The 57,671-nt window shown below is 59.5% G+C and carries 52 protein-coding genes (2 of these 52 running past the window's edge); 35 read left to right on the top strand and 17 right to left on the bottom strand.

What is annotated here, in order from left to right; all coding sequences use genetic code 11:
- Positions 1-658 carry the 5' portion of a 3-hydroxyacyl-CoA dehydrogenase gene (locus BR48_RS0123135; protein ID WP_027233490.1) on the bottom strand. 104 nt of this gene lie to the left of the window's left edge, so only the first 658 of its 762 coding nucleotides appear in the window; it begins with the start codon at positions 656-658; its stop codon lies beyond the left edge, outside the window.
- A gap of 324 nt (positions 659-982) precedes the next feature.
- Here BR48_RS0123135 and BR48_RS0123130 point away from each other — a divergent pair, with 324 nt between their 5' ends.
- From BR48_RS0123130 to BR48_RS0123105, 6 genes are all read left to right on the top strand, one after another.
- Positions 983-2,587 (top strand): ABC transporter substrate-binding protein, encoded by a 1,605-nt coding sequence (locus BR48_RS0123130; RefSeq protein WP_027233489.1) that lies wholly within the window; start codon positions 983-985, stop codon positions 2,585-2,587.
- A gap of 53 nt (positions 2,588-2,640) precedes the next feature.
- On the top strand, positions 2,641-3,648 hold the full coding sequence (locus BR48_RS0123125) for an ABC transporter permease subunit (RefSeq protein WP_027233488.1): 1,008 nt from the start codon (positions 2,641-2,643) through the stop codon (positions 3,646-3,648).
- 64 nt (positions 3,649-3,712) lie between these two features.
- On the top strand, positions 3,713-4,573 hold the full coding sequence (locus BR48_RS0123120) for an ABC transporter permease subunit (RefSeq protein ID WP_051615420.1): 861 nt from the start codon (positions 3,713-3,715) through the stop codon (positions 4,571-4,573).
- A 2-nt stretch (positions 4,574-4,575) separates the two neighbouring features.
- Positions 4,576-5,430, top strand: a complete 855-nt coding sequence (locus tag BR48_RS25320) for an ABC transporter ATP-binding protein (protein WP_051615418.1) — start codon at positions 4,576-4,578, stop codon at positions 5,428-5,430.
- Positions 5,427-6,260, top strand: a complete 834-nt coding sequence (locus BR48_RS0123110) for a dipeptide ABC transporter ATP-binding protein (RefSeq protein ID WP_027233486.1) — start codon at positions 5,427-5,429, stop codon at positions 6,258-6,260. Before BR48_RS25320 ends, BR48_RS0123110 begins: the two co-directional genes overlap by 4 nt.
- Positions 6,261-6,365: 105 nt before the next feature.
- Positions 6,366-6,632, top strand: a complete 267-nt coding sequence (locus BR48_RS0123105; protein ID WP_027233485.1) for a hypothetical protein — start codon at positions 6,366-6,368, stop codon at positions 6,630-6,632.
- A 3-nt stretch (positions 6,633-6,635) separates the two neighbouring features.
- On the opposite strand, the gene choV is transcribed toward BR48_RS0123105, so the two are convergent.
- The 3 genes from choV to BR48_RS0123090 form a co-directional block, all read right to left on the bottom strand.
- On the bottom strand, positions 6,636-7,679 hold the full coding sequence (choV, locus tag BR48_RS0123100; RefSeq protein WP_027233484.1) for a choline ABC transporter ATP-binding protein: 1,044 nt from the start codon (positions 7,677-7,679) through the stop codon (positions 6,636-6,638).
- A complete protein-coding gene (gene choW, locus BR48_RS0123095) occupies positions 7,676-8,518 on the bottom strand; it encodes a choline ABC transporter permease subunit (RefSeq protein WP_027233483.1) in 843 nt (280 codons plus the stop codon). The genes choV and choW overlap by 4 nt, the downstream gene beginning before the upstream one ends.
- Positions 8,519-8,632: 114 nt before the next feature.
- Positions 8,633-9,574, bottom strand: coding sequence for a choline ABC transporter substrate-binding protein (locus BR48_RS0123090; protein WP_027233482.1), 942 nt, complete (start codon positions 9,572-9,574; stop codon positions 8,633-8,635).
- A gap of 189 nt (positions 9,575-9,763) precedes the next feature.
- On the opposite strand from BR48_RS0123090, the gene BR48_RS0123085 reads away from it, so the two are divergent.
- Positions 9,764-10,366 carry a thymidine kinase gene (locus BR48_RS0123085; protein ID WP_027233481.1) on the top strand — a complete coding sequence of 201 codons (603 nt, stop codon included), beginning with the start codon at positions 9,764-9,766 and terminating at the stop codon, positions 10,364-10,366.
- A gap of 81 nt (positions 10,367-10,447) precedes the next feature.
- Complete coding sequence (locus BR48_RS0123080; RefSeq protein WP_027233480.1) at positions 10,448-10,654, top strand: molybdopterin-binding protein; 207 nt, start codon at positions 10,448-10,450, stop codon at positions 10,652-10,654.
- Between the two features lie 6 nt (positions 10,655-10,660).
- On the opposite strand, the gene tsaA is transcribed toward BR48_RS0123080, so the two are convergent.
- Positions 10,661-11,185 (bottom strand): tRNA (N6-threonylcarbamoyladenosine(37)-N6)-methyltransferase TrmO, encoded by a 525-nt coding sequence (tsaA, locus tag BR48_RS0123075; RefSeq protein ID WP_027233479.1) that lies wholly within the window; start codon positions 11,183-11,185, stop codon positions 10,661-10,663.
- Between the two features lie 9 nt (positions 11,186-11,194).
- Positions 11,195-12,214, bottom strand: a complete 1,020-nt coding sequence (locus BR48_RS0123070) for an ABC transporter substrate-binding protein (RefSeq protein WP_027233478.1) — start codon at positions 12,212-12,214, stop codon at positions 11,195-11,197.
- Positions 12,215-12,332: 118 nt separating this feature from the next.
- Here BR48_RS0123070 and modA point away from each other — a divergent pair, with 118 nt between their 5' ends.
- The 3 genes from modA (at position 12,333) to modC (ending at position 14,962) form a co-directional block, all read left to right on the top strand.
- On the top strand, positions 12,333-13,121 hold the full coding sequence (modA, locus tag BR48_RS0123065; protein WP_027233477.1) for a molybdate ABC transporter substrate-binding protein: 789 nt from the start codon (positions 12,333-12,335) through the stop codon (positions 13,119-13,121).
- 66 nt (positions 13,122-13,187) lie between these two features.
- Positions 13,188-13,889, top strand: coding sequence for a molybdate ABC transporter permease subunit (gene modB, locus BR48_RS0123060; RefSeq protein ID WP_027233476.1), 702 nt, complete (start codon positions 13,188-13,190; stop codon positions 13,887-13,889).
- Positions 13,886-14,962 carry a molybdenum ABC transporter ATP-binding protein gene (modC, locus tag BR48_RS0123055; RefSeq protein ID WP_027233475.1) on the top strand — a complete coding sequence of 359 codons (1,077 nt, stop codon included), beginning with the start codon at positions 13,886-13,888 and terminating at the stop codon, positions 14,960-14,962. The genes modB and modC overlap by 4 nt, the downstream gene beginning before the upstream one ends.
- On the opposite strand, the gene BR48_RS0123050 is transcribed toward modC, so the two are convergent.
- The gene (locus tag BR48_RS0123050) at positions 14,956-15,339 is read right to left on the bottom strand and encodes a winged helix-turn-helix domain-containing protein (protein WP_027233474.1); all 384 of its coding nucleotides are present in this window, start codon (positions 15,337-15,339) and stop codon (positions 14,956-14,958) included. The two genes, modC and BR48_RS0123050, sit on opposite strands and share 7 nt — an antisense overlap.
- 184 nt (positions 15,340-15,523) lie before the next feature.
- On the opposite strand from BR48_RS0123050, the gene BR48_RS0123045 reads away from it, so the two are divergent.
- From BR48_RS0123045 to BR48_RS0123025, 5 genes are all read left to right on the top strand, one after another.
- The gene (locus tag BR48_RS0123045) at positions 15,524-16,612 is read left to right on the top strand and encodes a hypothetical protein (protein WP_027233473.1); all 1,089 of its coding nucleotides are present in this window, start codon (positions 15,524-15,526) and stop codon (positions 16,610-16,612) included.
- Positions 16,613-16,615: 3 nt separating this feature from the next.
- Positions 16,616-17,767 carry a hypothetical protein gene (locus BR48_RS0123040; RefSeq protein WP_027233472.1) on the top strand — a complete coding sequence of 384 codons (1,152 nt, stop codon included), beginning with the start codon at positions 16,616-16,618 and terminating at the stop codon, positions 17,765-17,767.
- Between the two features lie 47 nt (positions 17,768-17,814).
- Complete coding sequence (locus BR48_RS0123035) at positions 17,815-19,725, top strand: AAA family ATPase (protein WP_027233471.1); 1,911 nt, start codon at positions 17,815-17,817, stop codon at positions 19,723-19,725.
- A 76-nt stretch (positions 19,726-19,801) separates the two neighbouring features.
- Positions 19,802-21,085: a DUF6638 family protein gene (locus BR48_RS0123030; RefSeq protein WP_027233470.1), complete on the top strand. Its 1,284-nt coding sequence runs from the start codon at positions 19,802-19,804 to the stop codon at positions 21,083-21,085.
- 146 nt (positions 21,086-21,231) lie between these two features.
- Positions 21,232-22,353, top strand: coding sequence for a DUF2333 family protein (locus BR48_RS0123025; RefSeq protein ID WP_027233469.1), 1,122 nt, complete (start codon positions 21,232-21,234; stop codon positions 22,351-22,353).
- A 338-nt stretch (positions 22,354-22,691) separates the two neighbouring features.
- Here BR48_RS0123025 and BR48_RS0123020 read toward each other — a convergent pair whose 3' ends face one another.
- On the bottom strand, positions 22,692-23,153 hold the full coding sequence (locus BR48_RS0123020) for an Lrp/AsnC ligand binding domain-containing protein (protein ID WP_027233468.1): 462 nt from the start codon (positions 23,151-23,153) through the stop codon (positions 22,692-22,694).
- 109 nt (positions 23,154-23,262) lie between these two features.
- Here BR48_RS0123020 and putA point away from each other — a divergent pair, with 109 nt between their 5' ends.
- The 8 genes from putA (at position 23,263) to BR48_RS0122975 (ending at position 36,085) form a co-directional block, all read left to right on the top strand.
- Entirely contained in the window at positions 23,263-26,355 is a 3,093-nt protein-coding gene (gene putA / locus BR48_RS0123015; RefSeq protein ID WP_027233467.1) for a bifunctional proline dehydrogenase/L-glutamate gamma-semialdehyde dehydrogenase PutA, read from the top strand.
- A 99-nt stretch (positions 26,356-26,454) separates the two neighbouring features.
- Positions 26,455-28,134 carry a formate--tetrahydrofolate ligase gene (locus BR48_RS0123010; RefSeq protein WP_027233466.1) on the top strand — a complete coding sequence of 560 codons (1,680 nt, stop codon included), beginning with the start codon at positions 26,455-26,457 and terminating at the stop codon, positions 28,132-28,134.
- Between the two features lie 231 nt (positions 28,135-28,365).
- On the top strand, positions 28,366-30,549 hold the full coding sequence (locus BR48_RS0123005) for an anthranilate synthase (protein WP_027233465.1): 2,184 nt from the start codon (positions 28,366-28,368) through the stop codon (positions 30,547-30,549).
- A gap of 31 nt (positions 30,550-30,580) precedes the next feature.
- A complete protein-coding gene (locus tag BR48_RS0123000) occupies positions 30,581-31,489 on the top strand; it encodes a cation diffusion facilitator family transporter (RefSeq protein ID WP_027233464.1) in 909 nt (302 codons plus the stop codon).
- A gap of 29 nt (positions 31,490-31,518) precedes the next feature.
- Positions 31,519-32,100, top strand: a complete 582-nt coding sequence (locus tag BR48_RS0122995; RefSeq protein WP_027233463.1) for an NUDIX domain-containing protein — start codon at positions 31,519-31,521, stop codon at positions 32,098-32,100.
- Between the two features lie 286 nt (positions 32,101-32,386).
- Positions 32,387-33,334, top strand: coding sequence for an alpha/beta hydrolase (locus BR48_RS0122990; protein ID WP_245273700.1), 948 nt, complete (start codon positions 32,387-32,389; stop codon positions 33,332-33,334).
- 302 nt (positions 33,335-33,636) lie between these two features.
- Complete coding sequence (leuA, locus tag BR48_RS0122980; protein ID WP_245273695.1) at positions 33,637-35,343, top strand: 2-isopropylmalate synthase; 1,707 nt, start codon at positions 33,637-33,639, stop codon at positions 35,341-35,343.
- A 127-nt stretch (positions 35,344-35,470) separates the two neighbouring features.
- On the top strand, positions 35,471-36,085 hold the full coding sequence (locus BR48_RS0122975) for a hypothetical protein (RefSeq protein WP_027233459.1): 615 nt from the start codon (positions 35,471-35,473) through the stop codon (positions 36,083-36,085).
- A 3-nt stretch (positions 36,086-36,088) separates the two neighbouring features.
- Here the strand turns inward: BR48_RS0122975 and BR48_RS0122970 are convergent, their stop codons facing one another.
- The gene (locus tag BR48_RS0122970) at positions 36,089-37,018 is read right to left on the bottom strand and encodes a metallophosphoesterase (protein WP_027233458.1); all 930 of its coding nucleotides are present in this window, start codon (positions 37,016-37,018) and stop codon (positions 36,089-36,091) included.
- 117 nt (positions 37,019-37,135) lie between these two features.
- Between BR48_RS0122970 and BR48_RS0122965 the strand changes: the two genes are divergently transcribed.
- Complete coding sequence (locus BR48_RS0122965; protein WP_027233457.1) at positions 37,136-37,606, top strand: NUDIX domain-containing protein; 471 nt, start codon at positions 37,136-37,138, stop codon at positions 37,604-37,606.
- A gap of 5 nt (positions 37,607-37,611) precedes the next feature.
- Here the strand turns inward: BR48_RS0122965 and BR48_RS0122960 are convergent, their stop codons facing one another.
- Entirely contained in the window at positions 37,612-38,607 is a 996-nt protein-coding gene (locus BR48_RS0122960; protein ID WP_027233456.1) for a glutathione S-transferase family protein, read from the bottom strand.
- A 287-nt stretch (positions 38,608-38,894) separates the two neighbouring features.
- Between BR48_RS0122960 and BR48_RS0122955 the strand changes: the two genes are divergently transcribed.
- A complete protein-coding gene (locus BR48_RS0122955) occupies positions 38,895-39,407 on the top strand; it encodes an N-acetyltransferase (protein ID WP_027233455.1) in 513 nt (170 codons plus the stop codon).
- Positions 39,408-39,409: 2 nt separating this feature from the next.
- Here BR48_RS0122955 and BR48_RS0122950 read toward each other — a convergent pair whose 3' ends face one another.
- Genes BR48_RS0122950 through BR48_RS0122935 form a run of 4 tightly spaced genes read right to left on the bottom strand, consistent with a single transcriptional unit; the run spans position 39,410 to position 46,240 of the window.
- Entirely contained in the window at positions 39,410-41,485 is a 2,076-nt protein-coding gene (locus tag BR48_RS0122950; protein WP_027233454.1) for a membrane protein, read from the bottom strand.
- Positions 41,486-41,493: 8 nt separating this feature from the next.
- The gene (locus BR48_RS0122945; RefSeq protein WP_027233453.1) at positions 41,494-44,319 is read right to left on the bottom strand and encodes a DUF4159 domain-containing protein; all 2,826 of its coding nucleotides are present in this window, start codon (positions 44,317-44,319) and stop codon (positions 41,494-41,496) included.
- On the bottom strand, positions 44,316-45,233 hold the full coding sequence (locus BR48_RS0122940) for a DUF58 domain-containing protein (RefSeq protein ID WP_027233452.1): 918 nt from the start codon (positions 45,231-45,233) through the stop codon (positions 44,316-44,318). Before BR48_RS0122940 ends, BR48_RS0122945 begins: the two co-directional genes overlap by 4 nt.
- Positions 45,233-46,240, bottom strand: coding sequence for a MoxR family ATPase (locus BR48_RS0122935; RefSeq protein WP_027233451.1), 1,008 nt, complete (start codon positions 46,238-46,240; stop codon positions 45,233-45,235). The genes BR48_RS0122940 and BR48_RS0122935 overlap by 1 nt, the downstream gene beginning before the upstream one ends.
- Positions 46,241-46,392: 152 nt before the next feature.
- Here BR48_RS0122935 and BR48_RS0122930 point away from each other — a divergent pair, with 152 nt between their 5' ends.
- The 3 genes from BR48_RS0122930 to BR48_RS0122920 are packed head-to-tail and all read left to right on the top strand — an operon-like array spanning position 46,393 to position 48,907.
- Positions 46,393-47,001 (top strand): DUF1285 domain-containing protein, encoded by a 609-nt coding sequence (locus BR48_RS0122930; protein WP_036815354.1) that lies wholly within the window; start codon positions 46,393-46,395, stop codon positions 46,999-47,001.
- A complete protein-coding gene (locus BR48_RS0122925) occupies positions 46,998-47,639 on the top strand; it encodes a CoA pyrophosphatase (RefSeq protein WP_027233449.1) in 642 nt (213 codons plus the stop codon). The genes BR48_RS0122930 and BR48_RS0122925 overlap by 4 nt, the downstream gene beginning before the upstream one ends.
- Entirely contained in the window at positions 47,636-48,907 is a 1,272-nt protein-coding gene (locus BR48_RS0122920) for a CCA tRNA nucleotidyltransferase (RefSeq protein WP_027233448.1), read from the top strand. Before BR48_RS0122925 ends, BR48_RS0122920 begins: the two co-directional genes overlap by 4 nt.
- Here BR48_RS0122920 and BR48_RS0122915 read toward each other — a convergent pair whose 3' ends face one another.
- Positions 48,908-49,090: a DUF1059 domain-containing protein gene (locus BR48_RS0122915; RefSeq protein WP_027233447.1), complete on the bottom strand. Its 183-nt coding sequence runs from the start codon at positions 49,088-49,090 to the stop codon at positions 48,908-48,910.
- Between the two features lie 127 nt (positions 49,091-49,217).
- Positions 49,218-50,132: an oxygen-dependent coproporphyrinogen oxidase gene (gene hemF / locus BR48_RS0122910; protein WP_027233446.1), complete on the bottom strand. Its 915-nt coding sequence runs from the start codon at positions 50,130-50,132 to the stop codon at positions 49,218-49,220.
- Positions 50,133-50,288: 156 nt separating this feature from the next.
- Here hemF and BR48_RS0122905 point away from each other — a divergent pair, with 156 nt between their 5' ends.
- Together BR48_RS0122905 and BR48_RS0122895 are read left to right on the top strand one after the other, a co-directional pair.
- Positions 50,289-50,561 (top strand): hypothetical protein, encoded by a 273-nt coding sequence (locus tag BR48_RS0122905; RefSeq protein ID WP_027233445.1) that lies wholly within the window; start codon positions 50,289-50,291, stop codon positions 50,559-50,561.
- Between the two features lie 233 nt (positions 50,562-50,794).
- A complete protein-coding gene (locus BR48_RS0122895) occupies positions 50,795-51,898 on the top strand; it encodes an ABC transporter substrate-binding protein (protein WP_027233444.1) in 1,104 nt (367 codons plus the stop codon).
- A 61-nt stretch (positions 51,899-51,959) separates the two neighbouring features.
- Here the strand turns inward: BR48_RS0122895 and BR48_RS0122890 are convergent, their stop codons facing one another.
- Entirely contained in the window at positions 51,960-52,415 is a 456-nt protein-coding gene (locus tag BR48_RS0122890; RefSeq protein ID WP_027233443.1) for a tRNA (cytidine(34)-2'-O)-methyltransferase, read from the bottom strand.
- A 324-nt stretch (positions 52,416-52,739) separates the two neighbouring features.
- Here BR48_RS0122890 and BR48_RS0122885 point away from each other — a divergent pair, with 324 nt between their 5' ends.
- From BR48_RS0122885 to BR48_RS0122865, 4 genes are all read left to right on the top strand, one after another.
- The gene (locus BR48_RS0122885) at positions 52,740-54,587 is read left to right on the top strand and encodes an ABC transporter ATP-binding protein (RefSeq protein WP_027233442.1); all 1,848 of its coding nucleotides are present in this window, start codon (positions 52,740-52,742) and stop codon (positions 54,585-54,587) included.
- Positions 54,588-54,857: 270 nt separating this feature from the next.
- Positions 54,858-56,708 (top strand): ABC transporter ATP-binding protein, encoded by a 1,851-nt coding sequence (locus BR48_RS0122875; protein ID WP_027233441.1) that lies wholly within the window; start codon positions 54,858-54,860, stop codon positions 56,706-56,708.
- A 188-nt stretch (positions 56,709-56,896) separates the two neighbouring features.
- On the top strand, positions 56,897-57,460 hold the full coding sequence (gene petA, locus BR48_RS0122870) for a ubiquinol-cytochrome c reductase iron-sulfur subunit (RefSeq protein WP_027233440.1): 564 nt from the start codon (positions 56,897-56,899) through the stop codon (positions 57,458-57,460).
- Between the two features lie 21 nt (positions 57,461-57,481).
- Positions 57,482-57,671, top strand: the start of a protein-coding gene (locus BR48_RS0122865) for a cytochrome b N-terminal domain-containing protein (RefSeq protein ID WP_027233439.1). Its footprint extends 1,109 nt past the window's final position; only the first 190 of its 1,299 coding nucleotides appear in the window; it begins with the start codon at positions 57,482-57,484; its stop codon lies off the right edge, out of view.

The following is a 57,671-nucleotide window of genomic DNA, read 5'->3' as shown; positions in this document are numbered from 1 at the left end:
TGCCCAGTCTGGAGGGGAAGGGGATCGAGGCTGCCAGCGAATCCTGGACCTCCTGCGGCATGGCAAGCAGCATGGGCGTGCCGAAGATTCCAGGCGCAATCGCCATCACGCGGATGCCGAAGCGTGCGAGTTCGCGTGCCGCTGGAAGGGTGAGGCCGGCAATTCCCGCTTTCGACGAGGCATAGGCGGCCTGTCCGATCTGGCCATCGAAGGCGGCAACCGACGCGGTTGAAATGACGACACCGCGCTCGCCGGTCGCAAGCGGTTCAAGCTTTGCAGCGCGGTCGCTCACCAGACGCAACATGTTGAACGAACCGATGAGGTTGACCTCGATGACGCGGCGATACAATTCGAGATCGTGCGGACCATCGCGGCCGACGATACGGCCGGCATTGGCGATGCCTGCACAATTGACAAGAATGCGCGGCGTCCCAAGTTCATCCGCTACGCGGGCGACTACCATTTCCCCCTCGGCAGCGTTGGCCACGTTGCAGGCAAGGGCAATTCCGCCGATCTCAGCGGCGACCTTTTCGGCCGCTTCGAGATTGATATCGATGATGGCAACCCTCGCGCCTTTTTGTGCGAGGGCGCGCGCCGTGGCGGCCCCGAGCCCCGATCCGGCGCCTGTAACGATTGCTGTTTGCCCGTTTGCGTCCAAAATAGACCACTCCTGTTGCACTTATGGCGTTGTTGCACGGGTTTTGGTGCTGACCTAGACTGAAATGTACGAAATACGCCACGTTTGCGTCAAACTGGTAAACGCTGCTACCCCGCATACCAAAAGTTAGTGGACGGATTTTTAGTCGATTTCACCGTTAATTGATTAAATGGGGCGATTTTCCCCAGAATCGACAATTATGCCTTCCGGGACGGGTTGACTGCGAATGAATCTGCTTGCATTGCGACATGGCAAAGGCTTCCATGCGACTTTCGTTGTAGGCATGGGGGCCTGCAACACAAAAAACCTCTGAAGGTGGAAAAGATGAATACCTACAAGAAACTCCTTGCGGCGAGCGCGCTCGCAATGCTGACGGGTGGGCTGATGGCAGGTGGAGCCTCGGCCAAGACGTTGGTCTATTGTTCGGAAGCTGCACCGGGCGGCTTCGACCCTGCGCTCTATACCGGCGGCGAGACGCTCGACGCTACGGGACAGGCCGTTTTCAACAAGCTGGTCGAGTTCAAGCCGGGCAAGTCCGAAGTCGAGGCCGCGCTTGCTGAAAGCTGGACGATCTCCGACGATGGCCTGCAGTACACGTTCAAGCTGCGTCCGGGTGTCAAGTTCCAGACAACTAGCTATTTCACGCCGACGCGTGACCTCAATGCCGACGACGTCGTTTTCTCCTTCGAGCGTCAAAAGGAAGGCAGCCCCTGGGCGAAATATGTCGACGGTGCTTCCTATGAATATTTCGAAGGCATGGATTTCCCCAAGCTGATCAAGTCGGTTGAGAAGGTCGACGACCTGACCGTCAAGATCACGCTGACCAAGCCGAATGCGCCGATGATCGCCAACCTTGCCATGGACTTCTCGTCCATCGTCTCCAAGGAATATGCCGACAAGCTGCAGGCTGACGGCACCCAGCAGAAGTTCAACGAGCAGCCGGTCGGCACGGGCCCGTTCCAGTTCGTCGACTATCAGCTTAATACCGCCATCCGCTACGAAGCCAATCCGACTTTCTGGAAGGGCAAGGTCAAGCTCGACAACCTGATCTTCGCTGTTACGCCGGATGCTGCCGTTCGCGTACAGAAGCTCAAGGCCGGCGAATGCCAGCTGACGATCTATCCGGATCCGGCTGACGTCGAGGGCCTGAAGGCCGACTCGAACCTCACCGTCCTGCAGGAAAGCGGCCTCAACGTTTCGACGCTCGCCTACAACACGACGCAGGCGCCGTTCGACAAGCCGGAAGTGCGCAAGGCGCTCAACATGGCAATCGACAAGAAGGCTATCGTCGATGCCGTCTATCTCGGTCAGGGCACTCCGGCGATCAACCCTATCCCGCCAACGATGTGGTCCTACGACAAGTCGATCAAGGATGACGAGTACAATCCTGAAGCGGCAAAGGCAGCTCTCGAAAAGGCTGGCGTCAAGGATCTTTCGATGAAGATCTGGGCAATGCCGGTTGTTCGTCCATACATGCCTAACGGCCGCCGCACCGCGGAACTGCTGCAGTCGGACTTTGCCAAGGTTGGCGTCAAGGTCGAGATCGTCAGCTACGATTGGCAGGAATATCTGAAGCGCGCTTCGGATCCGAAGCATGATGGTGCCGTCATCATCGGCTGGACCGGTGACAATGGCGATCCGGACAACTTCCTTGCAACGCTTCTTTCTTGCCAGGCCGTAGGCAGCTCGAACCGCGCTGCATGGTGCAACAAGGAATTCACCGACCTGATCGACAAGGCCGCTGTGGTTTCCGACGTTGCCGAGCGCACCAAGCTCTACGAACAGGCGCAGGTCGTGTTCAAGCGCGAAGCTCCGTGGGCAACGCTCGCTCATTCGCTCGTTACGACGGCAATGACCAAGAACGTCACCGGCTACGTGCCGAGCGCTTTCGGTGTCCACAATTTCGAAAGCGTTGACATCGCCGAGTAATCAGACTCCTCGCGGTACCGGCTTCGGCCGGTACCGCATTTTTTCAGGTTGCCATGTTCCGTTATATCGCTTCCCGAGTGCTGCTGCTGATCCCGACATTCATCGGCATCAGCTTCATTGCCTTTATCTTCATCCGCCTGCTTCCTGGTGATCCGGTCATTGCGCTTGCCGGCGAACGCGGCATGACGCCCGAGCGGCATCAACTGCTCATGGAGCAGTTCGGTTTCAACAGGCCGATCTGGGAACAATATTTCTCGTTCGTCTGGAACATATTCCACGGGGATTTTGGAACATCCATCGCCAGCAAGCGCGCAGTTCTCACCGACTTCCTGACGCTCTTTCCGGCGACGCTCGAGCTCAGCATCTGCGCGATGCTCTTTGCGACCATCATCGGAATTCCCGCCGGCATTTTTGCCGCCGTCAAGCGTGGCTCGGTGTTCGACCAGCTCAGCATGGGCATCGCCCTCGTCGGTTATTCGATGCCGATCTTCTGGTGGGGCATCCTGCTGATCATTCTTTTTGCCGGCATCCTGCATTGGACACCGGTTTCGGGCCGCATGGATCTCATCTATTTCTTCAAACCCACCACTGGTTTCATGCTGATCGACAGCCTGATTTCCGGGCCGAAGGGCGCCTTCAAATCGGCATTCTCGCATCTCGTGCTGCCGACGATCGTTCTCGGCACGATCCCGCTCGCCGTCATTGCGCGGCAGACGCGCTCGGCCATGCTCGAAGTGCTGGGCGAAGACTATGTGCGCACGGCGCGCGCCAAGGGTCTCGCACCCCGCCGGGTCATCGGCGTTCACGCCCTGCGTAATGCCATGATCCCCGTCATTACGACGATCGGTTTGCAGATGGGCCTGTTGATGGCGGGCGCGATTCTGACTGAGACGATCTTCTCCTGGCCGGGCATCGGTAAATGGATGATCGACGCCATTGCCAAGCGCGACTATGTTGTCGTGCAAGGTGGCCTCATGCTCGTCGCGCTCATCGTCATGACCGTAAATTTGATTGTCGATCTGCTCTATGCAGTCGTCAATCCGCGCATCCGCGTAAAGTGAGGAAGTCTTGACTAACGAAGTTTCCCCTCCCGTACCGCTCGCCGCGCCCAAGTCCGCGGGGCGGATGGCACGACTCTCGGAATTCTGGTTCTATTTCAGCGTCAACAAGGGCGCTGTGATCGGCTTTGGCGTCCTCGTGTTCCTCATGCTCGTCGCCATTTTCGCGCCGGTGCTCGCGCCCCACGCGCCCTACCAGCAATACCGCGAAGCGCTGCTGACGCCGCCATCCTGGCAGACCGGCGGCAATTCGATGTTCCTGCTCGGAACGGACGCGGTCGGCCGTGATCTGCTCTCGCGCCTCATCTATGGCGCACGCTTCTCGCTGTTCATCGGCCTTATCGTCGTGACGATCTCGATGGTAACCGGCGTGATCCTTGGCGTGCTCGCCGGCTATTTCCGTGGCTGGGTGGATGCGCTGATCATGCGCATCATGGATATCATTCTCGCATTCCCGCCGCTGCTCCTCGCCCTGGTGCTTGTCGCAATCCTCGGGCCTGGGCTCTTCAATGCCATGATCGCAATCGCTCTGGTCCTGCAGCCGCATTTCGCCCGCCTTACACGCGCGGCGGTGATGAGCGAAAAGAACCGCGAATATGTGGTCGCCTCGAAGCTCGCCGGGGCAGGCCACTTGCGGCTGATGTTCAAGACCATCCTGCCGAACTGTCTCGCACCGTTGATCGTGCAGGGGACGCTTTCATTCTCGAACGCCATCCTCGAAGCGGCCGCCCTCGGCTTTCTCGGCATGGGCGCCCAGCCGCCGACGCCGGAATGGGGCACGATGCTTGCTGAAGCGCGTGAGTTCATCCTGCGGGCCTGGTGGGTCGTCACCTTCCCCGGCCTTGCCATCCTCATCACCGTCCTAGCCATCAATCTCGTTGGCGATGGGCTGCGCGATGCTCTCGATCCGAAACTGAAGAGGAGCTGAGCATGGCGCTTCTAGAAATCAAGAATCTGTCGGTCGGCTTCGATACCAGCAGCGGTCTCTTCATGGCGGTGCAAGGCATCGACCTGCATGTTAATGCGCGCGAGGTCCTCGCTATCGTTGGTGAATCCGGCTCGGGCAAGTCGGTGGCCATGCTCGCGGTCATGGGGCTTCTTCCGAAGACCGCTACGGTGACCGCCGACAGCATGACCTTCGACGGACACGATCTTCTCGCGATGTCGTCCAATCAACGGCGCGAGATCGTCGGCCGCGACGTCGCCATGATCTTCCAGGAACCGGTCGCCAGCCTTAATCCATGCTTTACCGTTGGTTTCCAGCTTGAGGAAGTCTTGCGCGTCCACATGAAAATGGATGGAAAGGCGCGCCGCCAGCGTGCGATCGAACTGCTCAAGCAGGTCGGCATTCCAACGCCGGAAGAACGATTGAATTCGTTTCCGCACCAGATGTCGGGCGGCCAGTGCCAGCGCGTGATGATTGCCATCGCAATCGCCTGCAACCCCAAGCTCCTGATCGCCGACGAGCCGACGACTGCGCTTGATGTGACCATCCAGAAGCAGATTCTCGATCTGCTCGTCGGCCTACAGGCCAAGCACGGCATGGGGCTCATCATGATCACCCACGACATGGGCGTCGTCGCGGAAACCGCCGATCGCGTCATCGTTCAATATAAGGGGCGCAAGATGGAAGAGGCGGATGTGCTGACGCTCTTCGAATCGCCCAAGAATGCCTATACGCGCGCGCTGCTTTCGGCCCTGCCGGAAAATGCCACCGGCGACCGGTTGTCGACCGTTGCGGATTTCATGAAGAACGAAGCGGCCAATGCAGGAGTGGCACCATGAGCGAGATCGTGCTCGAAGGCCGCAATATCATCCGTGACTATCACGTCGGCGGGGGCCTGTTCGGCAAGGACAAATCCGTGCGGGCCGTCAAGGGCGTCAGTTTCACGCTCGAACGCGGCAAGACACTCGCGATTGTGGGCGAGAGCGGTTGCGGCAAGTCAACGCTCGGGCGCATCCTGACGCTGATCGATCCGCAGACGTCGGGCGAACTCCTGATCGAAGGAAAGCCGATCAATATCGCCAAGGATACCGTGACGCCCGAACTGCGCCGCAAGGTGCAGATCATTTTCCAGAACCCCTATGGCTCGCTCAATCCACGCCAGAAGATCGGTGAAGTGCTCGGCGAACCGCTGCTCCTCAACACGAAGAAGACAGCGGCGGAACGTCGTGACCTTGCCATGCAGATGCTGATTAAGGTCGGTCTTGGCCCCGAGCACTATAACCGCTATCCGCACATGTTTTCCGGCGGACAGCGCCAGCGCATTGCCATCGCCCGCGCGCTGATGCTGAGCCCGAGCCTGCTTGTCCTCGATGAGCCCGTCTCCGCGCTCGACCTTTCTGTGCAGGCGCAGGTACTCAATCTCCTCGCCGACCTGCAGGACGAGTTCAACCTCACCTACGTCTTCATCAGCCACGACCTTTCGGTGGTGCGCTACATCGCCGACGAGGTGATGGTGATGTATTACGGCGAGGTCGTCGAGTACGGTACGCGCGACGAGGTCTTCGCCAACCCGCAGCACAGTTATACGAAGACGCTGTTTGCGGCGACGCCGAAGGCCGATGTCGAAAGCATTCGCGCCCGTATCGAGAAGAAGAAAGCGGCCGCCTGATCTCCCGCGTATGGGCCGTCATTGCGGAAAACGCGCGTGACCGCTTGCATTCGATGCCTGCTTGATGGTGACTTAACAACGCATATGAAGCAGGGAGCGATACGCATGGCCGGCAAACAGCCAATTTCCACGGCGCCCAAGGACGGAAGCAAGGTCACGGTCTTCTGGACCGACGAAGATGGCCAGGAAAACGAATCGATCGGCCAGTATCGCTCGCTCGAGCGACTGAAGGCGACGGGGGGACAGTGGGACGAGACCGATGCCGGTTGGTGGATCTTTACTGATTCCAACACGCAAAAAAAGGTCTCGCCGCAATCCTGGCAGCCAGCCGGCAAATCCCGCGATGACGAGGATCAATCCGAGGCCGAGTAAAGGCTAGTGCTTCTGGTGTCGTAGCAGCCCGCGGACGATGTCGTCGGCCGAAATCATACCGAGTATGGTGCCCTTGTCGACGACGCCGACGTCGCCGCTGTTCTTGGCGACAGCCTGCATTATTTCACGTACCGGGGTTTCCGGACGCGCCGTTGCGGCAAAAGGCCGGCTGGCCGGCCGGGTCCGGTCGAGCGGCACCATAATATCCGCCGCCGTCAGCACCCCAAGCGGGTTCATGTTGGCGACGAAATCCGCCACATAGTTATCTGCCGGGTTGAGCAGGATGTCCTGCGCCGTGCCGCACTGGATGATGCGGCCGCCCTCCATGATGGCAATGCGATTGCCGATTTTCATCGCCTCATCAAGGTCGTGGCTGACAAAAACGATGGTCTTCTTCAGGCGCGCCTGCAGGCTCAAAAGCTCATCCTGGAGCCTCGTGCGAATCAGCGGGTCGAGCGCCGAGAAGGGTTCATCCATGAGCAGGATAGGCGCGCCGGTGGCGAAGGCACGGGCGAGGCCGACGCGCTGCTGCATGCCACCGGAAAGTTCGCCGACCTTGCGCTTTGCCCAATCCTTGAGGTTCACCAGTTCGAGCTGCTGCTGGACGGCCTTGGCCCGCTCTTCCTTGGGAACGCCGGAAAGCTCCAGGCCAAAGCCGACATTTTCCTCGACCGTGCGCCAGGGGAGCAGGCCGAATTGCTGGAATACCATTGAAACGAGATGCTTGCGCAGATCCCGCAGCGTACCCTTGTCGGCTTTGCCGACATCGATGGAACGGCCATTGTTGTGCACGACGACGGAACCGCGGGAGATCGGGTTAAGTCGGTTGATCGCCCGCAGGAGCGTGGATTTGCCGGAGCCGGACAGCCCCATGAGCACCACGATCTCACCTTCCTCGATCGTGATCGAGCAATTATGCACGCCGAGCACGTGGCCGGTCTCGGCCTGGATATCCGAACGGCTCTTGCCCTTATCGGCAAGCGCGAGGGAACCGTCCGTCTTCTTGCCGAAGATAATGCAGACATTGTCGAGCGTAATCGCGGTCATTCCCCTGCCTCCTTGCCGGGACGGAAGATGCGGTCAAGCACGATAGCGACGACCACGATGACAAGCCCTGCTTCAAAGCCGAGCGCGGTATTGACCGAGTTGAGCGCGCGGACGACCGGAACGCCTAGCCCATCGGCGCCGACGAGCGCGGCAATGACGACCATGGACAACGAGAGCATGATCGTCTGGGTGAGGCCGGCCAGTATCTGCGGCATGGCATAGGGCAGTTCGATCTTCCACAGGAGTTGGCGCGACGAGGCGCCGAAGGCTTCGCCAGCTTCGATCAGATGCGTCGGCGTCGAAGAGACGCCGAGATGGGTCAGGCGAATCGGCGCCGGGAGAACGAAAATGGCGGTCGCGAGCAGGCCCGGTACCATGCCGATGCCGAAGAAGACGATGGCCGGAATGAGGTAGACGAAGGTCGGCAAGGTCTGCATGAGGTCGAGGATCGGCCGGATCGCCGCATAGAATTTGGGGCGATGGGCGGCGATAATGCCGATCGGCACGCCGATGCCCATGCACAGGATGCAGGATGAAAGGACGAGCGTCAGGGTCTCCATCGTCTCCTGCCAGTAGCCCTGGTTGAGGATGAAGAGGAAGCCAAGCGCGGTGAGGATGGTAACGCCAATGGAGCGGCGCAGCGCATAGGCGATCGCCGAAAAGATCGCGACCATGATGAGAGGATGCGGATATTTCAGGACGAACATGAGAGCGTCGATGAAGCCCTGCATCAGGATCGCGAGACCGTCGAAGAACCAGGCGAAATTGTTCGTCAGCCAATCGACGATTTGCTTGGCAGTCCTGCCAACCGGAATCTTGTCTTGCGTTAACCAGTCCAAGCGGAAGTATCCCTCTGTCGCGAAACGAATGGATGAAAGGAGCCGTCCGGCGGATGTGCCGGGCGGCCTAGCTTCTTTTCGTTGTTACAGCCGTTCCCCCGTCGGGATCGCCTGTTAGAGTCCCAAAGCCGACTTGACGGCGGGCAGACCTTCTTTGCCGTCGACGGTGGTAACGCCAGCCAGCCAGGTATCGAGAACGGCGGGATTGGCTTTCAGCCATTCCGATGCAGCCTTGGGTGCATCCTCGCCATCGTCGAGGATCTTGCCCATGATCTGGTTTTCCATCTCAAGATTGAATTTGAGATTGGTCAGCAGCTTGCCAACATTCGGGCATTCGGTCGTATAGCCCGCACGGACATTGGTGTGGACGACGGCGCCGCCAAAATCGGGACCGAATACGTCATCGCCGCCGGAAAGATAGGCGAGCTTGAAGTTCGTATTCATGGGATGCGGTTCCCAGCCAAGGAAGACGATCGGCTTCTTGCCCTTCGTGTCCTTGGCAACCTGCGCCAGCATGCCTTGCTCGGAGGATTCCGCGAGTTCGAAATCCTTCAATCCGAACTGGTCCTTGGAGATCATCCCAAGAATGAGGCGATTGCCGTCATTGCCGGGTTCTATGCCGTAGATCTTGCCGCCCAGCTTGTCCTTGAACTTGGCGATGTCCTTGAAATCCTTGAGACCTTCGTCATAGAGATATTGCGGCACGGCGAGGGTATATTTCGCGCCGGTGAGGTTCGGGCCCAGATCCTCGACGGTCTTGTTTTCGAGGTATGGCTTGATGTCGGCAGCCATTGTCGGCATCCAGTTGCCGAGGAAGACGTCCATGTCCTTCTTGCCGAGCGAGGCGTAGGTGACAGGAACGGAAAGGACCTTCGTGTCCGTGGAATAACCAAGCGCCTTGAGCACTTCGCTCGTCGCTGCGGTGGTTGCGGTAATGTCGGTCCAGCCGACGTCGGCGAAACGAACGGCCTTGCAGGAATCGGGCTCGGCGGCAAACGCGGTGCCAGCAGACAAAACAAGAGCCAGCGAAACGGTGAGTTTGGATAGTACGTTCATTGGTAGTTCTCCCTCTCCGGGTTTCTCCCGGTTGATACTTGCAAGAACCAAGCACCAAATCGGCGGCCATTCAAGCATAGGCGCGCATAAATCCGGTCAAATCGCGACAGTTGTTAAAAATCCGACAAAAGTTGCGGACAAGCTTGTGTGAGGGGTGCATGCCACCGCTCATTCCGGTTAAAGCAGGTCATGGCAAAACTCTATTTCAGCTATTCGGCAATGAATGCCGGCAAATCGACGCTGCTGCTGCAGGCTTCCTATAATTATCAAGAGCGTGGCATGCGCACGATGCTGTTTACCGCCGCGCACTATGCCGAAAACGGCGTTGGAAAAATAACGTCGCGCCTCGGCGTCAGCGCCGCTGCGGAGCTTTATCGCGAAAACGACAGGCTGTTCGAACGAATTGCCGTCGCGCACAAGGTTAGTGCCATCAGCTGCGTATTTGTCGATGAAGCGCAATTCCTGACGAAGGATCAAGTATGGCAGCTCGCGCGCGTTGCCGACCGGCTCAACATTCCGGTCATGTGTTTCGGGCTTCGCACGGATTTTCAGGGCAAGCTGTTTCCGGGCTCGTCGGAACTCCTCGCCATCGCCGACAGCCTGCGTGAAATCCGCACCATCTGCCATTGCGGCGCCAAGGCGACGATGGTTGTCCGGCGCGATCCCCAGGGTCATGCATTGACCGAAGGCGACCAGGTGGCGATCGAGAAATCCCTCTATGTTTCGCTGTGCCGCAAGCATTGGGAGGAAGAGACCGGGCGTGTATCGCCGGGCGATTTCAAGGCTGTGTAAGTGTTCAATGGCCAGTATCGGCAAGGCAAGGTATGGTCGCACATTGAGCAAGCGCGGCAGGCGCAATAACGGAGGGCACTTATGAAAATCAGCGCACGCAACCGTCTGAAAGGCAAGGTCGTAGAGGTCACCAAGGGCGCTACGACCGCCCATGTCCGCATCGACGTGGGTGGATCGGTCGTCACGGCTTCGATCACCAATGAGGCTGTCGATGAACTCGGCCTCAAGGTCGGCGACAATGCCTATGCAGTGGTCAAGGCCTCCGACGTGATGGTCGCAATCGACTAGAATTCTCTACCGCTTCTGACAATAGGGTGCCGTCGCGGCCGGATCGGTTTCGAAATCGCCGGGCTGCGGCGGTGCAATCGGCTTGAACAGCGTCCTGTCCGGCTTGATATCGAGAAGCGGTGTGCCGTCGAGGCAATCGAGCCCGCGCACTGACAGGATTGACCCGTTAACAGCTTTGAGCTTGACGATGGCCGTGCCGATAGGATTCGGCCGGACTGGCGAGCGCAATGAGAATGTGCCGTGAACCACGCCATTATTGCCAGGGCTTTGCAAGACGAGATCGCGGCGCGACCGGTCGAGCCAGTAGAGGATTTCGAGCCGCTCGAACGCTGCAACACCTTCAAGTCCGGCCGCCCAGGGCTCGAACACTTCGATAGTGCAGAGCGGCCCATCGTGGCGGCCCTGACGTGGACATGTAAGGCGAGAAGTCCACGGCGTTGAGATCCGGCCGATGAAAGCGAGGGCGGCATCAGCCGGCTCGGGCGCTCTGACCGCTACTTCATTGGCGCGAATTTCATTCTCCCGTACCATTTTTCGCTCCTAGGGCTTATCCTGCAATAATCGGTCAAATTGCGCGTCACTTAGATCGACCTGATAGAAGGCCTTGTAAAACGCTTTCGCTTCCTTGCGCAGGTCGGTCGGGAATACATCGGAATAGAGCAATTGTTCCAGCCAGATTATGCCCATCAGGCGGTTGACGCCGGGCGGCCCGTCGAACCAGCCGAAGGGTAGTGCCGGCTGGACGAAGACACGGCCGCTTTTCACTGCATTGATGCCGCTCCAGGCAGGGTTGGATCGCGCCATGGCAGCGAACTTCGGGTCCGATGCAATGATGATGTCGGGATTCCATTTGGCGACCTCTTCCGGCGTCACTTTCGTCAACCCGCCTTGCCCCTTTTCGGCGACAACATTGACCGCGCCGAGGGCGTCGAGCAACTCGAGATTGATGGAACGGGCGAGCCCGGTCTGCATTCCATCGGCGCCCCGCCCGTAATAGACCCGGGGACGGTGGTCGGCGGGAATCTTGGCGAGACCGGCGTTAAGCTTGACCAGCGTCATCCTGGCGTATTGCGCAAGTTCCGTGCCGCGTTCCGGTTCTCCGACCACCTTCCCCAACGTCTCGAAAACCTCGGGCGTCTTCGCGAGGCTTCCATCGAGGAGTATATAGGGCACGCCGGTCTCGTTCTGGATACGCGATGCGAGAGCTACATATTCCTCGCTGACATCGCCCACATCGATAATCAAATCCGGCTTGGCCTTCGTCACGATGTCGGCGCGGATCGCATTCCCTTTGCCGGTCAGCCGCCCCAGTTCTGGCAATTTCAGTGCATCCGGGAGAAGGAGCTTGCCCTCCTCGGGCGAGGGGGCGTGTACCCAGCCTGCGAGCTTCTGCGGGGCCAGCACATATAGGAGAACCGAGGCGGGCGGCCCTGCCGCCATGATGCGTTCGACGCGGGCCGGAAGTTCGACGGTGCGACCAGCTGCGTCGGTGAAGGTTTCTGCCCGTGCCGCAAGCGCGAAGCTCAGGAAAAGCAATGCCAAAAACGCTATCCGTTGCATGCGCCGATCCTCCATTCACCGAGCAATGTGTTTCAAGAAATATAACACTGGCTATATGATGCCCACCGATATATTCAGAAAAATATCTCGAACGCCTGAACTGGAGGGTTAAATGGGCATTCAACGTCGGCAATGGTTGAAATTGGCAGCGGCCGCATGTGCGGCGGCGTGGCTTGGCATGGCAGGGCCGGTTGCAACGGCACAGGCGCAGGAGAAGGTCACGGTTTTTGCTGCGGCAAGCCTGAAGAACGCCCTTGACGATATCGCCGCCGCCTGGACGAAAGAGTCCGGCAAGGAAACGGCGATTTCCTATGCGGCGAGTTCGGCGCTCGCCAAGCAGATCGAATCCGGTGCGCCGGCCGATATCTTCGTTTCGGCCGATCTCGACTGGATGGATTATGTCGCCAAGAAGAACCTGATCAAGGCGGATACGCGCAAGAACCTTCTGGGCAACCGCATCGTCCTCGTCGCTGGCAAGGACACGGCGGAACCCGTTGAAATCAAGAAAGGCTTTGATCTTGCAAAGCTTCTTGGCGATGGCCGCCTTGCAATGGGGGCGGTCGATTCCGTCCCGGCCGGCAAATACGGCAAGGAGGCGCTTGAGTCGCTTGGCGTGTGGTCGTCGGTTGAAACGAAGGTTGCCGGCGCGGAAAGCGTGCGTGCCGCGCTTCTCCTCGTATCGCGCGGCGAGGCGCCTTACGGCATCGTCTACCAGACCGATGCAGCTGCCGACAAGGAAGTGAAGATTGTGGGCACGTTCCCCGAGGACAGCCATAAGCCGATCATCTACCCGATCGCCCTCCTCGCTGAAAGCAAGAACCCGGATGCTGCGTCGCTGCTCGACTACATCAAATCGGACAAGGCAACGCCATTCTTTGAAAAGCAAGGATTTACCGTATTGAAATAACATCCTCGGACTATCCGGACCTTGCGTTCGGATAGTCCTGCAATTTGAACGGGCGAGGGGCATGCATTGGACTGGTTTGCATTAAGCAATGAAGAGTGGACTGCGGTCCACCTTACGCTGCGGATTGCTTCAGTTGCGATGCTTGCCAGCCTCATTCCCGGCATCTTCGTCGGCATCCTGCTCGCCCGCGGAAAATTCTGGGGCAAATCGATCCTCAACGGCCTCGTCCATCTGCCGCTCATCCTGCCGCCGGTCGTTACCGGCTTCATTCTCCTGATCTTGTTCGGCAGGCGTGGCCCGATCGGTACATTCCTGGCCGAATACCTTGGCATCGTCCTTTCCTTCCGCTGGACTGGCGCCGCGCTTGCCTGCGGCGTGATGGGGTTTCCCTTGATGGTGCGCAGCATCCGCCTGTCAGTCGAGGCGGTCGACCGGCGCCTGGAGGATGCCGCGGCCACGCTCGGCGCAAGCCCGGCCTGGGTGTTCCTCACCGTAACGCTGCCGCTGATCCTGCCCGGAATTATTGCCGGCATGATCCTTTCCTTTGCCAAGGCAATGGGTGAATTCGGCGCGACAATCACCTTCGTTTCAAATATCCCTGGCGAAACGCAGACGCTTTCCGCGGCGATCTATACGTTCACACAGGTGCCGGGGGGCGACGCCGCCGCATTCCGGCTGACGATGATCTCCGTCGTCATATCCATGGCCGCGCTGATGGCATCGGAATTCATGGCATATCTCGTCGGACGTCGGGTGGAATTCGAATGAGGCTGCAGTTTGAGGCGAGACAACGGCTTGGCGTCTTCGATCTCGACGTGGCCTTCGTTTCGGAAAGCGGCGTCACTGCCCTGTTCGGACGTTCGGGGTCAGGCAAGACCTCGGTGATCGGTATCATTGCGGGCCTGGCGCGTCCCACCGAGGGCAGGATCGTTTTCGATGGCGATGTTCTGCTCGATACGCAGCGTGGCATCTTCGTGCCGAAGCACAAGCGCCGCTTCGCGACGGTGTTCCAGGAAGGGAGGCTGTTTCCGCACCTTTCGGTGCTGCAAAACCTCAACTACGGTCGCTGGTTCACGCCGAAGCAGGATCGAGCAGACAATCTTGCAAAGATTGTCGACCTCCTTGGCATCGGCGGACTTCTCGACCGTCGGCCAGGAAAGCTGTCGGGCGGCGAAAAGCAGCGCGTCGCCATCGGCAGGGCGCTTTTGTCGTCGCCGCGCCTGCTTTTGATGGATGAGCCGCTTGCCGCGCTGGACGACACCCGCAAAGCCGAGATCCTGCCCTATCTCGAGGCGTTGCGTGATGAGATGAATATTCCGATCATCTATGTCAGCCATTCGGTCGCGGAAGTGGCGCGGCTTGCCGACAGGGTGATCGCGCTGAGCGAGGGCAAGGTCGCCATGGCGGGCGCCGCAACAGACGTTCTCAATGCAACCTCCGTCTCGGTTGCAGCCTCAAGGCGCGAAGCCGGCGCGGTTGTCCAAGGCAAGGTCGTGACATACGACGCTGTTCACCGGCTTGCCATCATCGGGTTCAACTCTTCCCGCCTCTATGTTTCGGGCACGGAGATTGCCGAAGGCCGATCGGTCCGCGTTCATATCCTCGCCAAGGATGTCATGCTGTCGACCATGCGGCCGGAGCATCTCAGTGCGCTGAACATCATCGAGGGGACCGTCGAAGCGATCAGCCTCGATGCAGCCGGCTCCGCCGACATCCGCATCGAATGCGATGGTGCGCCGATCCTCGCGCGCATCACGCAGCTATCCTGTGAGAGACTCGGTTTGACGATGGGGCTTCCCGTCTTTGCCATCATCAAGACAGTGGCGCTGGAGCCCTACTGATCGTCCGGCGGCGTCGTCGTCTTGCTGCGGTTGGCGTCAAGCCAATCGATGTCCTCGGCAATTGCCGAAGCGATTTTCGCCTCCATGGCATGGAAGTGCTTGAGGAGTTCTTCACCGAAGGCGGTGACGACCGCGCCGCCGCCTTGCTTGCCGCCTCGCTGCGAATCGACAACCGGGGCCGCGAACATTTTGTTCATTTCACTGACCAGCAGCCAGGCCCGCCTGTAGGACATATCCATCGATCGGCCGGCAGCCGAGATCGAACCAGTCGCTGCAATGCGCTCAAGCAATTGCATCTTCCCGCGACCGAGCCGGTCCTTATTCGGAAAGTCGATGCGAAACACCGTTTTCAGCGTCGTTTTGGAAGTCGAACCCATGTGATTGCTACCGCGCCCATGCCGCTATGCCCGCCGTTCTATAGCAAGGCCCATGGCCAGAACACCAGTGTGATAGATTACTTGTGCGTCGTCGTACATTGGTAGGGTTTTATTCACAGTGTGGCGTGTCTATATTCGCTGCTCGAGGCGGAAATTATTATTGGGAAACAAAGGAAATAATCTAATGGCGAGTTTGCAGAATTTCGATGCTGAAATCGAAAAGACGCGGTCCATGGTCAACGACATGCGGACCAAGATCGACCAGTCGAGCGTCGTTCTCGACAAGTTCGCCAAGGCAGATGAAAAGATCGGCGCATCAGATTTCGATATCGAGAACGCCCGCATCGATGATGTGCTGCGGCAGCAGAAGGTGATGGAAGGCAATATCGCTGAACTCATCATTGGTCTTGAGGATGCCACCAACGTCTTCGGCTCCGAATTCGAGAGCATGAAGGGCTATTCCGGCTGGGAAAAATTCATAGGCGTGTTTTCGAAACAGAAGATGCAGCGCATGCGTTCCGACCGCGTCCGCAACATGTCGCTTGCTGGCAACCTGCAGGAGCTTCTTGCCAAGTCCGATCGCATCGTCGGTATCCTGAAGGAGCAGAAGGGTGTGCTCGACCAGCGTTACAAGACGTCGGAGACGAGCCTCGCCTCGGTCATCGAACGGCGCAAGACGACGATCGCCAATCTCGAAGCCACGCAGAAGCGAATCGAGGAACTGAACCCGCAACTGCTCGACATCGAAAACCGCATCGCCGCGTCAACGGATCAGGGCGCACGGGCCGCGCTCGAAGGCGAGCGCTCAAAGCTTGCGACCGAGTACAATGAGCGTCAGGCGAAGGAGCAGGAACTGCTCGCCGAAAGCCAGACCCTGGAGCGCTATACCTCAATGTTCCAGACCTTCGTCGATTCGCTCAACAATCAGATCGCCGCGCAAAGCACACTCATCAACAAGTTGTCGATCGATACCGAACAGCGCATCGTCCTTTACAAGGCGCTCGAGGACTCATTGAAGACGGCGGCACAGCAGGATGTTGCGCACAAGATCAATACACTCGGCAGCAAGGTCGACACGGCGGCCGAAGAGACGATGGCCGGTGTGGGGGCCGCTGCACAAAAGCACATTGGCGACCTTCTCGAAATGCATGAAAAGAACATGGTGAGTTCGCAGGACATACAGCGGCGCAAGAAGCTCGCCGACGACGCATTCTCGCGCCGGTTCTCTGAAGTACTCAAGAAGCACAACACCGCCGACTACGTGAAGAGCTAGTCTATGGACGATAAAGCGGACATCGGGGCGGCCGAGCGCTATTTTGGCGCCATTCGCTCTGCGCTGGACGGGCTCGGCGTATTCTTGAACCAGCAGGATTCCCCGCTCTACAAGCATGACCTGGTGGCCCAGACCGTCGCGCAATACCTGCAGCGGCTGAGCGCTTCGTTCGACTGCTGGCGCAACCGGCTCGGCTTTGCCGAACGGTTCCGCATATCGCGCGCCGACAGCGGATTTCCGGTGTTTCAGAACGTTCTTGAACTTGAGAATGACAAGAAGGACGCCAAGGCAAGGCTTGCGGCAATACCACCGGCCGAGGCGCTGCGAAGTGAAATGGCGGATTTCATTCTGCGCAGTCGCGACTTTCCCCACGACCTGCAGCGTTCGATGGCGGAACGCGTTTATCTTGAGACCGTCGAAAGGGGCGAAGTTTTCTCACCCTTCCTTTTGCCCGAAACCATCCGTGTTTCCGTCAATCCGAAGACGATGCGACCGTTCTATGTCGTGCATTGGGGCGCCTTCGACGGTGCTTCAAACCTGCCGCTCGTCTATATGGCGGTTATCGAGGATTCCTCCGAGGATATGGTCGAGGCGCTCGTCGGGAAGGACGGCAAGCTCAATCCTGCTGTGAAGATTCCGCTTCCTGTCGGCGGCCTGCTTAATCCGGTCCTGGCGCGCCGCTTCGATGATTTCGCGGCCAGGAATTCTGCCTATTCGCTTTCGCCGGTGACGATTGCGACCAGCCTCGATCAGGACTTTCCCGAGCTTCACCCCAAGCAGTTGCGCCGTTTCGTGCTCGGCCCGTTTTATACGGCCGGTATTACCGAGCACAATCAGAAGGTTGCCGATGTGCTGGGCAGTGTGCGCCGCCCGGAAGACGCGTGGCTCCTCACCTGGACATTGCAGGAGGTATTTTCGGTTGCCGAGAAGCCGGGCAAACGCGGGCTCTGGTCGTCGGAACCGGCGCGCGAGGAATTCCACATCAATACCGACGATCTGGAAGCCACGCGCCAGGGCGTCAGCCATTATGAACAGCATGCGCTGGTGCCGCACGAAGCATATCAGGCGCTTTATGCGTCCGGCGAAGCATCGCGCATATTCACGGGGTTCCAGACGCATATCCTGTCCAACGGCCAGGTGATAAGCGGCATCTAGATGCCCGGATTTTGCCGGCAGGCGATGCCGCATTTGAGGAGACGGCCATGGATATCGGTCTGACGACCATCAGCGAACAGGACATTGCCCGGCATCTGGCGGTGGCGCAGGCTATGGTGACGCGTTTTGTCTCTCTTGATACTGGCGAGGGCAAAGCCGGCACCGAAATCGCCGGAACGGGCCGACGTTTCGTTCCTACCATTTCGACCGGTGGTCTGCGGAAGACGCGCGAAGTGGAATTGGCAAAGTCGATCCAGTCCGTTCGACCCGACGACCCGATGCTGTCGATCGCGCAGCATACATTGCTGTTTCGCGCCCGCCAAGGTGTCGCCGTCGCGCTTGCGGTTGCCGATATCTTCGGGCGTCAGAGCGATCTTGAGAGCCTTGGTGCCCGCAATGCGTCAGCACCACTGCAGGGCGAGGAGGCGAGCCGCTTCAAGCGGCTTTTGTCGGCTGCGGCTTACGTTGCGGCTTTTACACTTGCGGCCTACCTTGCGCAGTTTGTCGAATCCGATGCGGAACCCGTCAGCGATATTGCCGAACCCGATTTCAATTTCGATACGGCGCAGGATGCGCTGAAATCGGTAATTGCCGGGCTCGACAGGACGATCTCCGGCGCCAGGGACGAACAGGCCATGCTCTCACGAGCCAAGGCGTTCGCTGCGCAGTCGATCGAAGGGCTGCTGCGTCGCAAGGCGCGCTTCGATGGCCTGGGCAATTTCGAGAACACACATTTGCGGCTGGACAGCGATGATTTCACGCTGGACGGTTTCGACGTTGCGCCATCGAAGAAGCGCACGCCGCTGACGATGACTTTCAAGAAACCCGATGAAGTCGTCGGTAATCACATCGCCAAGTTCCAGGCGCTGAAACTGTCAAAAATGCTGATGGCCTATGATTTCGACCGGCAGCTCAATCCCTTTGTCGAGCTTGGCGGATTTCTCTTCACTTTCATCGGCGACGGCGCGCCGGGAACGGGCAAGACGACGCTCATCCAGATGATTGCCGGCCTCGTCAATGATTACTGCCAGGTCGCGGGCTATCCCTTCCATTATGAGAATTTCGGCGTCGACCAGATTTCGTCCTATCAGGGCAAGTCGGGCCAGAACTGCAAGCAGTTCGTCACCAATGTGCTCAACCCGCGCGCCATCGGCTTCGGGACGATCGATGATATCGACCAGGTGGCGGCAAAGCGCTCCGACGATCGCGCCTCGTCCGGCCAGCACGAAATCACCGGTGTTTTGATGGAGGCATTTTCCGGCGCCTCGACCGTTGTGCGGGGCAATTGCGCGTTCGGTATGTTTTCCAACTACCCCGAGAATGTCGACGATGCGCTGCGCCAGCGGGCAGGTGCCCGGTGGCTGGTGGACGGCCCACAATCCCGCGACGACTATATCGACATTTTTGCGCTGCTCGCCGGCAAGAATCATAAGATTCCGCTAGGCGACCACAAGCTCTTTGAGGCACAGCAGATCGAACGCGCTGTCGAGACCGCCTATGATCAACTTTCGGAGCCACAGGAGGACGGGCTTCGCTCTGTATATGACCGCTTCATTGCCGAAAACGGTGCGCCGGAGACCCTCGCCGATATCGGCACTTACCTTCATATGATCAAGGAGCGCGAACCGCGCTTTACCGGCCGCGCCATCAAGAATGTCACCGATGCCATCAAGATGCGGGCGATGGATGTCGAGTTACCTGACGAATGGTTCGAGAAACCCGAAACCTTCATGCACAAGGGTTATGACGAGAAGAAAGCGATGATCGAGGAATTGCGTAAGCCGTTCACGATGGAAATGGTGCTGCAGGAAACCAACCGCTATGCGGATTCCGAGTTCCGCTACGCCGACAAGTCCGATGATGCTGCCGTGGAAAAAATGGTCCGCGACGCGAGGCTGCGGGAGCGAGCGGTGCGCGAAGTCGAGACCTTGAAGGCGAAAGGACAGTGGGATGTTTAGTCTCGCGTCGCTTTCAGGCAAAGCCGATCACCCCACTTGTGGGGAAGATGCCCGGCAGCGCAGGGGGGTATGATCGGTGGATCTGCTCTACGAAAACGAACTGATCTATGGCCGCCTGCTTAACGTAGACCATCCGCATCTGATCGAACGCTACAATCGCGCGCTCGCAGCCTTTGGTTTTGCCGCAACGCAGCTCAGTGCCTTCAATATCGACCGCACCGGGTTCTCGCCGGAAATTGCCGCTGAACTGAAGGACCCGTCCTATCTCGATCCGAACGGCGTCAATCGCCGCTTCATCATCCTTACGCCGGCGCAGGCCGACCTTCCAGTCGTCCACACCCAGTTCTCCAACACATCGCAGTTGATGTATGAGTTCTTTTCGAACAATGCCCGCGCCATCAATGCGCTGACGATCAAGGACGTCATCTACGGGGAGATCGAAGACTCGGTGTCGGTGGTCAACGATATCGAGGATTTGCTTTCGATCAATCAGGTGGAATTCCGGGTGCTTTCGGCCGAAAATGTCATGGGCCAGGCAGCGGAACTGCGGCTGCTCGTCGACCGGCTGCAGAACGAGCCGGACGCATGGCGCGACGATGCCATGATCACGCGCATGGTATCGCTTGCCAAGGTCACTGGAGACATACGCGAGAACTCGCTCGTGCCCGACAAGGTGATCTTCCGCCACCGTGCCTATTGGACCAGCCATTTCGGCGGCACATATGTCTTCGTCGATGACAACACTACGACCGTCATCGGCGATCCCTCGGCACCCGGCTTTCGCCGTTCGCGCCCTTGGCAAGTGAACTATATCTCGATCCGGGATGCCGAAGCGGTTTTCCAGTTTCTCGCAACGTCCTCACGTCTTGAATTGCCGCGCGCATCCTGGATCGAACAGTCCGGATACCTCGAAAATCGCGGTGAGATGGTCATCCGCCATCTCATCCAGACGCCGGAACCCGACCGCGACTTGCGCAACATCGACCATATCTGGCTGCAGACCTGGATCCACGCCAATGCCGCTTCAATCAATCATGACGGCATCTGGCCGTTCCTCAATGCCGCCAAGCGCGAGATCAGCCAGACCGGCCAGCTCAACATGGCGGAGATCGAGCCGAAGCGACGGTTCCTCGTCGTACGTGCCGCACCGCGCCACGCCGACGCCTGGCTCGTCAATCAGTTGATCAGCGATTTCGTCCCCTTTGATTTCCTCGCCCGCTATGTCTTCAACAAGCCCGGGTTCTATGCCGACTACCAAACGTGGAACCCGGCCTATCAGGAGCACGTCGTCGACATACTCAAGGCGAAGTATCTCAAGGACAAGGAAGGGTTGCGAAAGAAGATGTACGGGTTGTCGTAGTTTTGTAAATGAGACGATCACCTGCCTCATGGCAACGGTGTTAATTCGCAACGCAACATTGTCCGCACCTTCAAAACCGCCTATGTGAGAAGCCTGAGGGGCTGGACAAACGGCTCTATGGACTTGAACAGTAACGAGGAAACAGGATGCTCGAGCCCGTGATCAATTTTTTCAGCCGTTTGTTTTATTATATCGGGCGTGGGATCGGTTTTCTGATCGGTCTTATACTCTGGCCCTTCATCTGGATCGGCAAATGGTATGGTCAGCGCGGCCTCATTCTAAAGGCTGTGCTTGGCGTTCTGGTCCTGGTCTGGTTGGGTCTCTACGGCTATTTCTTCTACAACACGCAGGTCTGGACCAATTTCAATCCCGACTACGTCAATGTCTATGATTTCAAGAGCCGCAACGTCCCCGCGGGCGAGCCGATAGCGCAGGCGGCTGCAACCGGCGCAAAGACATGCGCACGTTCGGCAATCGTCGAAGTGACGGCCGATCTGACCGACTTCAACGTGAACCAGAATGGATGGATATCATCCATGCTGCTCTATAAGCTCGGCTTTTTCGGCAAGGATTGGGACGACACGCCCTTCATGGACAACAAGGCGTCGTTCCAGCGCGGCATCAACAATGCGGTGCGGCGTACCGCGGTCGAACTCGTCGATACGCTCGGTCGTATCCGCGGCACGTCGCAGATCGATGCAGACCTGCAGAAGGCCCGCGGCAACCTGCAGTTTGCGGAAGATTCCTGGTACTTCGGCCTCAATCCATTCGGTCCGAAGACGCCGACGCCGAGCTATTATCGCTCGGCCGTGCGCGACCTGCGCACGTTCAACGCCAAGCTTGAGAGTTGCAACGCCATCTTCGATGCCCGCGCCGACAATCTTATCCAGTTCATCGACCGCATCGCCAACGACATCGGCGGAACTTCCGCCATTCTCAAGGACAGATCCGAAAACAATAATTACGGCTGGTTCGATTTCCGCGCCGACGACCGCTTCTGGTTCGCCTACGGGCAGCTCTATGCCTATTACGGTCTCATGAACGCGGCGCAGGTCGACTTCAACCAGGTTCTGCAGGAAAAGCATCTGGCACCGCTTTGGGACGGCATGGACGGACAATTGCGTTCGGCGCTCAACATCAAGCCGTGGATCATCGCCAATGGAAGCGAGGGCGGCTGGCTGTTGCCGAACCATCTGACGACGATGGGCTTCTACATCCTGCGGGTGCGTTCAAACCTTATCGACATAAAGCAGGTGCTGCAGCAGTAGTGGACTTGGCTTGGTAAATTGCTATATTTGATGCTGGAGTGAGGGCGAGCTTTCGCCCACCCTCTTTCCTGGTTAGTTGAATTGGATCCGGATGGTCACTTGCCAGCGATTCCGGATCCTTTTCACGACCAGGGTGATGCTAAACGGCAAACTCCGCATGAGCATACACCTCCAAGTTTGATGGCAAGGCTGTTGCCTCAGTCGGAAAAGCCTATCCTGTCCGATACGCCGCTGGCCCGGCGCGGGTGCTTCTGCCTTCAACTCTCAAGTCATGGAGCAAATCGTCCGCGTTCACCACGCATGCACGGTTGTGCGTCGTGAGGTGGGCAGTTGAGGGGTCAGACTGGCAAGGCCGACGATTCCTTCACCTCTTCCATGACCGCGTAGGTGTGCGTTTCGCGCACTCCAGGCAAGGAAAGAAGGGCATCGGACAGAAACCGCCGGTAGTGCTCCATGTCGGCGACGCGGGCCTTGATCAAGTAATCGAAGCCGCCGGCGACCATATGGCACTCCATTACATCGGGGTTGCGGCGCGTGGCTGCGGCAAAGGTAGCAAATACGTCCGGCGTCGTGCGGTCGAGCTTGATTTCGACAAAGACCAGCATTGCGCGGTCGAGCTTTTTGGGCGACAATTTTGCCGTATAGCCAAGGATATAGCCATCGCGAGTCAGGCGCTTTACCCGTTCGGTTGTGGCCGTTTGCGAAAGGCTGATACGCTCGGAAAGTTCAGTGTTGGAAAGGCGGCCGTCCTTCTGCAACTCGCGCAAGATCCTGCGATCCAGGCTATCCAGATTCTTCATCACTAAATTATACCTCTTTTTTGGTCTTTTTCATCAAATATGTGTCACTCATTGGTGAGAATGACCAAGTAGAATAGATTATATGGGAAAAATCAATAAGGGGACCGTGATGACCGTTCAAATGCCCACAACCGATGATTTTTCCGCGCCCTACGCGGTCGACGACCAGGAACTCGTCGCCAGCCTTCTGAAGACGATTGCGCTGCCGGAGGATGTTAACCGCCGTATCGACGCACGCGCCAGCAGATACATCGCCACCATCCGCAAGGAAGCGCGCGGCATTGGCGGCGTCGAGGATTTCCTGCGCGAATACGGCCTGTCGACCCGCGAGGGGCTGGCATTGATGGTGCTCGCCGAAGCGCTGCTAAGGGTCCCCGACGCCGCGACGCAGGACAAGTTGATTGAAGACAAGCTCAAGCAGGGCCATTGGTCCGAACACGAGCCGAGCGGCGACACCTGGTTTGTCTCGGCGTCCGCCTGGGCGCTGGGTCTCTCCGCCAAGGTCATCAAGCCGGGTGAGACGCCGGAAGGCGTCATCTCATCGCTGGTCAAGCGCATAGGCCTGCCGACTGTTCGTACCGCAACGAAGCAAGCGATGCGCTATCTCGGCCACCATTTCGTTCTCGGCGAGACAATCAAGGATGCCCTCAAACGCGCCAGCACCAACGAGGCGAAGGGCTACCGCCACTCGTTCGACATGCTGGGCGAAGGCGCGCGCACCCGGAAAGACGCACGCGGCTATTTCAAGTCATATGCCGATGCGATCGACGCCATCGGCCGCGCGACCGGCAACAAGAAGCTTCCCGACCGCATGGGAATCTCGGTCAAGCTTTCCGCGCTGCACCCGCGCTACCTCGCCACACATCACGACCAGGTCATGGCCGAACTCGTGCCTGACCTGCTGGCGCTGGCGCAAAAGGCGAAGTCCTACGATCTGAATTTCACTGTCGACGCCGAAGAAGCTGACCGGCTCGAACTTTCGCTTGATGTGATCGACCGGGTTTTCGGGGATCCCTCTCTCGCAGGCTGGGACGGATTCGGGCTCGCCATCCAGGCCTACCAGAAGCGGGCGCTCGACGTTATCGAGCATGTAGATCGCCTCGCGGCCCGGCACGGCCGCAAGATGATGGTGCGCCTGGTCAAGGGCGCCTATTGGGATACGGAGGTCAAGCGTGCGCAGGAACGTGGGCTCGCCGACTATCCGGTGTTTACGCGCAAGCCGGCGACAGACGCGTCTTATCTTGCCTGCGCCAAGCGTATGCTGGCGGCACGACCGCGGCTCTTCCCGCAATTTGCTACCCATAATGCACTGACAGTCGCGATGATCCTGGAAATGGCCGGTGACGACAAGACCGGTTTCGAGTTCCAGCGCCTGCACGGAATGGGTGAAAGCCTTTATAAGCAGATAACCGAAAAGGGCGACAAGATCGCCTGCCGGATCTACGCGCCGGTTGGTGGCTATCGTGATCTCCTTGCCTATCTTGTGCGCCGCCTCCTCGAGAATGGTGCCAACTCTTCCTTCGTTTCGGTCGTGGGCGACAATGACATTCCGATTGCCGATCTCCTCGTCCGTCCCGCAGAGAAGCTCAATGACGGCAAGGGCTACCGGCATCCCAACATTCCGTTGCCGCCGAAAATCTATGGCAAGCGCGCCAATTCGGCCGGCGTCGAACTTGGCGTGCGCACGGAACTTGCGGCGCTTCTCGGCGGGATCGCCAAGGCGTCGCGCCCGGTAAACGCCGTTCCGCTGATCGTTGGGTTGAAGCCTTCGGGCAAGCCGCAGGATGTGATCTCGCCCGTCAACGGCGCGAAGGTCGGCTCGGTCGTGTTTGCCACCGCAGAAGAGGCCGGAAAAGCTGTTACGATTGCGCGCAAGGGTTTTTCCGCATGGTCGCGAGTTGCTGTCGATGCACGCGCGAAGATGCTGGAGCGGGCCGGCGACCTGCTTGAGGACAACCGGGATCACCTGCTCGATCTGCTTTCGCGCGAGGCAGGCAAGACGATCGATGACGGCATTGCCGAAATTCGCGAGGCAGTGGATTTCTGCCGCTACTATGCCGCCGAGGCGCGCCGGCAATTCGGTGCCGACAAGGTCATGCCGGGACCGACCGGCGAAGACAACAAGCTTCGTCATCGCGGCCGGGGGGCGTTCGTCTGTATCAGCCCGTGGAATTTCCCGCTGGCGATCTTCCTCGGCCAGGTAACCGCAGCGCTGGCTGCGGGCAATACTGTCATTGCCAAGCCTGCCGAGCAGACGCCGCTGATCGCCTATGAGGCAGTTCGCATCCTGCACGAAGCCGGCGTGCCAAAGGACGCCGTGCTCTATGTCCCGGGCGATGGCTCGGTCGGCGCGGCCTTGACCTCGCACGCCGAGATTGCCGGCGTTGCGTTTACGGGTTCGACCGACACAGCCTGGGCAATCAACCGCGCCCTTGCTGCGAAGAAGGGACCGATCGTTCCGCTCATCGCCGAGACCGGCGGGCTCAATGCCATGATCGTCGACGCCACGGCCCTGTCGGAGCAGGTCACGGACGATGTGGTGATGTCGGCTTTCCGGTCGGCCGGCCAGCGGTGTTCGGCACTGCGCATCCTCTATCTCCAGGAGGACATCGCCGACAATATGCTCGAGATGATCGAGGGTGCAGCCAAGGAGCTTACCGTTGGCGATCCGTCTTTGCCTTCGACGGATATCGGGCCGATTATCGACGACGACCAGCGCAAGATGCTGCGCGATCACATAGCGGCCATGCGCAAGAGCCAGAAGGTGCATTATGCCGGCGACGCCCCGAATGACGGGCTGTTCTTTGCGCCGCATATTGTCGAGCTCGATCGGCCGGAAGTGCTGGAGCGAGAGGTTTTCGGACCTGTGCTCCACGTCGTGCGCTGGAAGGCCAAGGACCTCGACAGGGTGCTCGACCAGATTGCGTCGACCGGCTATGGCCTGACCTTCGGCTTGCACACCCGCATCGAGTCCACCGTGAACAAGGTCGTGGATCGGCTCGACGTCGGCAACGTCTACGTGAATCGCAACACGATCGGCGCCGTCGTCGGTACGCAGCCTTTCGGCGGGTCGGGTCTCTCCGGTACCGGGCCAAAGGCTGGCGGGCCCGCCTATCTCGCACGTTTTGCGCTTGAGCAGGTCGTTTCCGTCAATACTGCCGCGGCCGGCGGCAATGCCAGCCTGATCGCCATGGGCGAATAGGCAGCGGCAAAATCGATGCCAATGGGGATAGTACGATCGGACTATCCCCATTTTCTTCCCGGAATGCTATTTGATGAATAGCAATATGGGGGGAATGCGATGACTGTCGTCAAATCCGATATTGAGATTGCCCGTCACGCGGCAAAAAAGCCGGTCGTGGAAATCGGTGCGAAGATCGGCATTCCACCCGAGCACCTCGCTCCCTACGGCTATGACAAGGCCAAGCTTTCAGCAGAATTCATTCGCTCCAAGCGGGGGGACAGGAATGGCAAGCTCATTCTTGTAACGGCCGTCAGTCCGACACCCGCAGGCGAGGGCAAGACCACGACGACAGTCGGGCTCGGCGACGGTTTGAACCGCGTCGGCAAGAAGGCGATCGTCTGTATCCGCGAAGCGTCGCTCGGCCCTTGTTTTGGCACCAAGGGAGGTGCGGCAGGCGGCGGCTATGCGCAGGTCATTCCAATGGAAGACATAAACCTGCACTTTACCGGCGATTTCCATGCGATCACCGCTGCGCATAACCTCCTCGCGGCAATGATCGATAATCATGTCTATTGGGGCAACGAGCTTAATCTCGATACGCGCCGCATCACCTGGCGTCGGGTGATGGACATGAACGACCGCGCCCTGCGCGACATTGCGACATCGCTCGGCGGTGTCGCCAACGGGTTTCCGCGCGAGTCCGGCTTCGATATCACGGTCGCCTCGGAGGTCATGGCCATTCTCTGCCTCGCCACCGACCTTGCTGATCTCGAACAGCGCCTCGGCGAGATCATCATCGGCTATCGCTTTAACAAGACGCCGGTCTATGCGCGCGACCTTCAGGCGGACAAGGCCATGGCCGTGCTTCTGAAAGATGCGATGCAGCCAAACCTCGTGCAAACGCTGGAGAACAACCCCGCTTTCGTGCACGGCGGCCCCTTTGCCAATATCGCCCATGGTTGCAACTCGGTCGTCGCGACGACGACGGCTTTGAAGCTTGCCGATTATGTGGTGACCGAAGCGGGTTTTGGTGCCGATCTCGGGGCCGAGAAATTCTTTGATATCAAGTGCCGCAAGGCCGGCTTGAAACCTGCTGCCGCCGTCATTGTCGCAACCGTCCGGGCGATGAAAATGCATGGCGGCATTGCCCGCGAGGATCTCGGCCGGGAAAACATCGCAGCCGTAAAGGCTGGGTGTGCCAATCTCGGCCGTCATATGGAGAATGTCAGGCAATTCGGGGTGCCCGTCGTTGTCGCCATCAATCATTTCACCGCCGATACGCAAGGCGAGATCGATGCACTGAAGGCCTTCGTCGCCGCCCACGGCGCTGAAGCCGTGCTTTGCCGCCACTGGGCCGAAGGCTCGGCCGGCATCGAGGAACTCGCGCACAAGGTCGTCGCACTTGCAGAAAGCGGATCGGCGCAGTTCTCGCCGCTCTACGAGGATGAACTCCCGCTGTTCGACAAGATCGAAACCATTGTCAAACGCATTTACCGGGGTGCCGAGGCCGATGCCGATTCGAGCGTGCGCGACCAACTCCGGCAATGGGAAGATGTGGGCTATGGCAATCTGCCGGTGTGCATGGCCAAGACCCAATACTCCTTTTCAACCAATCCGCATCTCAGGGGCGCGCCGGTCAATCACGTGGTGCATGTACGCGAGGTCCGCCTTGCTGCCGGCGCCGGCTTCGTCGTCGCCATCTGCGGTGAGATCATGACCATGCCGGGATTGCCGAAATCGCCCTCCGCCGAACGTATCCATCTCAATGAAGACGGATTGATCGAGGGGCTCTTCTGATAATCCGCGAAAGCCCTCGCGTTTTTGCAGTTGCAAGCAGCCTCGGCTGCCGCTAACAATCAGCGCATGAATACGCACGTTAACAACACTGGTTGGTGGTGGCTCCGCTCTTAGCGGCCGCACAGCCTTTTGCATGCGTAAAGGGAACAGGGCCGCAACGGGTTTTCCGGGCGGCCTTTTTGTTTATCGCCAGAAGCCCCCAAGGCCAAATGCAACGAGACGGAGAACAAGATGCATAGAATTGAGGGCGACGTCGAAATCTTCGACACCAAAGGCGGCATAACAATTTCGCGCCAGCGCATCGGCACGGCCTACGCCAGCGCCATCGATAGCTACGTGGATGCCCTGGACGAGCGCCGCGGCGCGGTGTTTTCGTCCAACTACGAGTATCCCGGGCGCTACACACGTTGGGATACGGCGATCGTCGATCCGCCCGTTGTCATCACCTCGAATGGCCGGCATATGACCATCGAGGCGCTGAACAAGCGCGGCGAGGTCCTGCTCGTTGCCATCGGCAAGACCGTTGCGGCACTGGAAGAGGTATCGGTCGCTGCCACAAGTGCCACAAAGATAGAACTTGAGATAGCGCTGCCGACCCGTCACTTCACGGAGGAAGAGCGCTCGCGCATTCCGTCAGTCTTTACGGTGCTGCGTGCCATCGTCGGCCTCTTCTTCACCGATGATGACGCAAGCCTCGGACTTTACGGCGCTTTCGGCTATGATCTCGCCTTCCAGTTCGATCCGGTCCAGTACAAGCTGAAACGGCCTGACGACCAGCGCGACATCGTGCTTTATCTTCCGGACGAGATTCTGGTTGTCGACCACCATGCGGCCAAGGCATGGCTCGATCGTTACGACTACGCCTTTGACGATTTTTCGACCGAAGGCTTGTCCCGCGAAACCGAGTCAAAGCCGTTCAAGCCGACCGCCACGATACCGGGCCGGGGCGATCACAATCCGGGCGACTATGCCGAACTCGTAAAAAAGGCCAAGGAGAGCTTCAAGCGCGGCGACCTGTTCGAGGTAGTGCCGGGCCAGACATTCTATGAACGCTGCGAAACCTCGCCGTCGGTCATTTCGCGGCGTCTGAAGGCCATCAACCCGTCGCCCTATTCGTTCTATATCAACCTCGGCGACAACGAGTATCTGGTCGGTGCTTCGCCCGAAATGTTCGTGCGCGTCGTTGGTCGCCGCATCGAGACCTGCCCGATATCGGGTACGATAAAGCGCGGCGAGGATGCGATTGCCGATTCCGAGCAGATCATCAAGTTGCTCAACTCGAAGAAGGACGAGTCCGAGCTGACCATGTGTTCGGACGTCGACCGGAACGACAAGAGCCGCGTGTGCGAGCCGGGGTCGGTCCGCGTCATCGGCCGTCGCCAGATCGAGATGTATTCCCGCCTCATTCATACGGTCGACCACATCGAGGGTCGTCTGCGCGAGGATATGGATGCGTTCGACGGGTTCCTCTCGCATGCCTGGGCGGTAACTGTTACCGGAGCGCCAAAACTCTGGGCAATGCGCTTTATAGAAGAAAACGAGCGCAGCCCGCGCGCGTGGTATGGCGGGGCCATCGGCATGGTCAGCTTCAACGGCGACATGAATACGGGCCTGACGCTGCGCACCATTCGCATCAAGGATGGCATTGCGCAGGTTCGCGCCGGCGCAACCCTGCTTTTCGATTCCATTCCCGAGGAAGAGGAGGCCGAGACCGAACTCAAGGCCTCGGCGATGATCGCTGCGGTGCGGGATGCGCACAAGACCAACATTCTTGCCGAAGAGCGCGCCGTGGCGCGCGTGGGTGAGGGCCTGCAGATCCTGCTCGTCGATCACGAGGATTCCTTCGTGCACACATTGGCGAATTATTTCCGCCAGACCGGGGCAACCGTGACCACGGTTCGAACGCCGGTTCCGGATGAGATTTTCGACCGGATCAGGCCTGATCTCGTCGTGCTCTCGCCCGGGCCTGGCACGCCGGAGGATTTCGACTGCAAGGCGACGATCAAGAAGGCGCGCAAACGTGAGCTGCCGATTTTCGGCGTCTGCCTAGGCCTTCAGGCGTTGGCAGAAGCCTATGGCGGTACGTTGCGACAGTTGCACGTGCCGATGCATGGCAAGCCCTCGCGCATTCGCATTACCAAGCCGGGCAAGGTGTTCTCGGGCCTTCCGAAGGAAGTGACGGTCGGCCGTTATCATTCGATCTTTGCCGATCCGGTCCGTCTTCCGGACGAATTCGTCGTCACGGCGGAAACGGAGGATGGTGTTATCATGGCGTTCGAGCACAAGAGCGAACCCATTGCAGCGGTGCAATTCCATCCCGAATCCATCATGACACTCGGCCACAATGCTGGTATGCGCATGATCGAGAATGTCGTGGCGCATCTGCCGCGACGCGCCAAGGAACGCGCTGCCTGATACGGGCAGCGAAGCAACGAGCAGCTTGAGCATGAGCCAAGAAACTACAGTTCAGCGACTGGCGTTCTGGTCGATCATCATCGGCTGCACTGTGCTGGCGTTGAAGTACGTCGCTTACCACGTGACCGGCTCTGTCGCGCTTTATTCCGATGCGCTCGAATCGATCGTAAACGTCGTTGCGGCCCTGGCGGCCTGGTGGGCGATCCGCGTCAGCCATATCCCTGCCGACCGGAATCACCCTTACGGTCATCACAAGGCCGAGTATTTCTCGGCTGTGCTCGAAGGCGCACTGATCATCGTGGCTGCACTCTTGATCCTGCGCGAGGTCTGGTTCGCATGGCAGACGCCGAAGACGCTCGACCAGCCGTGGCTCGGTCTTGCCATCAACGGCGGCGCGTCTGCCATCAACGCCATTTGGGCGACCGTTCTCATCAATCGCGGACGTATCGCGAAGTCGCCGGCGCTCCTTGCCGATGGCAAGCATCTGATGACCGACGTCGTCACGTCGGTCGGTGTTTTCGCTGGCCTGGTGGGTGCAGTTCTCACCGGCTGGACAATCCTCGACCCGCTCCTTGCCGTGATCGTCGCGGTCAATATCCTGTTCCAGGGCTGGAATGTCATCGGCAATTCGGTGCAGGGGCTTATGGATATGGGTGTTGCGACCGAAGAGACGATCCAGATCCGCGACGTCATTTCTGCCAATGCCGGCGGCGCACTTGAAGTCCATGACCTGAAGACCCGCGTTGCCGGTCGGGTAACGTTCATCGAGTTTCATCTCGTGGTCGATGCCAAGATGAGCGTCGGCGACGCTCACGTGATCTGCGACCGGATCGAGAATGCCTTGATGGAACAGATCCCCGAGGCCAGCGTCGTCATTCATGTTGAACCCGAGGACGAAGCCAAGCTGCCAATCGGAACGGCCGCCGTCCCCTTTGCCTGATATTTCCATCCCTTTGCAGGAGCGTTTCGATGAACGACAGTCCCGTGCGCATGAAGTCGGTCGAACTCCTTTCCGATAACTGGGGCACATTGAAAAAATATACCTACGACATGGCGCGGCGCGACGGGCGCATCGAAGAGCACAAGCGCGAAGTCTATGATCGCGGCAATGGCGCGGTGGTGCTGCCCTATGATCCATCGCGTGGGACGGTGCTGCTCACCCGGCAGTTTCGCCTGCCAGCCTATGTGACGGGACACGATCCGATGCTGATCGAAGCCTGCGCCGGGCTTCTCGACGACAATGATGCTGAGACGACCGCGCGCAAGGAAACCGAAGAGGAACTCGGCTATCGCCTGCGCGACATCGAGCGTGTCTTCGACGTGTTCATGAGCCCTGGCAGCGTTACCGAGCGGCTGGTCTTCTTCGTCGCCGTCTACGACGCTTCGGACCGCATCTCCGATGGCGGCGGGCACGAGGGCGAAGGGGAGGACATCGAAGTTCTGGAGATGACCCTCGACGATGCGCTTGCCCGGGTGGAGCGCCATGAGATCGTCGATGCCAACACCGTCATGCTGCTCCAGCATGTCAAGCTCAGGGGCTTGATCGACTGAATTGCCGGAAACCGATGCGCGACCGCAACAAAATGTAACGGACTGTTTCAGTTCGTCATGATTTCGTTACAAATATGTTGACATAGAGCAGGTGCTTGGGCGAGTGATTGCCCAGCAATGCGAATTCATCTTGATGCGACGCAGGGGCGTACATCAGGGGACATAAATTGGCGGGACGCATCAATTCCAGTTTCTGAGAATCGAGCGCCAATAGGCATGGCAGCGCCCAGCGGACGACCGCGGCTGTTTACAATCTTGGTTAACCTTTAACTTTTAGGATTAACTTATGGGTAAACCGTATCTCTACGCACTCATCGCAGGCCTTTCACTTGTTGCTGCGGCCCAATCGGCGCACGCAATCGGGATAGCGGATTGTGAGAAACCGCAATCCGGCAAGGCCGAGGTGCGTTCGAACGCGGTTGATCCGACGCCCGACATCGATAAGAATACCGCTGCCGATGCCTGCTCGCAAAAAGGCAAGGCCATGCCAGCGATGCAGATCAAGGCGACGCCGGTCAATACGCTCACAACAGGTGGGGCCACGATCTTGAACAAGGCGATCAAGGGTGAAATCATTCCGCAAAGCGACGGTATGCTTCATGCCGATCTTCCATTCAAATACCGCATCTATCGTCCCGACGCGCCGAACGGCGATACGCTTGTGCTTCTCCATGGTTCTGGGCAGGATGAAACGAGCCTCGTTTCCTTCGGCGCCAAGATCGCGCCGAATGCTTTGCTCCTCGCCGTGCGCGGGCGTGTGGTGCAGGACGGTTCCAACCGATGGTATCGCCGTCTCACCCCGATCAGCTTCGACCAGAAGGATATCCGTTCCGAGGCGAAGGCCTTTGCCGATTTCTTCAAGCAGGCGGCGCTGCAATACAAGATCGATCCGAAGCGCACGACTTTCCTCGGCTATTCCAACGGCGCGAACCTCGTCAACGCGGTGATGATGCTTTATCCGGACATCGTCAAACAGGCCGTGCTGTTGCGCTCGATGCCGGTTCTGACTGGATCGACCGAGGCGAACCTTGCCAACGCCCGTGTCCTGACGGTTTCGGGCGCCACGGACCAGCTTTATGCGCCTTATGCGCCGGCGCTCGAAGACATGCTGCGCTCGCACGGCGCCCGCGTCGAAGCCCGTTCGATCAAGTCCGATCATGGCCTCGGCAAGGAAGACGTCAAGGTCGTCAGCGAATGGCTCTCCGGCATGACGGCCCAGCTTAAAAAGAACTGATCCGCTCGAAACTCATCCTTGCATCTGGCCAGACAGTCGTTTATTTGTCTGGCCCATGAGAACGCGCCCGACCCACAAGTCCTTCGCCTTGTCCGCTTTTGCGGGCTTGACGAATCGCGCCTTCCTCCTTCCGCTTCTCCTCGACCTTATCGGCGACCGCCGGGCTCGTTGAGAGGAGCGTCCGGCGGTCGAAAGTGCCGCCAGGCTTCTGCTCCTTACCCTTTACAAGTCCGATGTAACGCTTAAAAAAGTGCCGAGATCGCTTGAAACTGTCGCGTATCCGGCCGGAAACGAGAAGCACAATGACCGATATGATCGCTCCGAGGAAACCGACCGCCGGCATGCCCAGTGCCGGCAACAAGTACGAACCCTATCCGTTCGTTGAACTCGCAAACAGGCAGTGGCCGTCGAAACGTATTGAAAAGGCGCCGATCTGGTGCTCTGTCGATCTGCGCGACGGCAACCAGGCGCTGGTCGACCCCATGGGCCATGACCGCAAGGTGCGTATGTTCGCGCTGTTGCTCGACATGGGCTTCAAGGAAATCGAAATCGGGTTCCCCTCCGCGTCCCAGACCGACTTTGATTTTGCCCGCTGGTGTGTCGAGGAGGGCAATGCTTCCGACGATGTATCGCTGCAGGTGCTGGTCCAGTGCCGCCCCGAACTCATAACGCGTACATTTGAATCCCTGGAGGGCGCGCACAAGCCGATCGTCCATTTCTACAATTCGACCAGCGAATTGCAGCGCCGCGTCGTTTTCAACAAGGATGTTCACGGCATCAAGTCGATCGCGACCGATGCGGCCAAGATGATCACCGACATGGCTGCCAAGGCCGGCGGCGGCTACCGTTTCGAGTATTCGCCGGAGAGCTTCACCGGGACCGAACTCGATGTCGCACTGGAAATATGCAATGCGGTGACCGAGATCGTCAGGCCGACGCCGGACAACAAGCTGATCATCAACCTGCCTTCTACGGTCGAAATGTCGACGCCGAACATCTATGCCGACCGGATCGAATGGATGTGCCGCCAGCTCGACAATCGCGACAACCTGATCATTTCGCTGCATCCGCACAATGACCGCGGTACGGGCATTGCTGCTACGGAACTCGGCCTGATGGCTGGCGCCGACCGCGTCGAAGGTACGCTCTTCGGCAATGGCGAGCGCACGGGCAATGTCGACATCGTCACCCTGGCCTTGAACATGTTCACGCAAGGCGTCGACCCCGAGATCGACTGCTCGGACATCAACCGTATGAAGGAAGTCTACGAATATTCCAACCAGCTCGTCATCCCGGAGCGTCACCCCTATGTCGGCGAACTGGTCTACACGGCTTTCTCCGGATCGCATCAAGACGCGATCAACAAGGGCATGAAGGCGATCAAGCAGGCGAACAAGACCCTGTGGGAGGTGCCGTACCTGCCGATCGATCCGCAGGACGTGGGCCGCAGCTATGAGGCGATCATCCGCATCAATTCCCAGTCGGGCAAGGGCGGCATCGCCTATATCCTTCAGGCAGATTACGGTCTCAATCTGCCGCGCGGCATGCAGGTGGAGTTCCGCGAGGACATCCAGCACATCACCGACGAGGAAGGCAAGGAAATGCCCTCGAAGCGGATCTACGACCGCTTCCAGGAACTCTACGTCGAACAGCCGGACGCGCGTTTGAGATTTGTCGACCACCACACCTATCCCGATACGGAGCGCAAGGGCATGCGCATCCTTTCCGCCGAAATCACGGATCGCGGCGAAACGAAACGGATCGAGGGGCGTGGAACGGGGCCGGTGGATGGCTTTATCGATGCACTGTCCCACTATCTCGGAATCAAGCTGTCGGTGGTGAATTATTCCGAACACTCGCTGCAGCACGGGTCCGACGCAGCTGCCATCAGCTACATGGAAATCGAATATCCGGGCGGCAAGCTCTTCGGCGCGGGGATCAACAAGAACATCGTGACGGCATCCCTTGAAGGGATCATTTCCGCTGCCAACCGCATCATCGGCAATTGAAATGGAAGGGCCCTCGGGCCCTTCATCCATTTCTGGGCACGCGCTGGGGCAAGGGTACGTTTTTGATGCAATTGCCGCGACTTGTCGTTAAGGATTGGTAAAATCGCCTCCTTGCCGGAAAACGCCGATGAATGAAATGCGCGAGAAGAGAACGCCCGACGAACGCCGGCTCGCCGAAGCAATTCGGGGTGTTCAGATTGCGGCCGCTGATCGCGGCGATGTCGTCATCGACATGAAGGAAGCCGATCTGGCGCGCATCGAAATTCTTGCCGAAGATCTGAAGCCGGTCTTCGCTGATGTGCCTGCCGACGATCCGCAGTGGGACTTCGCCATTTCCAGGGGAGTGCAGCCGCGGCTCTGGATCGATGCTACCGCCCATGTGATGATGGCGCGCGATCGGCGCACCTATCGTTTCGTGCGCGATACGCGCCTTGGCCGGATCGTTCTTGCGGAATCACCCCAAGTGAAGCCCGTCTCCGAAGCGGTCACGACCTATATCGCCGAGCGTATCGTCGAGCGGCAGCGCCTGATGGAGGGCGAGCGGGTTTCCCTGCGGCCGGAACCTAGTATCGACCCCGGAAATGCAATCGCGCGACCAGCTGAGATTACGGCTGCCGCCGCGCCGAGGACTGCCGGGTTGACCGTTTTCTTGATCACGATTGTCTGCCTTGCTATAGGCGCGACAATCGGCGCAAGCGGCATGCTTGCCCACCTCTGGAGCATCATCAAGCCAACTTACTGAGCCTCAGATCCCGGCGAGCACCTTGCCTACCTTAAGATTGTGCTCGCGGATCGTACGGATCGTCGTTTGCGCGTCGACGATGCCACGCTCCACCATGGTGCACTCCCATCCGGCATTGGTCTTCGAGATCGTGAAAAGATTGAAGCCCGCTGGTGGTTTGTGCTGTCCAAGCTCGAAACCCTGGCTTGCGGCCGGCACGCAGACCACGGGGATTTCCCAGTCCGGTCCGTTGATCGTGTAGCGCGTCGCAAGATGCGTATGGCCGTGGAGGACGAGTTCAGCGCCGTATTCAGCAACCGTTCGCTGAAAGAGACCGATCCCGAGAAGGCGCTTGTGCGAGGGCGCCGCGCCGCGAACCGGCGGGTGATGAATCATGATCACGCGGAAGAGCCCGCGCTTGCCGGTCTCATCGAGAACCTCGCCGAGCTTGCGCGCCTGGCGTTCGCGAATGTCGCCCGTCGCCATGAAGGGGGCGGTCGCGCGGGCCGAGGAGACGCCAATGAGCGCCACGTCGCCGCGTACGCGAAGATACGGAAATTCGACAGGCTTGTTTTCGGCGACTTCGATATCGCCTCGCATCCACGGCTGCCAAAGGCGCCGTGCCTTCTTCAGCGCGCCGGGCACATAGGCATCGTGATTGCCGGGAACGACCGACACATTGGCCGGGTCGCCCAGCGTCCTCAGCCAGCGCTCTGCCGTCTCCAGTTCCTCATCGAGCGCCAGATTGACGAGGTCGCCGGTCACCGCAATGTGATCGGGCGTGTGCGCCTTGATATCGGCAACGAGCGTATCGAGCGTGCTCCCGGTCATCGTTCCCTTGCGGTTGGAACGCCAGTTAATATAGCCAGTGATGCGCTTGGAAATCAGTTCCCGCAAGTTCGGTGCGGGAAGCGGCGATAAATGTATGTCTGAGATGTGGGCAAGACGGAACATTTTTCAGCTTTAGGAGAGTATGACGGCTAAATCCAGTGGTAGAACGTTTCGCGCGAACGGCGCACCCGATAACAAAACAGTCGCGAGGTTAGACTGTTCCACCTGAAGAAGGAAAGAATGACCGACAAGCGTACCACCTGGCGCCACCGTGTGCTCCATGCCTATTTCCTGCTGCGGCGCCCCATGACCCTCGGTGCACGCGGGGTCATCATCGATGAAAAAGCGCGTACGGTCTTCCTCATCCGCCACACCTATGTGCATGGCTGGCAGTTTCCGGGCGGCGGGGTCGAGACTGGTCACACAATGGAAGAGACACTGGCGAAGGAGCTCATGGAAGAGGGCAACATCGAACTGACCGGCCGGCCAGAGCTCTTTGCGATCTATCACAATGCTCATGCGTCGAAACGCGATCATGTTGCGCTCTACATATGCCGGTCGTTCCGCCAGACAGAGCCCTTCACGCCCAACCGCGAGATCGCCGAGGCTCGATTCTTCAGCCTCGACGACCTGCCCAAGGACACGACGCCTTCAACCCGGCAGCGCCTTGCCGAAATATTCGAGGGTGCGGAGATTCCCACCGCCTGGTAGCGGCCTCAGTCAGACGCTGACGCTTTCAACCGGTCGCGGTCGTGCGGCGCGCCGTAATCGAGCGCCGGGCCGACAGGGATGATACCGGTTGGATTGATTGTCCGGTGGCTGCCATAATAATGCGCCTTGATATGCAGGAGATTGACCGTCGGCGCGACACCCGGCACCTGATAGAGTTCGCGCGTATAGTTCGACAGGTTCGGATAGTCCGCGATCCGTTGACGATTGCATTTGAAATGCCCGACATAGACCGGATCGAAGCGCAGCAGTGTCGTGAACAGGCGCCAGTCAGCTTCCGTCAGGCGGTCGCCGGTGAGATAACGCTGTTTTGCGAGCTTCGCCTCGATTTGATCGAGCCCGCCGAAAAGCTGGGTGAAGGCTTCCTCATAAGCCTCCTGCGTGGTGGCGAAACCGGCGCGATAGACGCCGTTGTTGATGTTGGGATAGACGAGGGCGTTCACGGCATCGATTTCCTGGCGCAACGCCTCCGGGTAGAAATCCAGGGCGTGATCGCCGAAGGCATCGAATGCCGAATTCAGCATGCGGATGATCTCCGACGATTCGTTCGAGACAATCGTGTTCTGCTTCTTGTCCCAAAGCACCGGTACGGTCACCCGGCCTGAATATTTGGGATCGGCCCGCGTGTAGACCTGATGCAGATAGTCGTAGCCGAAAAGCTGGTCACCGGTCGCGCCATCCCGTTCGAGGAATGTCCAGCCTTCAGCACCCATGAAGTGGTCGACCACCGATACGGAAATGACATCCTTGAGCTGCTTCAGCGCGCGGAAGATCAGCGTGCGATGCGCCCAGGGACAGGCATACGATACATATAGATGGTAGCGTCCCGGCTCGGCCTTGAAGCCGCCGTGGCCGGAGGGTCCGGCGCTTCCATCGGCTGTCACCCAGTTGCGATATTGCGATTCAGTGCGAATAAAGCGTCCGCCGCTCTCCTTGGTGTCGTACCACTTGTCCTGCCATACGCCGTCGATCAACAAACCCATCGTTTCAAATCTCCATTGGTTACTGAGCCTATAGCTGGCGCTGCAGGATTGTTAATTCAGCCCCCGGGTGGTGAACAGAGCGTAACTCTTCGACAATGTCTGTTTAGATTTTGGTTTACGTCGCGACAGATTGATGTTAGGCGAACGAAAAAGGAGAGATTTGTGGCAGGACTTCTGATCATCCGACGATGAAACCTGAACCGGCGCCTCGTGCGACGGACGCTCCTGTGCTGGCCAATGGCGATATTTGCCGAGGCGAACGACCACTCTCTTCAAAGAAATCCAACATGCTGAACCATGTCGTGACCTACGCGCCGGAAGAACCGGTGCACGATGCTGCAATCGAAGACATCAACCGGGAAGCTTTCGGGCCGGGGCGGTTTGCCCGGGCGGCCTATCGCATTCGCGAGGGCGGACCGCATGATCGCAGCCTTTCCTTCGTAGCGCTCAATGGCGAACACGTCATCGCGTCGGTCCGGCTGACGCCCATCCGCATCGGCACTACCCCGGCGATGCTTCTCGGCCCGCTCGCCGTGCGCCCGGCGTGGAAGAAACAGGGCATCGGCGCTGCGCTTATGCGCACCAGCATGGAAGCTGCGCGCGTTGCCGGACACAAGCTCGTCATCCTCGTTGGCGACGAGCCCTATTACGCGCCTTTCGGCTTCCGCCAGATACCAGGCCACCGGATCGTATTGCCGGCGCCGGTTGATCCGGCGCGGTTCCTCGCTTGTGAACTCGCACCATGGGCTTTGCAGGATGTCGAAGGCAAGGTCATCCACGCCGCAATGGCAGGCCAGTAGCTTTACCTGCCTTCGCGGTACCACATGCCGCCGAGCACAAGCATCATGGCTGCAAGGCCAAGGAAGCCCGAGAAAAGCGGCAGGCGGGTGACGCTCTTCAGCACCGTCTCATTGGTCTGGCGCAAGCCGATCCAATTGTCACCGCTGGCGCTTGCAGTGCCGCGCGAGGCAACGATGTTCGGTACCTCGATGTCGCTCTGATTGGCGGCCGCGCGCAGGCGGCGCGTCCCGCCACCGGTTTCGCGGGCAAGCGGATCGAGTTTTGCCTGTGTCGAAACATTGTCGGTGAACTCCGGCGCATCGACCGGTCCGACATGGGCAAGCGTCGTCAGATCGCCATTGGCAACCTGGTAGAGCCCGATCTCATCGGTCGGCACAGAGGCGGTAAAGACGCCGGGCTCGGTTTCCGTCAGCGGAACCGACCGCGTCTTGCCCGACGGCGTGATGATATTGGCGGGCTCAGCCGTCTTCTGCATCGTCTGGCGATGAATTTCGAGATTGCGGCCATTACCGGTTGCCGTTAGCGCCTCTTCCTCGAGGTCCGGCTCCTTCATCAGCCAATGGGCGATCCGGCGATAGAGCGCGGCATGCGGACCGCCGCCCTCGAAACCCCGCGCCCAAAGCCAACCCTGGTCGGAAAGGAACATGCCGACCCGGCCATCGCCAATGCGGTTGAGAACCAGCAGCGGCCGGTCCCCGGCGTTCATGATGACCGAGCCTTCCGGTGGATTAACATCGATTACACGGAACCATCGGCTCCATGCCGGCGGTTCCTGCGTACTGCCTTCAAGGCCGCGCGTGACGGGATGGCGTTTACCCTGGTCGCTGAGGCGCGGATAAAAGGCCTTTTCCTCAATATTGCCCGTTGGCGTGGCCGGAAGCACCGAAAGAAGCGGCGTGTTCGCAATCGACATCTGGCCGGCAAATTCCGGACCGGCGGCAATAAGCAGGGCTCCGCCCTTTTGCACATAGTCGTTGATGTAGTCGTAATAGAGCAGCGACATCACATCGCGATGCTGATAGCGATCGAAGATAATCAGGTCGAACTGATCGATTTTGTCGACGAAGAGCTCGCGCGTCGGGAAGGCAATCAGCGCGAGTTCCGGAAGCGGCGTCGAATCCTGCTTTTCGGGCGGGCGCAGAATGGTGAAGTGGACGAGGTCGACGGACGCGTCCGACTTCAGGAGGTTGCGCCAGGTCCGCTCGCCGTTGTGCGGCTCGCCTGAAATCAACAGCACCCGCAGATTTTCGCGAATACCGTCGACCATGGCGACGGCACGGTTATTGACGCCCGTGAGCTCGCCTGGAATCGGATCGACGGTAATCTCGACGATATTGACGCCGGCGCGTGACAGCGTCACCTCAAGCGGCATTTCCTCGCCGATGATGGCATCTTCGCTGCCGGTCTCGTTGCCATTGACGCGCACATGGACGCGCGCGCTGCCGCCCGGCGCTTCGCCCGAAGCGGTGACCTTGTAAGTCATCTGCTGCGGCTTTCCAGTCAGGCCGAAACGCGGCGCGCGCACGAACTGGATGCGCCGATCGATTTCATTGGGGACGCCGGTGATCAGCCCATGAATGGGAGCATTGAAGCCAAGTCCCGCCTGGTTGGCCGGAATATCGTGGATCTGCCCGTCGGTGATCATGATCGCTCCGCCGACGCGCGAAGGCGGCACATCGCGCAGCGCTCCGTTCAAGGCCCCGAACAAACGGGTGGAGGTGGCATCATCATTCTCGCTGGCGCGTCCGGTCTCGACCGTGCGAACCTCGAATTGCGGCAGGCGTGCAAGCTCGGTCTGCACCTCCTTGAGCGCCGCGTCCGTATCTGCGCTGCGGTTGCCGAGATCCTGGCTCTGGCTGCGGTCGGCGATCACCGCGACGACGCTTTTCAGGGGATCGCGCTGCTCATTGACGACGATCGGATTGAGCAGGGCCATGGCGAAGGCGGCCAGTGCGACAAGGCGAAGGAGGCTCCCGCGTTGGCGAAAATAGATGCCCGCCAGCGTCAAGGCGAGCAATGGCACAAGCAGAATGGCAAGCAGGGTGGTCGAAAGCAGCGGCTGGAAATCGAGCGACAGGTACATGGCTAATTCCCCAAGCGCTCAAGCAGGTCCGGCACATGCACCTGGTCGGACTTGTAGTTGCCGGTAAGCATGTACATGACGATGTTGATCCCGGTGCGGAAGGCATAGGTGCGCTGCATCGGATCGTTGGGAATGGTCGGAAACATGGGCGAGCCGCTGGCATCGATAGCCCATGCACCGGCAAGATCATTGCCTGTAATCATGATTGGGGTCACGCCGTCGCCAGCGCGCACGGGCCGGTCCGACCTTGCCTCGGTGGAAAGCGACGCCTGCACCCAAAGCGGGCTGCCGCGATAGCGGCCGGGGAAATCCTGCAGAATATAGAAGGACTTGGTCAAAACGTGATCGCTGGGCACCGGCTCGAGCGGCGGAATGTTGAGGCCGGCGAGGATATCGCGCAATCGCTGGTTCGAGGGCGTGGTCGCGTTTTCGAAACTCACAGCCGCCGCATCCTGGTCGCGCGTGTCGAAGAGCACCGTTCCACCCTGCTGCATATAGGCGTCGATCTTGGCGATGGCTTCAGGCGATGGCATGCGCGCAGCCGCATCAACCGGCCAGTAGATGAGCGGATAGAAGGCAAGCTCGTCCGTTGCCGGATTGACGCCGACCGGCTCGCCCGGCTCCAGCGCGGTGCTGTCGGCGAGCGCCCGCGAGAGCCCGGCAAGGCCTGCCTTGCTGATATCGTCGACCGCACTGTCACCGGTGATCACATAGGCAAGATGGGTGGCGTTTACCGCCTCGATGATGGCCCCGTCGCCGGGCTTGCTGTCGTTTTGCTGCGCATGGGCGGGCGAAGGCTCGATCGCAAAGAGAACGGGTAAGAGCAAGATCGCGAGCGAGGCAGCCACCGTGCGATAGCGGCGGCGCAGATGGCCACCGAGCCAGAGGATAGCCAGAGCATCGGCGATCAGCAGCAATGCTGCCAGCGCGAAGAGCGGGCCGCGCAGCGGCAGCGATTCGTCGACCGCGTAGCGCGCCGTGGTGACCGGGAATGACATATCGGGTCGGACCAGCGGCTTGATCTCCCCATCGGACCGGAAAAGGTTGAGTGCCGACATCGCGTCTTCCACTCCGTAGAAGCCGGGAGGATTGTCGAAACTCACCTGCGGTGTTTCACCTGGCTTGGTGATCAATGGCTTTGCGTCACCCGTGGGCGGCATGAGCCCGCCCTCGGCATTGAGGATGAGGTAGGGCGGCAAGGCACGGGACGCGCTGGCGCCGTTGCCATTCGATGCCGGACCCGCATTGCGCGAAAGGGCAACGAGGCGGTGCAGCATATCGACGAAGCTGCCGCTGATGGGCAAATTCGACCAGGTCGCCTCGGGCGTTACATGAAACAGCACCAGTTGGCCACGCTGGCGTGTTTCACCGGTAACGAGCGGCGTTCCGTCGGCGAGGTTGGCCCAGCTCTTGTCATAAAGGTCCGAGGACGGCTCGGCGAGGACCTGCCGCGTTACCGTCACGTCCTGCGGCGTCGGAAGACCCGCAAAGGGACCGTTGTCCGGGAACGCCGCGACCGGCTGCGATTCTTTCCAGGAAAGGGCGCCGCCAAGCGAGCGTTCACCCTTGCGCAGCGTGACAGGAAGCAGGGGATCTTCGTCGCTGCCGGCAAGGCGGGGGCCGGCGAAGCGGATCAGCGTACCGCCATTATTGACCCAGTCGGAAAGCAGGCGCTCGGTCTCGGGCGGCAATTTGCCGATATCCGCCATGATCACGACCGATGGCTTTTGTTCGAGCAATTCTGGAACGGCGCGCACGAGTTCGGCATTGCGTGGCCGCAGGAGATCGGCAAAGGGCTCAAGCGCCCTTGAAATGTAGTAGAGCGGAGAAAGCAGGGGCTGCGACAGATCCGCATCCGATCCTGAAAGCAACGCAACGCGGCGGCGCTTGTTATTGTCGTCGATGAGGAATGTCGCACCGGCTTGCGCCGTCCCGTCGATGCGCAGCGTGTGAAAGTCGTTGCGCAGCTCGTACGGCGCATTGATGACCGCTTGCCCTGTCGCTTCTCCTGCGGAGAAAACCAGACCGGTTTCGGCGATGCGCCGGCCCTTTTCATCGAAGGCGCCGATGGTGACTGCGCCCTGTCCACGGTCATTGCTCGGTCGCACAGCATGAACCGTCAGCCCATTTGCACTGTTTTCGGCCTGGCGGATAGCGGAGATGGCGCTGATCGATGGCTGATACCAGATCATCGATGCGATTTTTGCATCCTGCAGCGATTTTAACGCAGCATCGGCAGCTGGCGTATCGATACCGTCATTGAGATAGGCAATGCGGGTTCCCGAAATGTCGGCAAGCGCGGTTTTCAACCGGGCGAACGCGGCCGCACGATCGACCGGGATCGGCCGTACATTCAAGGCGCGTACGCGCTCGAGCGCGGTGGTCGCGTCGAATGGCCCGATATCCGTGTTCGCTCGTTCGGCCGTCCCGAGAATGTAGATCAATGCGCCCGAATTCGCTGCATCGCCGATAAGGCGCTCCGCGGTCTCCTTGCGCGCCGGCCATTCCTCATTCGAGGACCAGCCATTGTCGAGGACGATCGCGACCGGCTCCTTGCCGGTCAGCGTTTCCGGGCGTGGGTTCCACACCGGCTCCGACAGGGCAAGGATGACGAGGGTTGCAAGCAGGAGCCGCAGCAGCGTCAGCCACCACGGGCTCTTGTTCGGCGTCTCTTCCTTTTTGAGAAGCTGTGCCAGAATCCGCAGAGGCGGAAAGATTTCGCGCACCGGACGGGGCGGGGTCACCCGAAGCAGCCACCAGATGACCGGAAGCGCGATCAATCCTGCAAGAATCGCCGGAGCGCCAAAGGCGAGAGGAAGCGCATTCATGCGACGCCTCCACCCTGATAGCCGATCTTGGCGGTCATGTTCATATGCACCGTCACAAGCGCTTCGGAAGCGAGGCGGTCAGTGCGATTGACCGTGTAGCTCCAGCCGATGCGCTTGCAATAGGCGCTCAAGGTCTCGCGGCGGGCATAAAACAGGTTGCGATAATCGCTGGCATAGTCCTCGGCCCGTCCGAAAGTGAGTGAAGCGCCGGTCTCGGGGTCGACAAATTCGGTGCGGCGCCTGTAGGGAAAGTCTTCCTCGGCCGGATCGTAGATTTCGATGAGATGCGCACGCGCGCCGACATGGGCGAGCTTCTGCAGAGTTTCGAGCGTTTCTTCGACGGGCTCCAGGAAATCGCTGACCAGCACCACATCCGAGAAACGGCGCACCCTGTCGAGATCAGGCTTGGCCGGCAAGTTGGCGGCGTGCGAGAGAAGGGTTGCCAGGCGCTCGGCGCCATTGCGTGCCGAGGACGGGTCGGAGATGTCGGGATAGGCAATGCGTTCGCCGCTGCGCGAGAGCAATTCCGCCAATGCGAGCACCATCACGAGCGCCCGCGACTCCTTCGAGACTTGCGCCTGTTCGGATTTGAACAGCATCGATGGTGAAGGATCGGCCCAAAGCCAGACGGTGTGGGCCGCCTCCCACTCCTGATCGCGGATGTAGGTGCGATCATCGCGGGCGGACCTGCGCCAATCGATGCGCGAGACGGCCTCACCATCAGTATAGGGACGAAATTGCCAGAAGCTCTCACCAACGCCGCTCTTGCGACGACCGTGCCAGCCGGTATTCACCGTATTCAAAATGCGATGGACCTCAACGAGGAGGTCCGGCAGCAAGGCGGCACGTTGACGGGCGCGCGCAAGCGCGTCGCCTGTCTCGGTTCGCCGGACCTGCGTGCCGATTGCTGCCATCAGAGGGCAACCTTGGTCACATTTGCGATCACATCGCGCACATTCATGCCGTCGGCGCGGGCCGCAAACGTCAAGGCCATGCGGTGCTGGAGGACAGGTTCGGCGAGTGCCTTGATGTCATCGACCGATGGAGCGAGACGGCCGTCATAAAGGGCGCGGGCGCGGGCGCAGAGCATCAGCGCCTGGCTGGCGCGGGGACCCGGTCCCCAGGAGATGAACTTCCTGGCAATGTCGTTGTCGGCGCCGGGCCGCGCCGAGCGGACGAGGGTCAAAATGGCGTCGACCACACCTTCGGGAACCGGCATGCGGCGGATCAGTTGCTGCATCTCGAGAAGACGTTCGGCGTCGATCACCCGAGCCGCGGAAGCTTCGGAGGTCCCCGTGGTCTCAAGCAGCACGCGGCGCTCCGCGTCGAGCTCGGGGTAAAGAATGTCGATCTGCATCAGGAAGCGGTCGAGCTGAGCCTCGGGAAGCGGATAGGTGCCTTCCTGCTCCAGCGGGTTCTGGGTCGCGAGCACGTGGAAGGGGCGCGGCAGGTCGTGCCGTTCGCCGGCGACAGTCACGTGATATTCCTGCATTGCCTGGAGCAGCGCCGACTGGGTGCGCGGCGAGGCGCGGTTGATTTCGTCGGCCATGAGAAGCTGGGCGAAGATCGGACCTTTGACATAACGGAAGTAGCGCTTGCCATTGTCGTCCTGCTCCATGATCTCGGAGCCGAGAATGTCGGACGGCATCAGGTCCGGCGTGAACTGGATGCGGCGGTCGTCCAGTCCAAGTACCGTTCCGAGCGTCTCGACCAGCTTGGTCTTAGCAAGGCCGGGAACACCGACGAGCAAGGCGTGTCCACCGGCAAGAAGGGCGACTAGGGTGCGTTCGACGACGCTCTCCTGGCCGAAGATGACAGTCCCGATGCCGGTCCTGATCTTGGCGATATCGGCCAGCGCTTTCTCGGCCTCGGCGACCATCGCCTTTGGATCGGACGCCACCTCTGGTTTAATCATCGTCATCGATTTACCTCGCCGCTGGTATATGTGCAGAGTCTTTCTTAAATCACTCCAAGTCACTATGACATGTGAAAAGACTCTAAATCACTATGACATGCTGACAAGCGGTCCAACGGTGACTATTTCGTGACGGGTGGAGAAAAAAGGTCAGGGCTATGGCAGTGCATGAAACCAGTGTGCGCGATACGGCGGGACTTGAGGCGCTGATCTCGCGGGCCGCTGCGCAGGGCAAGGGTCTGCCACCGGTCGACCGCTGGAATCCTGAGTTCTGCGGCGATCTCGATATGGAGATCAAGGCCGACGGCACTTGGTTCTACATGGGAACGCCGATCGGCAGACAGCCTCTCGTGCGCCTGTTTTCGACGGTCCTGCGCAAGGATGCCGACGGAAAGACCTATCTCGTCACCCCGGTGGAAAAGGTCGGGATCCGCGTCGAGGATGCGCCCTTCCTTGCGGTCGAGCTCAATGTTTCCGGCTCCGGCGACGATCAAGTCATGACCTTCCGCACCAATGTCGGCGATGTTGCCGAGGCGGGCGCCGAAAACCCGCTTCGCTTTGTGGTCGATGCCGAGAATGGCGGCCTGAAGCCATATTTGCTGGTGCGGGGGCGGCTCGAGGCATTGCTCGCCCGGGCCGTGATGTACGATCTCGTCAACCATGGCGAAGATATCGTTGTCGACGGCAAGTCGATGTTCGCGGTTCGCTCCAGGGGCGCTGTCTTTCCGATCATGCCGTCGGGCCAACTCGAAATGCAAAGTCGATGACCTCAGCCGACCCGCTCGATGAGGGGTTTTCGGCCCGCGCGTTCGCACATCGCGTCGCGCTCAAGGGCAATGAGCGGCTCGACGACGACCATGGCGATCACCGGCTCAATCCGGGCCTCGATGCGCTGATTGCCGCAAAACCGCTGCGCGATGCGGCGGTGCTCGTCCCTATCGTTGACCGCGGTGACGAGGCAAGCGTCATTCTCACATTGCGCACGACCAGCCTGCGCAAGCACTCGGGCCAGGTGGCGTTTCCGGGAGGCGCCATCGATCCCGAAGACGATTACGAGCCGGAAAAGGCGGCGCTGCGCGAGGCGCATGAGGAAATCGGGCTCGAAGGCCGTCATGTCGAACTGCTCGGCCGCCTGCCGCGCTATTTGACTACCACTGGATACTCGATCATTCCGGTTCTTGGCCTTGTCCACCCGCCTTTCGAAATCGCAGCCAATCCGGACGAGGTTGCCGATGTATTCGAGGTGCCGCTGTCGTTCCTGATGAACCCGGCAAACCATCGCCGCGAAAGCCGCATGTGGCAGGATCAGGAGCGGTTCTACTATACGATGCCGTTCGGCGATCGCTTTATCTGGGGCGTGACGGCCGGCATCATTCGTACTCTTTATGAAAGGCTCTATTCTTGAGCGATATAAAGTCCATTTCAGGCAAGGCGCCGTGGCTTGCCAACGAGCAATTGCAAGTTCTGTTGGCAGCGCTTTCGGTCGGGGACGAGGGCGCCCGCGTCGTTGGCGGCGCCGTGCGCAATACGCTGCTCGGGCAACCAGTCAGCGATATTGACATCGCGACGACTTGCCTGCCTGAGGAAACGTTGCGGCGCGCGGAGGGTGCGGGGTTCAGGGCAGTCCCTACGGGAATAGCTCATGGGACGATCACAGTCGTCGCCAAGGGACGTCCCTATGAGGTGACGACCTTGCGCGCCGACGTCGAAACCGACGGGCGTCACGCGGAAGTTGCGTTCGGCAAGGACTGGCAGGTGGATGCCGAACGCCGCGACTTCACGATCAACGCGCTTTATCTCGAGGCCGATGGCGCAATCGTTGATCTTGTCGGCGGTCTTGCCGACATCGAGAGCCAGACCTTGCGCTTCATAGGCGATCCGGAACAGCGTATCCGTGAGGACTATTTGCGCATATTGCGCTTCTTCCGCTTCTTTGCGTGGTACGGGAAGGGCCGGCCCGAAACGGAGGGGCTGAAGGCCTGCGCGCGCCTCAAAGGCGGACTTTCGCGCCTTTCGGCCGAGCGCGTCTGGTCCGAACTGAAGAAGCTTCTCTCAGCGCCGGACCCGTCGCGCGCCCTCTTGTGGATGCGGCAGGCCGGTGTTCTGACGGCTGTGCTGCCGGAGACGGAAAAGTGGGGCATCGATGCCATCCACGGCCTCGTTCAGACCGAACAGGCACTCGGTTGGGAGGCCGACCCGCTTTTGCGTCTTGCCAGCATGGTGCCGCCGAACACGGAGCGGCTGGCGGAGCTTGCCGTTCGGCTCAAGCTCTCCAATCACGAGCGCGACCGCCTGGCGGCTTTTGCCGCGGCGGTGCCGCCACATCCCGAGATATCCGAGACCGGCTTTGCTAAGCGGCTCTATCGCAGCGACGTGCAGGGTATGGAGGATCGCCTGAGGCTCGCCCTTGCCTCCGCCCGTAACGATGCCACGAGTGACGATGCGGCCATGTTCCGCGCCGGCAACCTGTCGCGCCTTCTGGATTACCTCAAGGATTATGCGCGGCCGAAATTTCCCTTATCCGGCGGCGACCTCGTGACGGCGGGCCTTTCGAAGGGTCCTGATGTCGGCAAGGTGCAACGCGCGCTCGAGGATGAGTGGATCGAGTCCGGGTTCAGCCTCGAGCGCGATGAACTGCTGGCGAGAATTCCCCACCATGCGGGAAAGGCCTGATCAGGCGGCTTTACCCTTTTCGGGCTGGATGTTTGCCTTGATCGTTTCGAGCATGGATTCGCGAATGACCGTTTCACCATGGGTTTCGCGCAAGTGCTCGCTGGCGCGGCGGATGATTTCAGCTTCGGTTTCGTGACGTGTATGCCACTGGCAACCGGGAACAATGCAATGAAGTTCTTTCATGGCTTTCTCTCCCTGTTGTGAGCCCGCAAACATATGCTTGACGCGCTCGATCAGGCGCGGACAATCAACCGCGCCAAGGAAGCATGTTAACGCATCATTCCTGTTTTTGATCCCTCAAATTTCCCGTTCATGGCCATTTGACCGCCGGCGGCATCGAAGAAAGGATCGAATCCACGTTCCCGCCTGTCCTGAGGCCGAAGATCGTGCCGCGATCATAGAGAAGGTTGAACTCGACGTAGCGGCCGCGACGCACCAGTTGTTCCTGGCGATCGGCGTCGGTCCAGTCCTTGTTGAAGTTCTGGCGCACCAAATAGGGATAGACCACCGAAAAAGCCCGGCCGACATCGCGGGTGAAGTTGAAGTCGGCATCCCATCCGCCGCTCTCGTCCGACGAATGCAGCCAGTCATAGAATATTCCGCCGGTACCACGGGGTTCCTTGCGATGCGGCAGGTAGAAATATTCGTCGCACCAGGCCTTGAACTTGTCATAGTCGGCAACGGCGGAATGCTTGTCGCATACGAACTTCATCGCCTTCTGGAAGGCGACCGTGTCCGCGTCCTCCTGGCTCCGCTTGCGATCGAGCACCGGCGTCAGATCGGCGCCGCCGCCGAACCACTGGCGGGTCGTCACCACCATACGCGTATTCATGTGAACCGCCGGCACGTAGGGGCTTTGCGGATGTGCGATCAGCGAAATGCCGGACGCCCAGAAGCGCGGATCTTCATCGGCGCCGGGTATCTGCTTGCGGAATTCCGGCGAGAACTCGCCGTGAACCGTCGAAATGTGGACGCCGACCTTCTCGAAGACCCGGCCATGCATGAGCGACATGATGCCGCCGCCGCCCTTGCCATCGTCACGTTGCCAGGGCGTCTGCTCGAAGCGGCCAGCGGCGCGATCCGACAGAGGGCCTTCCAGTTCGTCCTCCAACTGTTCGAACAAGGCGCAGATCTTGTCACGGATCTCCGTAAACCAGGCTGTGGCTGCGGCTTTCTTGTCGTCGAGTGCATCGGGAAGAGTGGCGGGAATGTCAGGGCGGTCCATGGCAAAGAATCCTTTGTTTATGCGGACATATCACAACATCGAAAAGACAAAGGGAAGGGGCGTTTACTCAATCCGCCGATCTCCAAAAAATGACTCGTTTTCCGCAACAACACTGCATAAGTTTACAGTGTAAAGCGTTGAGTGAGGGCTCAAAGAATGGTCTCCAAAGCGCCCAGGTCGCAATTCCCCAAGCCACCGCTCGAGGGCTTGCGCAAGCAGCTCAAGGAAAGCCGCCGCGACGCCGGCCAGCAACGCGGCGCGTTCGTTCGCGAAAGCTTCCGCCTGCCGCGACTGGCAGCCCGTGAAAAAGCCCGCGAATGGTTCGAGCAATTCCCAAAAGCCGCCTATTGGACCGAGATCGAAAGCTGGCAAGAGCGGCCGGGTGATATCATCGAATTTACAATGCGCAGGTTGCCCAACGCGGATTAGCTTTTGGTAAGAGGAGCGCCAAAACTGTCGATTCAGCAATAAAATTGATGATATTTTTCAAGAAATTGATTGATATGGTCGAAAATCGCCGCGAGTTTGCAAGATTTTTCAATTTTTCGTCAGTAGGCGCCAAAATCCAAGCAATCGTTGCTGACAGCCATTTCCAAAGTCACTAGAACTCTGCCCAGCCCCGGACAGTCGTTCGGATGCACAAAAAATCCAAGGAGGAAACTATGCGCTTATCGTTGATCTCTGGCGTGGCGTTGGCTGCCGTCATGGCGATGACGTCGTTCGCCAAGGCCGATATCGTCGTCGGCATTATCGCGCCGGTCACCGGTCCTGTCGCCGCCTACGGCCTGCAGGTGAAGAATGGCGCCGAAAGCGCTGCCGAGGCCATCAATGCGGCGGGCGGCATCAAGGGCGAAAAAATCGTCACCAAGATCTTTGACGATGCGGGCGAACCCAAGCAGGGCGTGTCGGTCGCCAACCAGGTCGTCGGCGAAGGCATCAAGTTCATCGTCGGACCGGTAACGTCGGGCGTTGCCATGCCGGTATCGGACGTTCTTGCCGAAAACGGCATCATCATGGTCACGCCGACCGCGACAACGCCGGATCTGACCACACGCGGCCTCGAAACCGTGTTCCGCACCTGCGGCCGCGACGACCAGCAGGCCGATGTTGCCGGCAAGTACATGCTCGACAACTTCAAGGACAAGCGCATCGCCATCGTCTACGACAAGACGCCCTACGGTACCGGCATCGCCAATGGCCTTAAGTCGGTTCTCAACAAGGGCGGCGTCACAGAAGTCGTCTTCGAAGGCATCAATGCCGGCGAAAAGGACTACAGCGCTCTCATCACCCGCATCAAGTCGGAAAAGGCTGATGTGATCTACTTCGGCGGCTATCATGCCGAAGGTGGTCTGATTGCTCGCCAGTTGCATGATCAGGGCGTCAAGGCCCAGATCATCGGGCCGGACGGTCTTTCGAACACGGAATACTGGGCAATCGGCGGTGACGCTGCAGCCGGCACGCTGTTCACCAACAGCGCCGACCCCACGAAGAACCCAGCCGCCGCCAAGGTCGTCGAGGCTCTCCAGGCGAAGAACATCCCGGCGGAAGCCTTCACGCTGAATGCCTATGCGGCCATGCAGATCATCGCGGGCGGCATCGAGAAGGCAGGTTCGGTCGAGCCGACGGAAGTCGCAGCAAAGATCAAGTCGGGCGAGCCGCTTTCGACCGTCGTCGGCGACCTGACCTACTCGAGCACCGGCGATCTCACCACGCCGGCATTCGTCTTCTACAAGTGGGAAGGCGGCAAGGCCGAACAGATCAACTAATTCTGTCCGACTGAAAACCCAAGGTCCGCCGGTCAGAAATGGCCGGCGGATTCGCTTTTTTTTAAGCTTGAAATTGCCGCAGTGCCTCAGCTGCGGCGATGGCCGCGGACAGCGCAAGGTTGAGCGAGCGCGCGCCCTCGACCATCGGAATGATCAACCGCGCATCGGCGGCTTGATGGACTTCATCGGGAACGCCGGCGGATTCGCGTCCAAACAGCAGGATGTCGCCGGGTTCAAAGGCGAACTTCGTATAGGGCACCGCAGCTTTCGTCGAGAAGAGCAGCAGCCGCCGTTTTGCGGCAAGCCGCCACGCCTGAAAATCCGCCCAGCTGGCATGACGCGTCAACGCCGCCTGTTCGAGATAGTCCATGCCCGCACGCTTCAACGCCCGGTCGGAAAGGTCAAAACCTGCAGGCTCGATCACATCGACCGCGATCCCGAAACAGGCTGCCATACGCAGTATCGTTCCGGTATTGCCTGGAATGTCCGGCTGATAAAGGGCGATGCGAAGGTCCACTGATGCGTTGGTCAATACTTACGGCTCCATTGCGATGGCCTCTCGCCTTTTGCGTTCATAATCGCTATAGGAAGCAAACCGCAACGCTAACTTGGAGGTGTCGATGCCAAAATTGATGCGACTTCTTCCAAACTGGACGATGTCCGGTTGCCTTTGCGGTTGCGTGTCGGTTCTCCCTAATTAGAAATTTCGTCTTTACGACAAGAGCCGCAAACCGCCGATCTTCGCGTTTGCAGGTGTTTTCCATGTTTGTCCCAAGCAGTATCCCAACGACCGGCTCGCGGTCCGCTACCGTGATCAGGACAGGTGTTTACGAGGTTGAAAATGTTTCGCTGGTTTGAAGAGAGGCTCGAACCATTTCCGCCAGCCGAGCCCAGTGAGCCACCCAGATCGCTCGTGGCGTTCTGCCTGCATTATACGCGCGGCGTGTGGCCATTCATCGCCGTCATGGCCGTTTGCACAGCCCTGATCGCCGTGCTCGAAGTGTCGATGTTCGCCTTCATGGGCAATATCGTCGACTGGCTGTCGAACCACTCGCGCGAGACCTTCCTTTCCGAAGAGGGCTGGAAGCTGGCGCTGATTGCCGGCGTGATCCTCATCGTCATGCCCGGCATCGTCTTGATCGATTCGCTCGTCATCCATCAAACGCTGCTTGGCAACTATCCGATGCGTATCCGCTGGATGGTGCATCGCTACCTGATCCGCCAGTCGATGACGTTTTTCCAGGACGAGTTTGCCGGGCGCGTCTCGACGAAGCTGATGCAGACCTCGCTCGCGGTGCGCGAAGCGGTGATGAAGCTGCTCGACGTTCTCAACTATGTCATCGTCTATTTCAGCGGCACCCTGATCATCGCGGCAGCGGCCGACCTTCGGCTGATGCTGCCATTCGTCGTCTGGCTCGTCGCCTATATCGGACTGTTGCGCTACTTCATTCCGAAAATCCGCATCATTTCGGAACGGCAGGCTGACGCCCGTTCGACCATGACCGGCCGGATCGTCGACAGCTATACGAATATCGCCACGGTCAAGCTCTTCTCGCACTCGAAGCGCGAAGAAAGCTACGCGCGCGAAGGAATGGAGGATTTTCTCGGCACCGTGCATCGCCAGATGCGCATGGTGACGAGCTTCCACTTCTGCCTCTATGCCATGAACTGTCTCCTGCTGTTTTCGGTGGGCGGCATCGCCATCTGGCTGTGGCTCGACTCGGCCATTTCCGTCGGCGCCGTTGCCGTCGGGATCGGATTGGTCCTGCGCCTCAACGGCATGTCGCAGTGGATCATGTGGGAAATGTCCGCCCTGTTCGAAAATATCGGAACGGTGGAAGACGGTATCACCTCGATTTCGCTGCCGCGCCTGGTGCCGGACGTTGCGAATGCGCCCGAGCTCGTCGTGAAATCGGGCGCGATCACTTTCGACGCCATCGGCTTTCACTACGGCAAGGGTGCGGGGATCATCGACAAGCTCTCGCTGGATATCCGGCCCGGCGAAAAGATCGGCGTCGTTGGCCGCTCGGGCGCCGGCAAGTCAACGCTCGTCAACCTGCTGCTGCGCTTTTACGACCTCGAGAGCGGGCGCATTTTGATCGATGGTCAGGACATTTCGAAAGTCTCCCAGGATTCGTTGCGGGCGAATATCGGCATGGTCACACAGGATACATCGCTGCTGCACCGGTCGGTGCGCGACAATGTGCTCTATGGCCGACCCGATGCATCGGATGAGTTGATGCGGCAGGCCGTGCGCAATGCACAGGCCGATGGCTTTATCGAGGAACTGACCGATCCCAAGGGCCGCCGGGGTTTCGAAGCTCATGTCGGCGAGCGCGGCGTCAAGCTTTCCGGTGGTCAGCGCCAGCGTGTCGCCATCGCTCGAGTCATGTTGAAGGACGCACCGATCCTGATCATGGACGAGGCGACCTCGGCGCTCGATTCCGAAGTCGAGGCAGCGATACAGGACAATCTTTATCGGCTCATGCAGGGAAAGACCGTCATTGCCATCGCCCATCGCCTTTCGACCATTGCGGCGCTTGACCGCCTTGTCGTGATGGACAAGGGCAAGATCGTCGAGAGCGGCAGCCACGACGAGCTCATCGCCGCAAACGGGATTTATGCCGGCCTTTGGGCGCGCCAGTCCGGCGGGTTCCTCGGGCTCGACGATCAGGAAGCGGCGGAGTAGGGCTGATTTCCTGCTCCCACCTGGGGGGAGGGTGGCTGCGCAGCAGCCGGGAGGTGACTTGCTTGACTTTGTTTAAGCCCGACTTCTGATCAAGCCCCCACCCCGAACCTGCGGTTCGACCCTCCCCACAAGGGGGAGGGTGAGAAGCCAAGCCATGAAGAGTTTTCGGTAACCGAAGTTTAATTTGACGCATCGCGGGACTCAACCGATGGTGGCCCTTCGCCCATTGGTTTCATCATCGTGATGATTTTTCAACGCAATGCAGGTTGAATGACACGCCTTTACCGCCTGTTCGAGAGCTGGGTCGATCCCTATGCCAGTGCGCCGGCGGAACGGGTTCCGAACCAGTCGCTCGCCTTCATGTGGTTCTATGTGCGGCAGGAGAAATATGTTTTTCTGGCGATGCTCGTTTGCGGCGGGCTGATTGCCCTGTTCGAGGCCGGGCTCTTCTGGTTCGTCGGCAAGATCATCGATATTCTCGCCTCCACCGATCGCGTCGAAGGCTGGCAGGGTATTATCGACCGCCACGGTGTCGCGCTGCTTTTGATGCTGCTTGCTGTGTTTCTTGGGCGAACGCTCGTGCTTTCCCTTGCTGCCCTCGTCGAGGAGCAGGCGATCGTGCCGGGTTTCAACAATCTCGTCCGCTGGCAGGCTCACAGCGTCGTCTACCGGCAGAGCCTTGCATTTTTTCAGAACGATTTTTCCGGCCGCATCGTTACCAAGGTCTGGGCTGCCGGACAGGCGCTTGGCGATTTCATGGTGACGCTGCTGCAGGCAGTGTGGTTCAGCCTTGTATACTGTGCGACGACACTCTTTCTCATCGGCCGCCTCGATTGGCGGCTGGCTTCAGTCGTCGGCGTGTGGCTCGTCGTTTTCGGCTTCACCGCCCGCTATTTCCTGCCGCGCGTGCGCAAGGCGGCGCGCGATACGGCCGAAACGAGCTCGCTGGTCATGGGCCGGCTCGTCGATGGCTACAGCAATATCCAGACGCTAAAGCTGTTCGGCACCACACAACGCGACGATGCCTATATGCGCCGCGGCATGGATCGCTGGCTCGTCGCGATCATGTCGCTGACGCGGGGTCTGAGCGGCATTCGCATTTCGCTCGCCAGCACAAGCGGGGCGATGATCTGCGTCGTGGCGGCGCTTTCGATCGATCTTTGGCTGAAGGGCGAGATTTCGTCCGGCGAGGTCGCCTTCACGCTGGGTCTTGTGCTGCGGCTCAGCATGCTCCTGACGCGCATGATGGCCAACCTCAATGGCTTGCTTCGCAACTACGGCACGATCCAGAATTCCATGGAACTCCTCGCGCGCCCCGTCAGCGTCGTCGACAAGCCCAGAGCCCAGCAGCTTACTGTGACGCAGGGCGCAATCACGTTCGAGAACGTCCGATTTCACTACGAGTCGGCACGGATCGTCATCGACGATTTTTCCCTGCATGTGCGGCCGGGCGAGAAGATCGGCCTTGTCGGCCGCTCAGGCGCCGGCAAGTCGACGCTCGTCAACCTGCTTTTGCGTTTCTTTGACGTCGAAAGTGGCCGCATTCTCATCGACGGCCAGGACATCGCGAATGTCACGCAGGATTCGCTGCGCGCCCATATCGGCATGGTCACCCAGGACACGTCGCTGCTGCATCGTTCGGTCCGCGACAACATCCTTTATGGCCGGCCCGACGCTTCCGACGACATGATGCGCGATGCAGTGATCAACGCCCAGGCGGAGGCGTTCATCGACACCTTGACCGATCCCAAGGGCCGTCGCGGCCTTGATGCCCATGTCGGCGAGCGCGGCGTCAAACTATCGGGCGGGCAGCGCCAGCGCATCGCCATCGCACGCGTCATGCTCAAGGACGCGCCGATCCTCATCCTCGACGAAGCGACCTCGGCGCTCGATTCGGAAGTCGAGGCGGCGATACAGGAAAGCCTCTACCGGCTGATGCAAGGAAAGACCGTCATTGCGATCGCGCACCGCCTGTCGACCATCGCGGCTCTCGACCGCCTGATCGTCATGGATGAGGGCCGCATCGTCGAGAGCGGAACGCATGCCGAGCTTGTTGCTGCCAATGGGCTTTATGCCGGGCTCTGGGCGCGCCAGTCGGGCGGATTTATCGGGCAGGAATAAGCCGCCGGTTTATCCCTGCGACATCCTGCCCTTATGCCGCTGTCAGGCTGGACAAGCTCCTGCGACATGCTTAGAAACCACGCGATATGTTGGGGATTCCGCGGGGCTCATCTTCTTGGGCCTGTCTTCTATTATGCTGACTTCGTGGACTCTCCTGCTGCGTTGTTATTCGGAAAGGAACAGGCCCCGTGAGCGCACACGATACGACCGAGCCGACACGGCGTGACTTCCTCTATATTGCGACAGGTATGGCCGGTGTGGTCGGAGCGGGGGCCTTTGCCTGGCCCTTCATCGACCAGATGAGACCGGACGCATCCACGCTGGCAGTCTCGTCCATTGAAGTTGATGTTTCGGCTGTTCAGCCGGGTATGTCCCTCACGGTCAAGTGGCGCGGCAAGCCGATCTTCATCCGCAACCGCACGCCCAAGGAAGTTGAGGAAGCCAAGGCTGTCGCGCTCGGCGATCTCAAGGACCCGATTGCGCGCAATGCCAACCTTCCAAGCGATGCCCAGGCCACCGATGCCGATCGTACCGCTTCGAAGGAAAAGGAAAACTGGCTGGTGATGGTTGGCGTGTGCACCCACCTCGGCTGCATTCCGCTCGGACAACAGGGTGATTTCGGCGGCTGGTTCTGCCCCTGCCACGGCTCGCACTACGATACGGCCGGACGCATCCGCAAGGGACCGGCGCCGGAAAACCTGGCGATCCCGCCACTTTCTTTCATTTCCGACACCGTCGTCAAGATCGGCTAAGGTTCCACGGGGAGACACGACATGAGCGGTGGACATTCATCCTACACGCCGAACAGCGGAATCGAAAAATGGTTTGATGCGCGACTGCCGTTGCCGCGTCTGCTCTACGATTCATTCGTAGCCTATCCGGTTCCGCGCAATCTGAATTATGCCTACGCCTTCGGTGGCATCCTGGCGATCATGCTGGTGTCGCAGATCCTGACCGGCGTGG

Origin of the sequence: Phyllobacterium sp. UNC302MFCol5.2, from assembly GCF_000686005.1 — a bacterium.
Taxonomy (GTDB): Bacteria; Pseudomonadota; Alphaproteobacteria; order Rhizobiales; family Rhizobiaceae; genus Phyllobacterium; species Phyllobacterium pellucidum.
Note: the sequence above shows the minus strand (reverse complement) of the source record. Positions and strands in the feature narration are given on the sequence as shown.

Coding starts and splice junctions, on each gene's coding strand:
- BR48_RS0123130 (WP_027233489.1), top strand. CDS start 983: ATGAATACCTACAAGAAACTCCTTGCGGCGAGCGCGCTCGCAATGCTG.
- BR48_RS0123125 (WP_027233488.1), top strand. CDS start 2,641: ATGTTCCGTTATATCGCTTCCCGAGTGCTGCTGCTGATCCCGACATTC.
- BR48_RS0123120 (WP_051615420.1), top strand. CDS start 3,713: ATGGCACGACTCTCGGAATTCTGGTTCTATTTCAGCGTCAACAAGGGC.
- BR48_RS25320 (WP_051615418.1), top strand. CDS start 4,576: ATGGCGCTTCTAGAAATCAAGAATCTGTCGGTCGGCTTCGATACCAGC.
- BR48_RS0123110 (WP_027233486.1), top strand. CDS start 5,427: ATGAGCGAGATCGTGCTCGAAGGCCGCAATATCATCCGTGACTATCAC.
- BR48_RS0123105 (WP_027233485.1), top strand. CDS start 6,366: ATGGCCGGCAAACAGCCAATTTCCACGGCGCCCAAGGACGGAAGCAAG.
- choV (WP_027233484.1), bottom strand. CDS start 7,679: ATGACCGCGATTACGCTCGACAATGTCTGCATTATCTTCGGCAAGAAG.
- BR48_RS0123090 (WP_027233482.1), bottom strand. CDS start 9,574: ATGAACGTACTATCCAAACTCACCGTTTCGCTGGCTCTTGTTTTGTCT.
- BR48_RS0123085 (WP_027233481.1), top strand. CDS start 9,764: ATGGCAAAACTCTATTTCAGCTATTCGGCAATGAATGCCGGCAAATCG.
- BR48_RS0123080 (WP_027233480.1), top strand. CDS start 10,448: ATGAAAATCAGCGCACGCAACCGTCTGAAAGGCAAGGTCGTAGAGGTC.
- tsaA (WP_027233479.1), bottom strand. CDS start 11,185: ATGGTACGGGAGAATGAAATTCGCGCCAATGAAGTAGCGGTCAGAGCG.
- BR48_RS0123070 (WP_027233478.1), bottom strand. CDS start 12,214: ATGCAACGGATAGCGTTTTTGGCATTGCTTTTCCTGAGCTTCGCGCTT.
- modC (WP_027233475.1), top strand. CDS start 13,886: ATGAGGCTGCAGTTTGAGGCGAGACAACGGCTTGGCGTCTTCGATCTC.
- BR48_RS0123050 (WP_027233474.1), bottom strand. CDS start 15,339: ATGGGTTCGACTTCCAAAACGACGCTGAAAACGGTGTTTCGCATCGAC.
- BR48_RS0123045 (WP_027233473.1), top strand. CDS start 15,524: ATGGCGAGTTTGCAGAATTTCGATGCTGAAATCGAAAAGACGCGGTCC.
- BR48_RS0123040 (WP_027233472.1), top strand. CDS start 16,616: ATGGACGATAAAGCGGACATCGGGGCGGCCGAGCGCTATTTTGGCGCC.
- BR48_RS0123035 (WP_027233471.1), top strand. CDS start 17,815: ATGGATATCGGTCTGACGACCATCAGCGAACAGGACATTGCCCGGCAT.
- BR48_RS0123025 (WP_027233469.1), top strand. CDS start 21,232: ATGCTCGAGCCCGTGATCAATTTTTTCAGCCGTTTGTTTTATTATATC.
- BR48_RS0123020 (WP_027233468.1), bottom strand. CDS start 23,153: ATGAAGAATCTGGATAGCCTGGATCGCAGGATCTTGCGCGAGTTGCAG.
- putA (WP_027233467.1), top strand. CDS start 23,263: ATGACCGTTCAAATGCCCACAACCGATGATTTTTCCGCGCCCTACGCG.
- BR48_RS0123010 (WP_027233466.1), top strand. CDS start 26,455: ATGACTGTCGTCAAATCCGATATTGAGATTGCCCGTCACGCGGCAAAA.
- BR48_RS0123005 (WP_027233465.1), top strand. CDS start 28,366: ATGCATAGAATTGAGGGCGACGTCGAAATCTTCGACACCAAAGGCGGC.
- BR48_RS0123000 (WP_027233464.1), top strand. CDS start 30,581: ATGAGCCAAGAAACTACAGTTCAGCGACTGGCGTTCTGGTCGATCATC.
- BR48_RS0122995 (WP_027233463.1), top strand. CDS start 31,519: ATGAACGACAGTCCCGTGCGCATGAAGTCGGTCGAACTCCTTTCCGAT.
- BR48_RS0122990 (WP_245273700.1), top strand. CDS start 32,387: ATGGGTAAACCGTATCTCTACGCACTCATCGCAGGCCTTTCACTTGTT.
- leuA (WP_245273695.1), top strand. CDS start 33,637: ATGACCGATATGATCGCTCCGAGGAAACCGACCGCCGGCATGCCCAGT.
- BR48_RS0122975 (WP_027233459.1), top strand. CDS start 35,471: ATGAATGAAATGCGCGAGAAGAGAACGCCCGACGAACGCCGGCTCGCC.
- BR48_RS0122970 (WP_027233458.1), bottom strand. CDS start 37,018: ATGTTCCGTCTTGCCCACATCTCAGACATACATTTATCGCCGCTTCCC.
- BR48_RS0122965 (WP_027233457.1), top strand. CDS start 37,136: ATGACCGACAAGCGTACCACCTGGCGCCACCGTGTGCTCCATGCCTAT.
- BR48_RS0122960 (WP_027233456.1), bottom strand. CDS start 38,607: ATGGGTTTGTTGATCGACGGCGTATGGCAGGACAAGTGGTACGACACC.
- BR48_RS0122955 (WP_027233455.1), top strand. CDS start 38,895: ATGCTGAACCATGTCGTGACCTACGCGCCGGAAGAACCGGTGCACGAT.
- BR48_RS0122945 (WP_027233453.1), bottom strand. CDS start 44,319: ATGAATGCGCTTCCTCTCGCCTTTGGCGCTCCGGCGATTCTTGCAGGA.
- BR48_RS0122940 (WP_027233452.1), bottom strand. CDS start 45,233: ATGGCAGCAATCGGCACGCAGGTCCGGCGAACCGAGACAGGCGACGCG.
- BR48_RS0122935 (WP_027233451.1), bottom strand. CDS start 46,240: ATGACGATGATTAAACCAGAGGTGGCGTCCGATCCAAAGGCGATGGTC.
- BR48_RS0122930 (WP_036815354.1), top strand. CDS start 46,393: ATGGCAGTGCATGAAACCAGTGTGCGCGATACGGCGGGACTTGAGGCG.
- BR48_RS0122925 (WP_027233449.1), top strand. CDS start 46,998: ATGACCTCAGCCGACCCGCTCGATGAGGGGTTTTCGGCCCGCGCGTTC.
- BR48_RS0122915 (WP_027233447.1), bottom strand. CDS start 49,090: ATGAAAGAACTTCATTGCATTGTTCCCGGTTGCCAGTGGCATACACGT.
- hemF (WP_027233446.1), bottom strand. CDS start 50,132: ATGGACCGCCCTGACATTCCCGCCACTCTTCCCGATGCACTCGACGAC.
- BR48_RS0122905 (WP_027233445.1), top strand. CDS start 50,289: ATGGTCTCCAAAGCGCCCAGGTCGCAATTCCCCAAGCCACCGCTCGAG.
- BR48_RS0122895 (WP_027233444.1), top strand. CDS start 50,795: ATGCGCTTATCGTTGATCTCTGGCGTGGCGTTGGCTGCCGTCATGGCG.
- BR48_RS0122885 (WP_027233442.1), top strand. CDS start 52,740: ATGTTTCGCTGGTTTGAAGAGAGGCTCGAACCATTTCCGCCAGCCGAG.
- BR48_RS0122875 (WP_027233441.1), top strand. CDS start 54,858: ATGACACGCCTTTACCGCCTGTTCGAGAGCTGGGTCGATCCCTATGCC.